This window comes from Dactylosporangium sp. NPDC050688 (genome assembly GCF_040654515.1).
Lineage (GTDB): Bacteria > Actinomycetota > Actinomycetes > Mycobacteriales > Micromonosporaceae > Dactylosporangium.
In genome coordinates this window covers 1-47389 of sequence record NZ_JBFAIC010000078.1, presented here as the reverse complement: position 1 = coordinate 47389, position 47389 = coordinate 1, and the positions used below count along the sequence as shown (strand labels likewise).

Annotated in this window: 25 protein-coding genes; 14 read left to right on the top strand and 11 right to left on the bottom strand. The window is 74.9% G+C overall.

What is annotated here, in order from left to right; all coding sequences use genetic code 11:
- Positions 1-287 precede the first annotated feature (287 nt).
- The 3 genes from AB0H83_RS44290 to AB0H83_RS44280 are packed head-to-tail and all read right to left on the bottom strand — an operon-like array spanning position 288 to position 2709.
- On the bottom strand, positions 288-884 hold the full coding sequence (locus AB0H83_RS44290) for a TetR/AcrR family transcriptional regulator (RefSeq protein WP_360107332.1): 597 nt from the start codon (positions 882-884) through the stop codon (positions 288-290).
- A 20-nt stretch (positions 885-904) separates the two neighbouring features.
- Entirely contained in the window at positions 905-1588 is a 684-nt protein-coding gene (locus AB0H83_RS44285; RefSeq protein WP_360107329.1) for an ABC transporter ATP-binding protein, read from the bottom strand.
- Positions 1585-2709, bottom strand: coding sequence for an ABC transporter permease (locus AB0H83_RS44280; protein ID WP_360107326.1), 1125 nt, complete (start codon positions 2707-2709; stop codon positions 1585-1587). Before AB0H83_RS44280 ends, AB0H83_RS44285 begins: the two co-directional genes overlap by 4 nt.
- A 267-nt stretch (positions 2710-2976) precedes the next feature.
- On the opposite strand from AB0H83_RS44280, the gene AB0H83_RS44275 reads away from it, so the two are divergent.
- On the top strand, positions 2977-4398 hold the full coding sequence (locus AB0H83_RS44275) for an FAD-dependent monooxygenase (RefSeq protein WP_360107324.1): 1422 nt from the start codon (positions 2977-2979) through the stop codon (positions 4396-4398).
- A gap of 12 nt (positions 4399-4410) precedes the next feature.
- Here AB0H83_RS44275 and AB0H83_RS44270 read toward each other — a convergent pair whose 3' ends face one another.
- The 4 genes from AB0H83_RS44270 to AB0H83_RS44255 form a co-directional block, all read right to left on the bottom strand.
- On the bottom strand, positions 4411-5757 hold the full coding sequence (locus tag AB0H83_RS44270; RefSeq protein ID WP_360107321.1) for a PASTA domain-containing protein: 1347 nt from the start codon (positions 5755-5757) through the stop codon (positions 4411-4413).
- A 101-nt stretch (positions 5758-5858) separates the two neighbouring features.
- Positions 5859-6857: a beta-ketoacyl-ACP synthase 3 gene (locus AB0H83_RS44265; RefSeq protein WP_360107318.1), complete on the bottom strand. Its 999-nt coding sequence runs from the start codon at positions 6855-6857 to the stop codon at positions 5859-5861.
- 47 nt (positions 6858-6904) lie between these two features.
- Positions 6905-7567 carry a PadR family transcriptional regulator gene (locus tag AB0H83_RS44260; protein WP_360107335.1) on the bottom strand — a complete coding sequence of 221 codons (663 nt, stop codon included), beginning with the start codon at positions 7565-7567 and terminating at the stop codon, positions 6905-6907.
- A gap of 93 nt (positions 7568-7660) precedes the next feature.
- Entirely contained in the window at positions 7661-8932 is a 1272-nt protein-coding gene (locus tag AB0H83_RS44255; RefSeq protein WP_360107315.1) for an MFS transporter, read from the bottom strand.
- Positions 8933-9435: 503 nt separating this feature from the next.
- Between AB0H83_RS44255 and AB0H83_RS44250 the strand changes: the two genes are divergently transcribed.
- The gene (locus AB0H83_RS44250) at positions 9436-11139 is read left to right on the top strand and encodes a carbamoyltransferase N-terminal domain-containing protein (protein ID WP_360107312.1); all 1704 of its coding nucleotides are present in this window, start codon (positions 9436-9438) and stop codon (positions 11137-11139) included.
- Positions 11136-11360 carry a hypothetical protein gene (locus tag AB0H83_RS44245; RefSeq protein WP_360107309.1) on the top strand — a complete coding sequence of 75 codons (225 nt, stop codon included), beginning with the start codon at positions 11136-11138 and terminating at the stop codon, positions 11358-11360. The genes AB0H83_RS44250 and AB0H83_RS44245 overlap by 4 nt, the downstream gene beginning before the upstream one ends.
- A gap of 66 nt (positions 11361-11426) precedes the next feature.
- Here the strand turns inward: AB0H83_RS44245 and AB0H83_RS44240 are convergent, their stop codons facing one another.
- Genes AB0H83_RS44240 through AB0H83_RS44225 form a run of 4 tightly spaced genes read right to left on the bottom strand, consistent with a single transcriptional unit; the run spans position 11427 to position 16359 of the window.
- Positions 11427-11624 carry an MbtH family NRPS accessory protein gene (locus AB0H83_RS44240; protein ID WP_360107306.1) on the bottom strand — a complete coding sequence of 66 codons (198 nt, stop codon included), beginning with the start codon at positions 11622-11624 and terminating at the stop codon, positions 11427-11429.
- 15 nt (positions 11625-11639) lie between these two features.
- Positions 11640-14216 carry an amino acid adenylation domain-containing protein gene (locus AB0H83_RS44235; RefSeq protein WP_360107303.1) on the bottom strand — a complete coding sequence of 859 codons (2577 nt, stop codon included), beginning with the start codon at positions 14214-14216 and terminating at the stop codon, positions 11640-11642.
- Positions 14216-14941: an aspartate/glutamate racemase family protein gene (locus AB0H83_RS44230; protein ID WP_360107300.1), complete on the bottom strand. Its 726-nt coding sequence runs from the start codon at positions 14939-14941 to the stop codon at positions 14216-14218. The genes AB0H83_RS44235 and AB0H83_RS44230 overlap by 1 nt, the downstream gene beginning before the upstream one ends.
- Positions 14938-16359 (bottom strand): NDP-hexose 2,3-dehydratase family protein, encoded by a 1422-nt coding sequence (locus tag AB0H83_RS44225; protein ID WP_360107297.1) that lies wholly within the window; start codon positions 16357-16359, stop codon positions 14938-14940. Before AB0H83_RS44225 ends, AB0H83_RS44230 begins: the two co-directional genes overlap by 4 nt.
- A gap of 209 nt (positions 16360-16568) precedes the next feature.
- Here AB0H83_RS44225 and AB0H83_RS44220 point away from each other — a divergent pair, with 209 nt between their 5' ends.
- The 11 genes from AB0H83_RS44220 to AB0H83_RS44170 form a co-directional block, all read left to right on the top strand.
- The gene (locus tag AB0H83_RS44220) at positions 16569-19565 is read left to right on the top strand and encodes a non-ribosomal peptide synthetase (RefSeq protein ID WP_360107295.1); all 2997 of its coding nucleotides are present in this window, start codon (positions 16569-16571) and stop codon (positions 19563-19565) included.
- Between the two features lie 34 nt (positions 19566-19599).
- Positions 19600-20103, top strand: a complete 504-nt coding sequence (locus tag AB0H83_RS44215) for a hypothetical protein (RefSeq protein WP_360107292.1) — start codon at positions 19600-19602, stop codon at positions 20101-20103.
- Complete coding sequence (locus AB0H83_RS44210; protein WP_360107289.1) at positions 20100-23114, top strand: non-ribosomal peptide synthetase; 3015 nt, start codon at positions 20100-20102, stop codon at positions 23112-23114. The genes AB0H83_RS44215 and AB0H83_RS44210 overlap by 4 nt, the downstream gene beginning before the upstream one ends.
- Positions 23098-23988: an ABC transporter ATP-binding protein gene (locus AB0H83_RS44205; protein WP_360107286.1), complete on the top strand. Its 891-nt coding sequence runs from the start codon at positions 23098-23100 to the stop codon at positions 23986-23988. Before AB0H83_RS44210 ends, AB0H83_RS44205 begins: the two co-directional genes overlap by 17 nt.
- The gene (locus AB0H83_RS44200; RefSeq protein WP_360107283.1) at positions 23985-24830 is read left to right on the top strand and encodes an ABC transporter permease; all 846 of its coding nucleotides are present in this window, start codon (positions 23985-23987) and stop codon (positions 24828-24830) included. The genes AB0H83_RS44205 and AB0H83_RS44200 overlap by 4 nt, the downstream gene beginning before the upstream one ends.
- Before the next feature lie 3 nt (positions 24831-24833).
- Positions 24834-26045 carry a macrolide family glycosyltransferase gene (locus tag AB0H83_RS44195; protein WP_360107280.1) on the top strand — a complete coding sequence of 404 codons (1212 nt, stop codon included), beginning with the start codon at positions 24834-24836 and terminating at the stop codon, positions 26043-26045.
- Positions 26042-26830, top strand: a complete 789-nt coding sequence (locus AB0H83_RS44190) for an FkbM family methyltransferase (RefSeq protein WP_360107277.1) — start codon at positions 26042-26044, stop codon at positions 26828-26830. The genes AB0H83_RS44195 and AB0H83_RS44190 overlap by 4 nt, the downstream gene beginning before the upstream one ends.
- A 14-nt stretch (positions 26831-26844) precedes the next feature.
- A complete protein-coding gene (locus AB0H83_RS44185) occupies positions 26845-27825 on the top strand; it encodes a Gfo/Idh/MocA family oxidoreductase (RefSeq protein WP_360107274.1) in 981 nt (326 codons plus the stop codon).
- Between the two features lie 155 nt (positions 27826-27980).
- On the top strand, positions 27981-31022 hold the full coding sequence (locus AB0H83_RS44180; protein ID WP_360107271.1) for a non-ribosomal peptide synthetase: 3042 nt from the start codon (positions 27981-27983) through the stop codon (positions 31020-31022).
- 87 nt (positions 31023-31109) lie between these two features.
- Entirely contained in the window at positions 31110-45494 is a 14385-nt protein-coding gene (locus tag AB0H83_RS44175) for a type I polyketide synthase (RefSeq protein ID WP_360107268.1), read from the top strand.
- 36 nt (positions 45495-45530) lie between these two features.
- A partial coding sequence (locus tag AB0H83_RS44170; protein WP_360107265.1) for a type I polyketide synthase occupies positions 45531-47389 on the top strand: 1859 nt, incomplete at its 3' end.

The window sequence follows — 47389 nt, the reverse complement described above, 5'->3', positions numbered from 1 at the left end:
ATCGACCCGTGCAACCTGCAGTTCCTGTACCAGGGCAAGAACCCCAGCGCGGGCGGCGACTACAACCTGCTGCCGTGGCGGCCGGCTGTGCTGACGCTGCAACGCTGAGGCTCGGATCCAACCGTGGGCGTGCCCGGTGCCGGCGAGGCATCGGGCACGCCCGCCTGGTTGGTGGCCGGCGCTGGCCGAGCTAGCGTCGGCCGTCGAACGGTCCGTTCAGGAACTGGTCCGCAGCGCCCAGTCCGGCGACGTGTCCAGCCTCGGCGCGCTGCTGGCCCCGGACGGGATCAGGTGGCCGCCGGGCCGGATTGGCCGAGCAGGAAGGGTGCGAGCAGCTCGCGTACCCGCGCCTCGACGGAGGGCATGTCGAGCCCCGCCTCGATCATGCGGCTGGCGGTGTAGACCACCGAGCTGATCAGCTGCCCCGTGACGTCCGGGTCGGGCAGGCCCAGTTGGGTGAGGGCGGCGGACAGCGGCTGGCTCATCTGGTCGTGCATGCGTTGGGTGCTGACGTTGACCTGCTCACCCGGCACCGACTGGATCAGTGCGGTGGCGAGGGCGTGCTCACCCTCGGCGACCAGGCACAGGTTCGTGGTGACGTACGCCAGCACCTTCTCGCCCGGGTTGCCGGCGGCGGCCATGGCGGCGGTGACCCGCCGGGACCAGTTCGGCAGGACCTCCTGCACCAGCTCGAGCAGCAGGTCCCGGCGGGACGGGAAGTACTCGTACACCGATGAGCGGGGCAGCCCGGCCCGGGTCGCCACCGCGGCGAGGGTCGGGGGCTGGTGCGGCTGCTCGGCCAGCAGTGCCCGTGCGGCGTCGAGGAGGGCCCGGCGGCGCTGTGCCCGGTGCTCGGGGATGGTGGGTGCGTCGATACGCGGCACGGGCCCCCCTCTCGTGTCCGTCAGCCGGCGGACAACCGCCCGTCGATCATCTCGACCACCCGGTCGCAATGTTCCAGTACATCGTGGTCATGGGTCACCATAACCGTAGCCACGGCGCACTGTTTCGTCTCCCGGGCGAGCAGCTGCACCACCTCGTGGCTGCGGGCCCGGTCCAGCGCCGCGGTGGGTTCGTCGACCAGCAGCAGCGACGGCCGGCCGACCAGCGCCCGGGCGATGCCGACGCGTTGCCGTTCGCCGCCGGAGAGCTGGTGCGGCCGGCGGCCGGCCTTGTGCGCCATCCCCACGTCCGCGAGCAGGGTGGCGGGATCGCGGTCGTCGGCTCGGCGGCGGCTGAGGTCGGTGACCAGGCGGAGCTGGTCGAGGGCGGTGAGCGCCGGCAGCAGGTTGCCGCTCTGGAACACGAATCCGATGTGGTCGCGCCGGTACGCCGCGCGGGCCTTGACGCTCATGCCGACGATGTCGTTGCCGTCGATGGTGACGGTCCCCACGTCGGGGAGGGTCAGCGCGCCGGCGACGGCGAGCAGGCTCGACTTGCCGGCGCCCGAGGGGCCGACCACGGCGACCAGTTCGCCCGGCGCGACGGTCAGGCTCACCTCGTCCAGTGCGGTGACCATCGCATCGCCGTCGCCGAGCCGGACGGTGACGCCGGACAGTGCCAGGCCGGTACGGTCGCTGGTGTTCATCGCTGGCCTCCCAGTGCCGCGAGGGGGTCGATGGCGGCGACGCGGACGATGGCGACCGCCGCGCCGATCAGGCCGAGAGCGGCCAGCAGGAGGGCGGCCACGGTCACCGCGGGTGTCTCGATCGCGAACGGCACGGCGCTGCCGCTGATCAGCCCGCCGAGGCCGACGCCGACCGCGACCCCGGCGCCGATCGAGGCGCCGAGCACCACCAGCGCCTGGATCAGGCCGTCGCGCAGCAGGTACGACCTGGCGGCACCCATCGCGCGCAGCACGGCGAGCTCGTGCTTGCGGTTGATGGTCCACACGGTGAAGAACGCGCCGACCACCAGCGCCGAGATGGCGTACAGGAAGACCTGGATGAGCTGGAGTGTCGAGGTCTCGGCGGTGTAGCCGGGGGAGGCCCCGTACGCCGCCGTCTTGCGGTAGCTGGTCGTGCCGGCGGCGGCGTCACCGGCGGTGAGGTCGACGCCGTCGTCGGCCTGGATGGCGACCGCGGTGGCTTCGTTGGCCGCCGAGTCGCGAATTGCTTCGCCGGGACCGGCGCCCTGGTGCAGGCGCTGCCAGGCGGCGAGCGGCAGGTACGCGACGTCGACGTGACCATAGGTCCGCTGGTCCCCGGTCGAGCCGACCACGGTCAGCTTGGTGCCGATGCGGTCGATGGTGACGGTGTCACCGAGTCGCAGGCCGGCATCGATGGCGGTCTGGGACACCACGATGCCGTCCGCGCTGCCGAGCCCGGTGCCTTCGGCCGGCTTGGGCGCCAGGAACGAGTCCGGCTCGACGCCGAAGAGGGCCAGGTCGATCGGCAACCCCCGGTCGCTGCGGGCGTTGGCCAGCATGTTGCCGAACAGCGTGGCGTCCCGCACGCCGGGCTGCTTGCGCCACGTGTCGACCTGCTCGCGGCTCACGACGCTGCGGGAGAACGCCGAGTCGAGCTTGATGTCCCGGTCGAAGGCGAAGGCGGTCACCGGGAGCCGTTGCAGGCCGGACACGCCGTCGTTGACCAGGCCCGAGGACAGCCCGGACAACAGGACGACCAGCACCGCGATGAGGGCGACGACGCTGCCCATGAGGGTGAACCGCCAACGCGCGAAGCGGAGCTCGCGCAGCGCTAGGAACATCCTGCTCTCCTTTGAGGAAGGGTTTCTCGACGCAGCGTCGGCAACTATACCGACGCGTCGTCGGTAAAACTTTCGGGGGGCGGGTCGTGCTGGACGGATGCCGCCGGGGGCTTGTACGGTGCAGCTGACCGAGACGCCGCCCGAGGAGGTGAGCCCCATGACCGCTGTATCGATGTGGGTGCTCCCCCTTCCCGTCACGGTCGGGCGATTGACGTAGGTGTCGCCGGGAGCGCCGCCAACAGGCACTCCCGAAAGGCAACACCATCAATGTTTGACGTGATCATCGCCGGCTGCGGGCCGACCGGTGCCGTGCTCGCCGCCGAGCTGCGGCTGCACGGCGTGCGGGTCCTCGTCCTGGAGCGGGACACCGAGCCCGCCTCGTACGTCCGCATCGTCGGCCTGCACATCCGCACCATCGAGCTGATGGCCATGCGCGGGCTGCTGGAGCGCATCGCCGCACGCGGCAGGCGGCGCCCGGCCGCCGGCTTCTTCGCCGCCATCGACAAGCCCGCGCCCAAGGGCCTGGACTCCGCGCACGCCTACCTGCTGGGCATCCCGCAGCCGGTTATCGTCCAGCTGCTCGAGGACCACGCGGTCGCGCTCGGTGCGCAGGTCCGGCACGGCTGTACCGTGGCCGGTGCCGAGCAGGACGGCGACGGGGTGACCGTCGAGCTGGCCGGCGGGGAACGGCTGCGGTCGCGCTATCTCGTCGGCTGCGACGGCGCGCGCAGCACGGTGCGCAAACTGCTCGGCGTCGGTTTCCCCGGCGAACCCGCGCGGAGCGCGACGCTGATGGGCGAGATGGAGGTGGGTGTACCGCAGGAGGAACTCGCCGCCAAGGTCGCCGAGATCTCCGCCACCGACCGGCGGTTCAGCCTCAGCCCCTTCGGCGCGGGGGGCTACCGCGTGGTGGTCCCCGGCGCGGCAGTCGGCGAGGAGGCCGGACCGCCCACCCTCGAGGACTTCCGGCACCAGCTGCGCACCGTCGCCGGCACCGACTTCGGCGTGCACTCCCCGCGCTGGATGTCCCGCTTCGGCGACGCCACCCGGCTGGCCGAACGGTACCGGGTCGGCCGGGTCCTGCTGGCCGGTGACGCGGCGCACATCCACCCACCCATCGGCGGGCAGGGCCTCAACCTCGGCGTGCAGGACGCGTTCAACCTCGGCTGGAAACTGGCCGCACAGATCCGCGGCTGGGCGCCGGCCCAGCTGCTGGACACCTACCACGCCGAACGGCACCCGGTCGCCGGGGACGTGCTGGACAACACCCGGGCCCAGCTGGAGCTGCTGTCCACCGGAGCCGGCCCGCAGGCCGTGCGCCGGCTGCTCACCGAACTGATGGACTTCGACGAGGTGAACCGGTACCTGCTGGAGAAGATCACCGCGACCGGCGTCCGCTACGACTTCGGCGCCGGCCTCGACTTGCTCGGCCGCCGCCTGCCCGACCTCGACGTCGCCCAGGGCCGCCTCTACGACCTGCTGCACCGCGGCCGCGGCCTGCTGCTGGACCGCACCGGACGGCTGAGCGCCGGCGGCTGGTCCGACCGGGTCGACCACCTGAGCGACCCCACCGCGGCCCTGGACGCCTCGGCCGTCCTGCTGCGCCCTGACGGCCATGTCGCCTGGATCGGCGACGACCAGCGGGACCTCGACGAGCACCTCGCCCGCTGGTTCGGCCCGCCCGCGTGACGCTCGCCGGCGTCAGCTCCTGCAGCCGGACGGGCCGGTCGGCTCGCCGTACTTGACGACCTCCATGACGACCTGGGTGCCTTTCTCGGCGGGCGTGCCGGCCTTCGGGGACTGCGCCACGACCAGCCAGTTGCGGTCCAGGACCTGGCGCCGGCCCTGCGTGGTGTGGTCCTCGGAGGTGGTGCGGTAGCCGGCGGCGCGCAGCTCGTCCTGGGCCTCCTGGAGGTTCATGCACAGCACGTCGGGCACCGTGCCGCCGCCGGCCGCGCCACCCTCGCCGTCGGACGGTTTGCGCACGCGCAGGGTGAGCTCGGTGTTGGCGTGCACCGTCGTGCCCTCGGCCGGGGACTGCGCCGCGACCACCCAGTTCTTCGGGTCCAGCACCCGGCGGTCCTGGCCGGTGTCGTCGACGAGGTGGACGTTGCGCAGGCCGAGCCGGTTGAGCCTGGTCTGCGCGTCGGGCAGGCGGGCGCCCTTCAGGCCGGGCATCTTCGCGTCGAACTGCGACGCCTTCGGCGCGGCCTTGTTGCTCCAGTCGTGCTGCAGCGGGTGCAGGGCGCAGGACGCGAAGGTGCTCAGCGTCAGGCAGCCGTTCGCGTCGAACTTGACCACGCCCCAGGTGATCGCGGCGACGGCCGCCCACTCGAAGACCCCGCCGAGCAGTTGGGCACCGACCAGCCGGCCGCCCGCGCCGAGGATGAACGGCGGGTCCGCGACCACCGGGTACGCGACGCCGGCCGTGCGGTGCTCCACGATCAGGCGGACGGTGTCGCCGTGCACCTCGTAGTGCGACGCGACGAGCTTGCCGCCGGCGTCGTACGCCCATGACGGGGGGATCGCGCCGACGGTCCTGCCCTTGGCCGCCAGCACGACGCCGCCCCCGGCGGGCTGCGCGGTGGCGCCGGCGACGGTGGTGTCGAACGCGACCGGTGCGGCGGCGCTCTTGACGACGTAGAAGATGCGGGCGGCCTCGGGGGCGAGCACCTGCTCGGCGACGTCGGTGCCGTGCACGGCGTCGCGGAACACCACGACGCCCTGGGCGGCGGTGCCACCGGTGCCGCTGCCGGTGCTGCGCGCGGTGAGCGTGACGGCGCCGTCGCGCAGGACGACGCCCTGATCGAGGTCATCGGTGACGAGCGACGACGTGGAGCTGTGCGACATCGACAGGCTGTGCTCGCCGGCCTTGACCGGCCGGTCGCCGCTCTGGTCGAGCACGTCGGCGAAGCTGCGCGGCGGCTTCGCGTAGGCGGGCACCGCGGCCGGGCCCTCCCGGTCCGTCCTCGGGGTGCAGGCGCCGGTGGCGGCGAGCGCCATGCACACGACGACACTCAGGAATCGACGCCTTTCGCTGCGACCCATGGATGCAGTGTGCCTGACGCCCGCCACGCGAAGCTACCGGGCGGGCACGGAAGGGTGATGCATTCTGGTGAAAGCACCAGTCCCGCTCCCCGCACGGGGATTCATGGAAGCTCGACGACGAGCGCCGCGTAGGACAGCCCCGCGCCGAAGCCGGTCAGCAGCGCCGGCCCGGACGGGGGCGGCGCGTCGCCGGTGAGCATGGCGTGCAGCGCCAGCGGGATCGACGCCGCCGAGGTGTTGCCGGTGTCCACGACGTCCCGGGCGACCCGCACGGTGTCCGGCAGCCGCAGCGCCGCCGCGAGCTTGTCCACGATGCGGAGGTTCGCCTGGTGCGGCACGAACGCGGTCAGGTCCGCCACGTCGAGCCCGGCCGCGCCCACGGCGGCCCGGGCGGTCGGCGCGACCTGCTGGATCGCCCAGCGGAACACCTCCTGACCGGCCATCCGCATGGTCGGCCAGAAGTCGGGCTTGTCGCGGACCGCGAGCCACGAGTCGGTGTGTGCGATGAGGCCGCTGCGGGCGCCGTCGGAGCCCCACACCACCGGCCCGATGCCCGGCAGGCCGGCGGGGCCGACGAGCACCGCGCCGGCGCCGTCACCGAACAGGAACGCGGTGGAGCGGTCCCGGGGGTCGATGATGTCGGTCATCCGCTCGGTGCCGATGACCAGGGTGTACCCGGAGGTCCCGGCCCGCACGAGCGCGTCGGCGACGGCGAGGCCGTGGCAGAACCCGGCGCAGGCGGCGCCGACGTCGAGGGCCGCGGCGGACCCGGCGCCGGTGCGGTGCGCGATCTCCGGCGCGATCGGCGGCGACTGCTGCAGGTTGGACATCGACGCGACGATCACCGTGTCGACCCGGGCGGCGGGCACCCCGGCGAACGCGAGGGCGTCGCGCGCGGCGGCGGCCGCCATGCTCACCACGGTCTCGTCGGGCCGTGCGTGGCGGCGCGACACGATCCCCGACCGCTGCCGGATCCACTCGTCGGAGGAGTCGATCGGCCCACAGACCTCGTCGTTGGTCACCACCCGGTCGGGGCGGTAGGCGCCGACGCCGAGGAGCCGGGTGCCACCGGGTGGGCGGCTGGTCAGGACGGCAGGCATGCATCTCCTCGTGGGTACGGCCGTCCGGGTCGCGGACCGGCCTGCGGTCAGGCCCGCGCGGTCGCGCGTCTGCCCGGGGTGGTGCGGCGTCGCGGGCGTGCGGCGAGGTCGCCGTCCACGGCCGGGTGCGGCACCTCGTCGGCGTCCGCAGGCGCATACGGCAGCAGGTCCGTGTCGTGCACGCCCATCCCGTCCTCGATACGGTCGGCGATCTCCACGCACCAGTCGGCTTCACACTCGAACCAACGCAGGGCCCGCTCCAGTTGCCAGTCTACGTGGTCCGGCCGCCCGGCGGTGCGGTCGGACAGGTCGCGGCGCTGCCGCTCGGCGAAGGACCACAGGATCCCCGCGCGGGTGCGCAGCGCTGTCACCGCCTCGGCCCGGGACAGCGACGGCAGGAACGACAGCGCCGACAGGAACGGGTCGCTCGGCAGCTGGTACTGCCACCAGTACCGCCGCAGCAGCACCCGGAACTCGCGGACCCCGGCGGGGGTGGTCCGGTAGGTGATGCGCTCCGGCCGGGCGCCGTCGCGCTCGCGCGTCACCGGCTCCAGCAGGCCCTCTTCGGTGAGCTTGCGCAGCGCGTGGTAGATCGACCCGGCGGGGACGCTCGTCGCTGGTCGTCCGTCGTACGCCAACAGGCCGCGGCGGATGTCATGGCCGTGTACGGGCTGGAGCGACGACACCAGCCCGAGCACCATCAGTCGCATGGTCGACACCGGCGGAGCATAGACAGCGATGCGCGTCCAGCGGCGCAATGCGGGCGCGGACCACAGAAGGTGTGGCGTTACGCCAGAAACCGATCATCCGTCGGCGGGCTGGACGTGCCTGGACCGGACCGGGGTGAACAGCCCGGCGGCGACGACCGCGAGGAACGATACCCCCACCGCGATCAGCGGGCCGTGCACCCCCACGTGCGCCACCGCGGACGTGAGGACCAGCGCCCCGACCGGCCCGAACGCGTGATGGATCATCCAGAACCCGGCCGTGACCCGGCCCAGCAGGTGGTCGGGCGTCACCGTCTGGCGCAGGGACGCGGAGCTGATCGCGGCCATCGTCTCGCCGAACGCGAACACCACCGCGGCGGCCAGCACCACCGCCAGGTTGAACACCAGGCCCGCGGCGGCGATGGCGGCACCGCAGGCCAGGTACGCCGACAGCCACGCCGGACCGAAGCCGGCCCGGCGGCGGACCGCGGGGGTGATCAGCGCGGCGACGATCGAGCCGACGCTGGCCGCGCCGAGCAGCCCGCCGACGACCCGGTCGCCCTGACCGAGGTCGTGGCGCACGTAGTAGATGAAGACGTCGACCAGGCCGAGGCTGAGGAACGTGACCGGCGTGTACAGCAGGGTGATCGCCCGCAGCACCGGCGTGCGCCACAGGAACCGTACCCCGACGGCCAGGTCCCGCCACACCGCCCGCGGCTGCCCCGCCGCGGGATCGGCAGGTGCGCCGGTAGCGGGGCGGAGCCGGATCAGCAGCAGGCCCACGACGGAGACGCCGAACGTGGCCGCGTCCACGGCGATCGCGGTCACCGGGCCGGCCAGCCCGGCGACGAGCCCCGCGGCCATCGGCCCGAGCACGAACCCCGCACCGTAGGTGGCCTGCAGCCGGCTGTTGGCGGCGGTGAGCTGCTCCCGCGCCACGATGCTGGGCACCGCCGCGGAGCAGGCGACGTCGAACACCATCTGGAACACGGCGGCGACGCCGATCACCGGGTACAGCAGCCACACGTGCTCACCGGCGGTCCACCAGACCGCCGGGACCGCCGCGTACAGCAGCAGCCGGGCCAGGTCGCACCAGATCATCAGCAGCCGCCGGTCGGCCCGGTCGACGAGCACGCCGGCGAACAGTCCGCTCGCGACCGTGCCGGCCCCGGCGATGCCGGTGATGAGCCCCATCTGCGCCACCGAGCCGGTCGCGTGCAGCACCAGCAGCGGGATCGCGACGAGGGAGAACGAACTGCCGAGCGTCGACAGGGCCTGCACGGTCCAGAAGATGCCGAAGTCGCGGTTGTGCCGCAGCGGCACCGGCGCCGGTGCCGGCGGGTGCAGGTCGCTTCCAGACCGCGTCATCAACCCGTCCTACTCGGCAGCCGTCCGGCCGCCGACGATACCGCCGCCCCGGCCCGGTCCGCCCGCCTGACGGCGGACCCGGCGGCGGGCCTAGCGATTCGACTAGTGCTGCCGCCGGCGGCTTGAGCGGCGCGGGCCGCTGGGGTCTGATGACGGCATCGCGCCCCCGCCGGGCACGGGTGTCGCCTCGGGCGGGACGCGAGGTGCCAGGCCGGTCACCTGCCACGAGCGGTGGCCGGCCGAGCCGTCCGCCGGCCCGGGACCGCCCGCGCGGGGTCGAGGCGCACGCGGATGGCGCAAGGCGCTGCACGTCCCGCTCGCCGCCTGGCTCGCCGGTGGCCCGCCCGCCGGCGTGCCGCGCCTGGCCGCGCTGGTCCGCGCCGCCGGCCGGGCTTAGCAATTTCCCAAGCCCGCAGCCGGTCCAATGGTCAGGGTCGGCGGTGCCGCACGCCAGGCGAACCACCCAACCACCCGCACCGCGCGGCACGGCACAGGAGGCCTACGTGATCACAGCCGGGCTCAAGTTCACGCAGAGCGGCGGCATCGCCCTGATCGACGGCGACCGTCTCGAGTTCAACATCGAGATGCAAAAGCTCGACAACAATTCCAGGTACAGCAACTTCGACGACCTGCAGCTGGTGCCGGGGATCCTCGCCGAGCACGGCTACCAGGTGTCCGATGTGGACCACTGGGTCGTCGACGGCTGGGACGGCGCCCGCAACGGCCACATCAAGGTGCAGACCGTCGCCGGAGCCGTCGACCTCACCGTCGCGCCCTACCGGGAGACGCCGGCAGTGCCCGACCCGGGCCGCCCCGCGCACCGCGGCGAGCTCAACATCGATGGCACCGTCCGGCCGTTCACCAGCTTCGTGCACGTCGCCAGCCACCTGTCGGTCGCGTACAGCACCAGCCCGTTCGCCGTCCGGCAGGAGCCGTCGATGGTGCTCGTCTGGGACGGCGGGTGCTTCCCGCGGCTGTACTGCGTGGACCGCCACGGGCGCATCGAGCCCGGCGGTGAGGTCTTCCCGCTGATCGGGCACACGTACTCGATGGCCTCGCAGCACTGGGGCCCGTACGCGCGGCGGGACAAGTCGCGCAACGTCGACGACCTGTCGGTGGCCGGCAAGCTGATGGCATACATCGCCTACGGCAAGCCCAACGACGCCGTCAAGGGCATCCTCGCCGAGCGGTTCCACGAGCACTTCGAGGCCGGCACCGAGCGGGTCCGCAGGTACCGGGCGGCCATCATCGGCTGCGGCAGCAACGGCGAGCCGTCGCACGGCTACGTCCACGCGTACCTCAGCGACGTCGCCGCCGACGTGGCCCGCATCGGCGTCAGCGACGAGGACGTCCTCGCCACCGTCCACGAGTTCCTCGAGGAACTGCTGATGGACCGGGTCACCGCCAAGATCCGGGCGTGGAAGGGCGACGAGCCCTGGAACCTGTGCTTCGCCGGCGGGTGCGCGCTGAACATCAAGTGGAACAGCGCGCTGCGCGGGCACCCGATGATCCGCGCCATGTGGGTGCCGCCGTTCCCCGACGACTCGGGCTCGGCGATCGGGACCGCCTGCGCGCACCTCGGCGTCGACGGCGGCCTGCGGGCCATCGACTGGCACGTGCGCTCCGGCCCGCGCCTGCTGCCGACGCCGCAGATCCCGGCCGGCTGGTCCGCCGCCCCGTGCACCCCGGCCGAGCTCGGCCGGCTGCTGCACACCACCGGCGAGCCGGTCGTGGTGCTCAACGGCCGGGCCGAGCTCGGCCCGCGCGCGCTCGGCGGCCGCAGCATCCTCGCCGCCCCCGTCGACGCGCGGATGAAGGACCGGCTCAACGAGATCAAGCGGCGCGAGCCGTTCCGCCCGGTCGCGCCGATCTGCCTGGAGGAGCACGCGCCGGAGATCTTCTCGCCGGGGACCCCCGACCCGTACATGCTGTTCGAGCACGACGTGCGCCCGGCGTGGGTCGAGTGCATCCCGGCGGTGCTGCACCTGGACGGCACCGCCCGGCTGCAGACCGTCAGCCCGGCGCAGGATCCCGACCTGACGGAGGTCCTCAGGGCGTACCACGAGGTCAGCGGCGTGCCGGTGCTGTGCAACACGAGCGCCAACTTCAACGGCAGCGGCTTCTTCCCCGACGCCGCCACCGCGATCGGCTGGGACAAGGTCGACCTGGTGTGGGAAGAGGGCACGCTGTACCGGCGCGCCACGTGACCACGCCCGCGCTCCTGCCGTCGCTGGACGACGCGGCCCTGCGTCACGCCACGCAACTGCTCGACGAGCTGCGTGGCATCGTCCAGGCCGCCCGGTGCAGCGACGACGCCGGCCGGGTCGACCGGATCGAGGACGCCCTCGCCCAGCTGCGGGCGGTGTCCGCGACGCTGCGCACCGCCCTGATCAGTGCCCGCGACCGGTCTGTCGTCCCCCCGGACTGACCGGTCCGGCGCACGGCAACGGGCCGGCACCCCGACCTCGTCGGTGGTGCCGGCCCGTCGGCCTGCTCAGGCGGTGCGGGCCGTCACGGACTCGCGCAGGCTCCGCGGCCGCAGGTCGGTCCACACCTCGCCGATGCGGGCGAGGCAGGCGGCCCGGGTGCCGACGGTGCCCTCGTCGTGCCAGCCGGGCGGGTTCATCATGTCCGAGGGCATGATCGAGTACTGCTCCTCGTCGTTGCGCACCACACGGAACGTGTCGTTCATCGTCCGGCTCCCCTCTCAGACGGTGGCCACGGCGGCGTCGGCCGGTGCGGACAGCTCCGCGATCAGGGCCGCCTCGACGACCGCGGCGAACGCGCCCGCCGTCTGGTGGTCCAGGACCGCCCGGACCGGCACGTCGATCTCCAACGTCGCCTTCAGGCGGGCGATGAGCTGCGTGATGAGCAGCGAGTGCCCGCCGAGGTCGAAGAAGTTGTCGTCGAGCCCGACATGGTCGACCTGCAGCAGTTCCGCCCAGGTCGCGGCGATCGCCTTCTCCGCCGCTGTGGACGGCGCCACGTACGGCGGTCGGGACGGCCCGTCGTCGCCCGGCTCCGGCAGGGCCCGGCGGTCCAGCTTGCCGTTGGCCGTCACCGGCAGCTCGTCCAGGGTCATCACGTGCGCCGGCACCATGTAGGCGGGCAGCAGCGCGGTGATCTGCTCGCGCAGGTCGCGCGGGTCCGGGTACACCCCCGGCTCCGGCACCACGTAGGCGACGAGCTGTGCGTCGGCGCGGGACCCGTGGACCGTGGTGACGGCGGTCGCGACCCCGGGCAGGGTCGCCAGGGCCGCCTCGACCTCGCCCAGCTCGATGCGGAACCCGCGGACCTTCACCTGCTGGTCCTGCCGGCCGAGGAACTCGATGGTGCCGTCGGCCCAGTACCTGGCCCGGTCGCCGGTGCGGTACAGCCGCGCGCCGGGCCGGCCGGACAGGTGGTCGGGGACGAACTTCGCCGCGGTGAGCTCGGCGTCGCCGTGGTAGCCCAGCGCCAGGCAGTCACCGCCGATGTACAGGTCGCCGGGGGCGCCGACCGGGGCGGGGCGCAGCGCGGCGTCCAGCACGTAGTAGTGGGCGTTGTCGATCGGGCGGCCGTACGGCACGCTCGTCCACGCCGGGTCGACGGCGCCGACCGGGAACGCGTTGGACCAGATCGCTGCCTCCGTCGCGCCGCCGAGCGCGACGACCGCGCAGCCGGGGAACGCGGCGCGCACCGCGTCGGGCAGCGACAGCGGCACCCAGTCGCCGCTGAGGAACACCAGCCGCAGCCGGCCGCCGGGGTCCGCGGCGCGCAGCGCGAACAGCGGCTCCAGCTGCTGCAGCGCCGCCGGGGCGGAGTCCCAGAAGGTGATCGGCTCACTGTCCAGGACGGACAGCAGCCGTTGCGGGTCGCGGACCTCGGCGTCCGAGGCCACGCGGATGCTGCCGCCGGCGGCGAGGACCCCGAGCACGTCGTACACCGAAAGGTCGAAGCCGAGCGAGGTGATGAACAGGACCCGGTCGGCGGGCCCGATCCCGTGCGTCGCGTTGACCCAGTCGATGAGGTTGACCACCGGGGCGTGGGTCAGCACGACGCCCTTCGGCGTGCCGGTCGAGCCCGACGTGAAGATGACATAGGCGACGTCGGTGTCCAGGGCCCGCCGCGGCGCCGCCGACCCCGCGGGCGGCTCGGCGAGGCCCCAGCTGTCGTCGGGGCCCAGGCCGGGCGCGCCGAGCCACAGCACCTCACGCACCCCGGGCACGACCTCGGTGACGGCGTGCACGGCCGGCAGCGCCCCGGGGTCGGTCAGCACCACCCGCACCCGCAGCGTCCGCAGCAGCCCGCGGATGCGCTCCACCGGCTGCGCCGGGTCGACGGGGGCGTAGGCGGCGCCGGCCTTGAGGACGCCGAGCAGCGCCACCACGGTCTGCACCGTCCGCGACAGGTGCAGCGCGACGAAGTCGCCGGGCCCGACCCCGGCCGCGGCGAGCCGTCGGGCGAGGCGGCCGGCGGCGGCGTCGAGCTGCGCGTAGGTCAGCCGCTCGGCGCCCTGCAGCACGGCGACCGCGTCGGGGGTCCGGGCGGCCTGCCGTTCGAACAGCTCGTGGATGCAGCGGCCGGGCTCGCGGGCGGTGCCGGTGGCGTTCCACTGCCGCACCGCCCGGTGCCGCTCGAACCTCGACTGCGGGCCGACGTCGCGCAGGCGCGCGGTCACGGGCGCGGCGGCGACGGCGGCGAGCAGCTGACTGGCGTGCACCAGCAGCAGCCGCACGTCGGCCTCGGTGAGCAGGTCGCCGGGGGCGCTCAGGCGCAGCCGCGCGCCCGGCCCGGCCAGGTCGACCTGCAGCTGCACCAGGTCGGCCGGGTCGGGCACCGGGGCGCCGCAGCGCACGAGCGTGCGGAACAGCGCGGTGTCCCCGGCGACCCCGGAGGCCGCGGCGAGCTGCTCGGCGGGGACGCCGGCGTGGCGGACGTTGGCCGCGTACTGCTCGGCGGTGTCGCGCAGGTGCGCCGACAGCAGCCGAGCCGCGACCGGCCGGACCCGGACCGGGACGGGTTCGGCGGTGTCACCGTCGACGCGCGCACCGTGCACGACGTCGTCGGCGCCGGCGTGCACGGCCAGCAGCAGCCCCCACACGGCCACGACGACGTCCTGCGCGCGCACGCCGGCGCGGCGCGCGGCGGCGGTCAGCTCGGCGGTCTGCGCGGGGTCCCAGCCGACCGACGCGGTGTGCACGGCGGCGCCGGACGCCCGGCCGAGCCGCTGCGGCGTCAGCGCCGTGGGCTCGTCGAAGTCGTGCAGGAGGTCCCGCCAGTACTGCGAGGCGGTGGGTAACATCAGTCAGTCTCCTCGTCGTCCGTGAGTTTCCTCAGGCCGGTGGCGATGCCGAGCAGGGGGTCGAGCACGACCGGGCCCCGTCCGTGCCCCCGCCGCCAGCGGGTGACCAGGTGCATCTCGGTGCAGCCGGCGATGACGCCCTGACAGTCGAAGCGGTCCGCCAGGCGCTGGAAGCGCTGCGCCAGCTCCGCCCCGACCGGTTCGCGTTTCAGCCGGTAGAGCAGGTAGTGGATCTCCTCCTGGGCGTCCGGCGGCGGCAGCACGACCCGGTGGGCGACCGCCGGCCAGTGCGGCGAGCGCTCGAAGGTGCGCACCCTGCGGGTGCCGGTCGTGGCCAGCATGAGGAAGCGCCCCTCGCCGGCCACGTCCAGCTCGGCGAAGACCGCGTCGACGACGGACAGCAGCCGGGCCCGCAGGCCGGGGTCGAGCCGGTCGACCAGGTGGTGCGCGGTGATGCAGGTCATCACCACCCGGGTCGCGCCGAGCCGCACGAGCGCCTCGATGCGCTCGGACACCAGCCGGGTCAGCTCCCCGGTGCGTCCGGACAGGATCGCCTCGGTGCGGTCCGGCATCGCCGGGTCGGAGTCGAGCAGGCAGCGGGGCAGCTGCTGCTCCGCCGCCGGCGCGTCCTGCTCGACGGCCACCTCGTAGACCGTCTGCAGGAACGCCGCCGAGGCGAGCGGGCCCATGCCCCCGAGGACGCCGAGGACCGGTGCCGCTCTCACCACAGGGTGTGCAGGCACGCGAGGAGGCTGCGGGCCTCGACGTTGAGGCAGTTGCCGAAGCGCAGCAGTGTCATCAGCTGGTGCACGGTGAGCCACATGAAGTTCGGCGGCGGCGTCGCCGGGAACGTGTCCTCGACCTCGATGATCTGGTACCGGTTGAGGGCGTGCAGGAACCGGCCGCCCTCCTCCGACAGCCACGTGTCGAAGCGGATCTGCCGCGGCGGCGCGTCGAGCACGTAGTCGAGGAACTGGGGCCGGTGCGCGGTCGGCAGGGTCCGGAACGTCTGCGGCGTGCAGTGCAGCGTCGGCGCGGCCTCCACGATGTCCAGCGCGCCCGCGGCCGGCCGGGCCTGCAGCAGCACGTGCAGCACGCCGTCGATGCGGCGGACCAGCAGCGCCAGCCGGCCGGGCGCCGCCGGGCGCAACAGCGGCTGCATCCAGGCGGCGACCTCGCGGTCCTTGGCCCGCACGTCGACGCCGACGATGCTGAAGTAGCCGCCGGACACGTGGGCGATCTCGTCGGCGCCGCGGTGCCAGCCGGCGGTGTCCAGCAGCGGGATGCGGCGCTGGGTGAGCTCGAAGCGGGCCTTGTTCTCCGTCAGCCAGCTGATCGCGTCGGTGACCGTGTGCACGGCGGCCGCCTCCGGGTCCAGGGACCGGATCAGCGCCGAGCGGAACGGGTCGTCGCCGCCGCTGCCGGCGGCCGGCCGCGCGAACGGCATGATGGACAGCACCGTGCGGGCGTCCATGTTGACCACGTCGTCGAGCCGCAGCAGCTGCTGCACCTGCCCGACGGTCATCCAGCAGAAGCCGGGCAGGACCTCGACGTCGTCCTCGGCCTCCACGACGATGTTGCGGTTGCGCTTGTGCAGGAACCAACCGCCCTGCTCCGACTGCAGCGAGTCGGCGACGACCCGCCCGCGCCGCGGCGCGACGAAGTGCTCCAGGTAGGGGATCGCCCGGCCCTGGTGGACCCGCATGTAGTTGCTGCGGGTCGCCTGCACGGTCGGCGACAGCTGCACGAGGTTGCGGTTGCCCGGCTCCATCTTGGCCTGCATCAGGCAGTGCAGGACGCCGTCGAACTCCTTGACGAGGATGCCGAGGATGCCGATCTCGCGCTGCACGATGATCGGCTGCGTCCACGTCGGCACCCGGAACGGCTGCAGGCCGACGTGCAGTCCCTCAATGGTGAAGAACCGTCCACTGTGGTGCACCAGGTTGCCGGTGTCCTCGGTGAAGCGCCAGCCCTGCAGCCGGTCGAACGGGACCCGCTCCACGGCGTAGGACTGCAGCTCGCGCTGCTCGGCGAGCCAGTGCAGGCACTCCTCGGTGGTGCGGAACCGGCCCTCGGCCGTTGCCGACGCGGTGAACCGCTCGGCCGGCGAGCCGCGGTCCAGCACTGCAGACAGTCGATTCACGCGCCACCTCCTCGGGCCCGCCGCCGCGCGGCTTCAGGGCAGGCGCGGCGACCGGGTCCACCACGCCGACCGCACGCTACGACGTCGCCGCCCGCGCGGCAGCGGATGCACAGCAGTACTGGTCGTCTTCACAGACTTGGCCGATCGCGGCCCCGGCACCGGCGCCTGCTCTAAGGAATCCACCAGACCGGCGCTGTTAGAAACGGTGCATGAGCGTTCGGGGCCGTGCCTCCAGGAAACCGGTGTCGGCCAGCGACCGCTGGTGGCTGGCGCACCCCGACGCGATCTCGCCGGTCATCCAGACCGTCGTGGAGGGCACCGGGTCGATCGACGCCGGCGCCCTGCGCACCGCCGTCACCGCGGTGGCCGCGGCCTGCCCCGACACGGCCCTGCGGTACACCCGCAAGGGCTGGCTCGCCGGCGGCACCCCGCCGCGGGTCCGGGTGGTCGAGGGCACCGCCGACGGGGCCGGGGTCGCCGACGTCGCCGCGCTGCACGACCCGCTGCCGACGCCCGACGGCGCCTGGTGCGAGGTGCTGTCCTGCCCCGGCGACCCGGCCACCGTCGTGTTCCGCGCGTCCCACGCCGTGATGGACTGGCCGGGGATGGCGCTGTGGATCGCCGACGTGTTCCGGGCGCTGCGCGGCGAGCCGCCGCTCGGCGCCGCCGACGACCTCACCGAGGACGACGTCTTCGACCGGTTCCCGGCACCGGCGCAGCGCCCACCGAACCCGAAGATCGAGTGGGTGTCGCCGCTCGGCCAACCGGCCGGTGACAGGCGCACCGCCTGGGCCCGGCGGACCGTCGACGGCTACCACCGCGGCCTGGTCGCCCAGGTCGCCGCCGCCCTCACCGCCGCCTACGACCTGCCCGCCGGCCGCTACGCCGTCGCGTTCGACCTGCGCCGGCACGTCCCCGGGGTGCGCAGCACCGGCAACCTGTCGCAGGTCGAGCTGTTCGACATCGCCGCGGGTGAGCCGTGGGAGGCGTTCCACGAGCGGGTCCTCACCGCGATGGCCGAGGGCCGCGAGGTCAGCGGCCGCATCGACTCGGGGCTGCTGAAGCTGCCCCGGCCGATCCTGCGGGCGATGGTCACCGCGATGGAGAAGAGCCCGCCGCAGAAGCGCCGGTACGCATCGGCGACGGTCCTGGCGCACCTCGGCCGGATCGAGCCGGCGCAGCTGTGCACCGGCGGGTTCGAGGCCCGCACCCTGTACCCGGTGCCGCTGCTCACCGCGGCGAGCCCGCCCGACGTGAACCTCGTCGAGTGCGGCGGCCGCACCGAGCTGACCCTGACCTGGCGCGACGGTGAGGGCGCGGCCGAGCGGATGGGCGGGGTCCTCGACGCGGTCGCCGACGCCCTGTCGCCGCGGCGGCTGCGCCACTGGGACGGCAACGCCACCGGCGCGCCCGCCGACCCGGCGACCGTGGTGGAGCGGCTGCGCCGGGTCGTCGCGCAGCGCCCCGACGCCGAGGCCGTGCGCTGGCCCGGCGGCTCGCTGACGTTCGCCGAGCTCGACGCCCGGTCCGAGGTGGTCGCGGCCCGACTGCTGGAGCTCGGCGCCGGCCGCGGCACCGTCGTCGGCCTGCTCGCCGACCGGTCGATGTGGGCGGTCGTCGGCATGTGGGGCGCGCTGAAGGCCGGCGCCGCCTACCTGCCGTTGGACGTGCAGCACCCCGACGCCCGCCTGGCCGGCCTGCTCACCGACGCCGGCGCGCGGGTCTGCCTGGTCCAGGGCGCCTACGCCGGACGGTCCGTCGCCGGCCCCGGCTGCACCGTCGTGCGGCTGGACGAGGTGCCCGCCGCGGGGGCGCCGCCGGTCGGCGTCGAACCGGCCCCCGGCGACCTCGCGTACGTGATCTACACGTCCGGCTCGACCGGCCGGCCCAAGGGCGTGGAGATCGAGCACGCCGCCCTGGCCAACTACGTCGACTGGACCACCGCCCGCTTCGGCTGCGGCCCGGGCACCGCGTTCGCCGTGTTCACCTCGCTCGCCTTCGACCTGTCCAACACCGCGCTGTTCACCCCGATGCTCGCCGGTGGCACGCTCGTGCTGGTCCCGGACGAGCCCAACCACCTCACGCTGCGGCACCTGCTGGAGCACTCCGGCGCCGACACCCTGTCGCTGACCCCGTCGCACCTGGACCTCATCGGCCAGCTCGACGTGCGACCGGCAGGCTTCAAGGTCCTCGTCGTCGTCGGTGAGCAACTGCGCTCGGCGGTCGCCGCCCGCGCCCGGTCGATGTTCGGCCCCGAATGCCGGGTCCTCAACATGTACGGGCCGACGGAGGCGACCGTCGGGCTGACCCTGCACGAGTGCGCCGAAGCCGACGATGCGGGCCCTGTGGTGCCGATCGGCGTGCCGATGGACAACTGCACCGTGCACCTGCTCGACCCGCAGCGGCGCTTCGTGGCCGCGGGGGAGACCGGCGAGATGTACCTCGGCGGCGCCCAACTGGCCCGCGGCTACCGCAACCGCCCGGACCTCACCCGGGAACGGTTCGTGCACCTCGCCGACGGCAGCAGGGTGTACCGCACCGGCGATCTGGCCCGGGTGCGTTTCGACGGCGAGCTGGAGTTCATCGGCCGCGCCGACGACCAGGTCAAGGTCAACGGGTACCGGATCGAACCCGCCGAGATCGCCCAGGTGCTGCAGGGCCACCCGGCGGTGCGCACCGCGGTCGTCGTCGCGCGGACCCGGCCCGGCGCCGAGCACAAGCAGCTGTACGGCTACGTGGTCCTCGAGCCCGGCGCGCGGGCCGCCGACTGGGACGCGTTCCTCGGCGAGCACCTGCCCCGGTACATGGTGCCGACGGCCACCACCGTCATCGACGCCGTGCCGTACAACGCCAACGGCAAGGTCGACACCGCCGCGCTGCCCGACCCGTACGCGGCGCAGGCCGTGCCCGCTGCCCCGGCCGCCCCCGGCGACGAGGTGCGGCTGGCCGTCGCCCGCGTCTGGGCCGCGACGCTCGGGCTGGACGCGACCCGCCTCGACGAGGCCGCCGACTTCCACCACCTCGGCGGCAACTCGGTGCAGCTGCTGGCGATGCTCGCCGGGGTGTGCCGCGACGTCGTCGGCGCCGGCGCCGAGCGGGCCTTCATGGCCGAACTCGGCCGCATCATCCGCGAACCGACCCTCGCCCGCGTCAGCGACATCGCCCGCCAGGCCCGCGACGGGGCACTGGTGCCGGCGGCCGGCTGACCGTTCCACCCATCAGGACCACCGGGGAGGCACCATGACCGCACTGACGCTCAGCCGTGACAACGCCAGGGGTGCCTACCTGCTCACCGGGGCCGACGGGACCGTGCTGGGCTCCCTCGTCGCCGACCGCCGCTGGCGCCACGGCGAGACCGTCTCCGCCGCCGGCAGCGTGCCCGTGCACAGCGAGGGCATGCGTCGCCGCGCCGCGTGCGCCGGTGACGAGCACGCCCCGGCGCTGCGGCTCGACCCGGCCGGCACCATCGTCGCCGGCCTGCCAGGGGCGCGGTGGGAGGTGACCCGCGACCGCGGCGGCTTCACCGGCACACTGAGCGGCACCGGGGCCAACGGCCCCGTGCGCATCGTCGTCACCGCCCCCGCGGGCGGCGGCGGCCCGCTGCACGCCGACGTGCAGGGTGACCTGCCGGGCTGGGACCTTGTCGTGCTCACCGCGGCGTTCGGGCTGCTGGCCCGCCGCCGCGCCGACACCATGCTCACCGCCGCGCTGGTCAGCGTCGCCACCGGCGGAGCCGGCCGGTGACGGCGCAGGTCCGGCAGGCCCCCGCGACGGCACCCGCCGGCGCCGGCTACCGGCGGGTCGTGTCCGCGACCGACTGGTGGTTCGTCGCCCACCCGCGCCGGATCCCGCCGGTCATCCAGACCGTCGTCGAGGGCTCCGGCACCGTCGACGTCGCGGCGCTCACCGCCGCCGTCGTGGCCGCCGGCGCGGCGAACCCCGGCACGCGGCTGCACCGGCAGGGACAGTGGTGGGTCGACTCCGGCCGGCCCCCGGCGGTCCGCGTGATCGACGGGACCGCCGGTCCGATCACCGGGCTCGCCGCCCTGCACGACCCGCTGCCGACCGCCGGCGGCGCCTGGTGCGAGGTGCTGTGGTGCCCCGGTGACCGCCCCGCGCTGGTGTTCCGCGCCTCCCACGCCGTCATGGACGGCCGGGGCAAGTCGATGTGGATCGCCGACGTGTTCCGCGCCCTGCGCGGCGAACCCCTCCTCGGCGCCACCGGCACCATCACCGACGGCGACGTCTTCGACCGCCTCGGCATCACCAACGCCGAGAGCAAACCCGACGTGTGGTTCCCGTCGCCGCTCGGGCGCCCCGGCCGCGGCCGGCACCGCACCGTCTGGGCCCGGCGGACCGTCGACGGCCACCACCCGGCCCTGACCGCGAAGGTCGCGACCACGCTGCGCGACGCGTACGGCCTGGACACCGCGCGCTTCGCGGTCGCCTTCGACCTGCGCCGGCACGCGCCGGAGACCCGTACCACCGGCAACCTGCTGCAGACCGAGCTGTTCGACACCGCCGCCGGCGAGCCGTGGCAGGCGCTGCACGAGCGGTTCCTCGCCGCGATGGCGCAGGGCCGCGAGGTCAGCTGGCGGCTGGACCCCAACCTGCTCAAGATGCCCGTCCCGGCGCTGCGGACCCTGATCCGGTGCATGGAGGCCGGCCGCCGGGACCGGCACGCGTCCGTGTCGGTGCTGTCGCACCTGGGCCGGGCCGACCTCGCCGAGCACTCCACGAGGACGTTCGAGGCGCACAGCACGTACCTGCTGCCGCTGCTCGCCGCGGTCAGCGCGCCCGAGGTCAACACCGTCGAGTGCGGCGGCCGCACCGAGCTGACCCTGACCTGGCGGGACGGCCCCGGCGTCAGCGCGCGGATGGAGGCGGCCCTGGACGCCGTCGCGGCGGCGCTGACACCGTCGTCACCGGCCGCGGCTCCCATCGTGCCGGGCCCGGCGCCGGACTGGACCGTCGTGCACCGCTTCCGGGAGGTGGCCGCCGCCCGGCCGGACGCCGTCGCGCTGCGCTGGCCCGGAGGGTCGATGACGTTCGCGGAGCTCGACGCCCGCTCCGACGCCGTCGCCGCCCGGCTGGCCGCACTCGGCGCCGGCCGCGGCAGCGTCGTCGGGCTGCTCGCCGACCGTTCCATGTGGATGGTCGCCGGGCTGTGGGGCGTGCTGAAGGCGGGCGCGGCATATCTCCCGCTGGACGCCGGGCACCCCGACGCGCGCATCGGCGCCCTGCTCGCCGACGCCGGCGCGCGGGTGTGCCTGGTCCGCGCCGGGCAGCAGGGCCGGACCCCGGCCGGCTGCACCACTGTCATGCTCGACGACCTGCCCGCCGCCGGCGCCGGACCGGTCGTGGCGGAGCCGGCCGGCGGCGACCTGGCGTACGTGATCTACACGTCGGGCTCGACCGGCGCGCCGAAGGGTGTCGAGATCGAGCACGGCGCCCTCGCCAACTACGCGGACTGGGCCGGCCGCGCCTTCGCCGTCGACGAGGACACCCGCTTCGCGCTGTTCACCTCGCCGGCCTTCGACCTGCCGAACACGGCGCTGTTCCTGTCCACCCTCGCCGGTGGCACCCTCGTGCTGGTCCCCGACGAGCCCAGCCACGTGACGCTGCGGCACCTGCTGGAGGAGTCCGGCGCCAACGCGTTGAAGCTCACCCCGTCGCACCTGGACCTCATCGGCCGCCTCGACGTGACGCCCGCCGGTTTCCGGCTGCTGGTGGTCGGCGGGGAGCCGCTGCGCCCGGCGGTCGCCGCCCGCGCCCGCGCCCAGTTCGGGTCGGGCACCCGCCTGTTCAACCACTACGGGCCGACCGAGGCGACCGTCGGCTGTGTCGTGCACGCCCACCACGCGGGCCGCTACGACACCGCGACCGTGCCGATCGGCCGGCCCGCCGCGAACTGCACCGTCCACGTCCTGGACGCCGACCGGCACCGGGTCGCCGAGGGCGAGGTCGGTGAGCTGCACATCGGCGGCGCCCAGCTGGCCCGCGGCTACCGGGGCCGGCCGGACCTCACCCGCGACCGGTTCGTGCGCCTCGCCGACGGCACCCGCGTCTACCGCACCGGCGACCTCGGCCGGGTCCTGCCCAGCGGGGAGATCGAGTGCCTCGGCCGGGCCGACGACCAGGTGAAGATCGCCGGCCACCGGGTCGAGCCGGCCGAGGTCGCCGCGGCCCTGGAGGCGCACCCGGACGTACGCCGCGCGGTCGTCGTGGCCCGCCCGGCACCCACCGGCACGGGCAAGGTCCTGTGCGCCTACGTCGCCGCCGACCCGTCCGCCGACCTGGAGCGGGTGCGGGCCTTCCTGGCCGGGTCGTTGCCGCGGTACCTGCTGCCGGCCGCCCTGCACCGGGTGGACGCGTTCCCGCAGACCCCCAACGGCAAGATCGACCTGACGGCGTTGCCGGACCCGTTCGGTGACGTGGTCCCGGCGCCGGAACCCGAGCAGACCGACGAGGTCCGCGACGCCGTGGCGAAGGTGTGGGCGCGGGTGCTGGGCGTCGAGCCCGGCCGGCTCGACGGCGGCGCCGACTTCCACCGGCTCGGCGGCGACTCCGTGCTGCTGCTGGCGATGCTCGCCGGGGTCTGCGCCGAGGTCGTCGGCCCCGCCGGCGAGGCCGCCTTCATGGCCGAGCTGGGCCGCATCATCCGCCGGCCGACCCTCGACGGGGTCAGCGCCGTCGCCCGCGAAACGCTTCGCACCACGACAGATGAGGGGGCGCGCCATGAGGCCGCTCGGTGAGGACACCAGCCCGGCGATCGAGGTGCGCGGGCTGCGCAAACTGTACGGCCAGACCGTCGCGCTGCACGACATCGACTTCGACGTGCGCCGCGGGGAGATCTTCGCCGTGCTCGGACCCAACGGCGCCGGCAAGACCACCACCGTGGAGATCCTGGAAGGGTTCCGCCCGCGCGACGGCGGCACCGTCAAGGTGCTCGGTCAGGACCCGTTCCGGGCCGGGGAGGACTGGCGGGCCCGCATCGGCGTGGTGCTGCAGACCACCGGCGAGTTCGAGGACCTCAACGTGGGGGAGGTGGTGCGCCACTTCGCCCGCTACTACCCCGACGCGCAGGACCCCGAGGAGCTCATCGACCGGGTCGGGCTCACCGCGAAACGCAACGCCCGCGCCGCCAAGCTCTCCGGCGGCCAGCAGCGCCGCCTCGACGTGGCGCTCGGCATCATCGGCCGGCCCGAGGTGCTGTTCCTGGACGAGCCGACGACCGGCTTCGACCCGGCCAGCCGCCGCGACTTCTGGCAGCTCATCCGCGACCTCGCCGGCGGCGGCACCACGATCGTGCTGACCACGCACTACCTGGAGGAGGCGGAGCAGCTCGCCGACCGGGTCGCGGTCATCGTCGGCGGCCGCATCCTCGACATCGGCGTGCCGCAGACCCTCGGCGGCCGGGACACCGAGGCCACCGTCGTGTCGTGGCTGGGCCCGGACGGGCCGCAGACCGTGCACACCACCACACCGACGAAGTTCGCCGCGGACCTGCACGCCCGGCTCGGCGGCGAGGCGCCCGGGCTGACCGTGCACCGGCCCAGCCTCGAGGACGTCTACCTGCAGATGATCGGCGCCGCCGCGACCACCACCGCCACCACGGAGGACCGATGACCACCCTGACCGCCGCACCGGCCCGGCGCCTTCCCCGCGCCCGGCTGCGGCGCATCGCCTCCCTCGGCCTGTACCGCGGCCAGATGGAGCTGCTGCAGTTCTTCCGCGGCACCGAGACCGTGGTGTTCTCCCTGCTGTTCCCCGTCTTCGCGCTGGTCATCTTCAGCTCGATGTTCGACGGCGAGATCGCGCCCGGCGTGACCTACAGCGACTACCTGGTGCCCGGCATCATCGCGACGGGCCTCATGGTCACCGGCTTCCAGACCCTGGCCATCTCCATCGCGATCGAGCGGGACCGCGGTGGGCTCAAGCGGATCGCGGCCACCCCCATGCCCCGCTCCGCGTACTTCATCGGCAAGGTCATCATGGTGCTCGTCACCAGCGTGGTGGAGACCGCCGTGCTGGTCGCGGTGTCGGTGCTGCTGTACGGCACCCACCTGCCCGGCACCGCCGACGCCTGGTTCACCTTCGCCTGGGTCAGCCTCCTCGGCGTCACCGCCTGCGCCCTGTGCGGCATCGCGCTGTCGTCGCTGCCGCGCAACAGCCGCTCCGCGCCGGCCGTCGTCGCGCCGTTCGCGTTCGTGCTGCAGTTCATCTCCGGTGCCGCGCTCGTCTTCACCGACCTCCCGCCATGGCTGCAGTGGATCGCGTCCGCCTTCCCGCTCAAGTGGATGTGCCAGGGCCTGCGCTCGGTCTTCCTGCCCGACAGCTACGCCGCCCAGGAGGCCGCGCACAGCTGGCAGCTCGGCTGGGTAGCGGCGTCCCTGGCCGGCTGGGTCGTCCTCGGCACGATCCTGTGCCTGGCCACGTTCCGCTGGACGAAGACCCGGGACGGGGGCTGAGCGGTGGCCCACGTCGCGTTCTTCGCCCCGCCGTCGGCCGGGCACATCAACCCGACCCTCGGCCTCGCCGCCGAGCTGCTGCGCCGCGGCCACCGCGTCAGCTACGCCACCACCCGCGAGTACTCCGGCCGGGTCGGCGAGGTCAGCTCCGACGTCGTCGAGTACGAGGAGCGCCACGCCGGCGACTTCCGCTCCTTCCGGTTCACCGGCCGCAGCCTCGTCGACGCCATGGCCGCGAGCCTCGCCGAGACCGCGGCGCTGCTGCCGGTGCTGCGCGAGGCGTTCCCGCGACCGCCCGACGTCGTCGTCCACGACAGCGCCGCCTGGTGGGGCCGGCTGCTCGCGGCCGAGTGGAAGACCCCGGCCGTGCAGGTCTCGCCGATGCTCGTGTCCAACGAGCACTGGTCGATGAGCGAGCGGTACACCAGACTCAGCCTCCTGCAGCCGCGGCTGTGGCTGTTCCTGGCCCGCCTCGGCGGCTTCCTGCGCGGGCTCGGCACGGACATCACCCCGAAGCAGCTGCTGACCGGCGACGGCGCGACCCGGCGGGTGGTGTTCATCCCGCGGGAGTTCCAGTTCCGCGGCGAGACGTTCGACGACACCTACCGCTTCGTCGGCCCCTGCCTGTTCGAGCGCAAGTTCCTCGGCACCTGGGAGCGCACCGACGAGCGCCGGCCGCTGATCCTGGTCACCCTCGGCACCATCTACAACCAGAACCCGCAGTTCTTCCGCACCTGCATGGACGCCTGCGCGGACCTCGGCGGGCACGTCGTCATCGCCGTCGGCGACGGCGTCGACCTCGACGCGCTGGGCACCCCGCCGCCCAACGTGGAGCTGCGGCGGTTCGTCGCCCAGCTGCACGTGCTGGAGCACGCCGACCTGTTCATCACCCATGCCGGGATGGGCAGCACCATGGAGGCGCTGTACCACGGCGTGCCGATGCTGGCGGTGCCGCAGATGGCCGAGGAACAGGCCAACGCCGACCGGATCGCCGAGGTCGGCGCCGGCCGGGTCCTCGCCACCGACGGGCTCACCGCGGCGGCGCTGCGCACCGAGATCGAACGGATGCTCGCCGACACCGGGATCCAGCGCCGCGCCCTCGAGCTGCGCGCCGCCACCCGGGCCGCGGGCGGCGCCGCCGCGGCCGCTGACTGCATCGAGGCCGAGCTGCGCGCCGCCGCCGCTGACCACCTGATGGAGAGGGTCGACCGATGACCGCAGCACCACCGCAGCCGCAGCGTGTCGCGCTGCCGGACGGCCGCCTCGTCGCCGTCACCAACCCGCAGGACGTCCTGGTCTGGCCCAGCCTGAGCGAGGACTCGCCCTACGCCGACGGCATCGCCGGGCTGCGCGCCGGTGACGTCGTGGTCGACGTCGGCGCGCACATCGGGCTCACCGCCCTGCACTTCACCGACAAGGTCCCCGGCGTGCGGGTCCTGGCGTTCGAACCGGCCCGCCGCACCCACGCGTGCCTGGCCGACAACGCCGCCCGGCTGATGCCCGGCGTGCGGGTCTTCGCCGACGCGCTCGGCGCCGAAGCGGGCACCGCGGAGCTGACGTTCCTGCCCAACCACACGATGATGGCCACGATCGTCAGCGACGACGCCGACGACGAGCGCAACATGGCCGCCGTGCTGGACAACTTCGGCGTCGACGACGACACCCGCGAGCAGTTCTGGCGGGAGTTCCGCGAGGGCGCCGAGCGCTACCCGGTGCGGGTCCGCACGCTCGCCGCCGTGCTGGACGCCGAGGGCGTCACCGACGTCGGCCTGCTCAAGATCGACGTCGAGCGCGGCGAGCTGCCGGTGCTGCGGGGTCTGCGCGCCGGGCAGTGGGCCGGGGTCCGCCGGGTCGTCGCCGAGGTGCACGCCGTCGACGGCAACCTCGACGCCGTCGTGGAGCTGCTGCACGGGCAGGGGTTCAGCACGAAGGTCTTCCAGGAGGACGTCTTCGTCGGCGGCAGCGTCCACATCGTCTCCGCCGTGCGGCCCGGCGCCTGATGGGCGCGCAGGCGGTGCGTTTCGGCATCCTCGGCTGCTCGTCGGTCGCCCGGCGGCGCAGCATCCCGGCGCTGCTGGCGCACCCCGGCGCCACGCTCGCCGCGGTCGCCAGCCGCGACCCGGAGAAGGCCAAGGCGATCGCGGCGGAGTTCGGCTGCGCCGCCACCGGCTACGACGAGCTGCTGGCCCGCGACGACGTCGACGCGGTCTACCTGCCGCTGCCGACCGCGCTGCACGTGCCGTGGGGCCTGAAGGTCCTCGCCGCCGGCAAGCACCTGCTGCTGGAGAAGCCGTCGGCGACGACCGCGGACGGCGCCCGGCAGCTGGTGCGGGCCGCCGCCGGACGGGGCCTGGTGCTGCGGGAGAACTTCACGTTCCTGCACCACGCCCAGCACGGCACGGTCGCGCGGCTGCTCGCCGAGGGCCGGCTCGGGCGGCTGCGGTCCTTCAGCGGCGCCTTCTGCTTCCCGCCGCTGCCGGCCACCGACATCCGCTACGACGCCGCCCTCGGCGGCGGCAGCCTCCTGGACGCCGGCGTCTACCCGATCCGCGCCGCGCAGCTGCTGCTCGGCGACGACCTGACCGTGGCGGGCAGCAGCCTGCGCGTCGACGGCCGCACCGGCGTCGACGTGGCCGGGCACGCGCTGCTGGTCTCCTCCGCCGGTGTCCTCGCCGACGTCAAGTTCGGCTTCGAGCACAGCTACGGCGCCTCCTACACCCTGTGGGGCAGCGCCGCGCGGCTCACCGTCGACCGGGCGTTCACGCCCCAGGCGACGTGGCAGCCGGTGCTGCGCATCGACGAGCAGGACCACGCCGAGGAGCACGCCCTGCCCGCCGGGGACCAGTGGCGCGCCGCGATCGCCTCGTTCACCGCGGCCGTCGCCGCCGGTCACCACGCCGGCCACCCGGCCGAGGCGGCCGGGCTACGGTCCATGGTGCGCACCATGGAGCTCGTCGAGGACGTCCTGCGCCTCGCGACCCGCGTCACGGCTTAAGGGTTCTCCTAGAGATCGTCCTCGGCGCCGCTGCGTCCTGTGACTGCGCACCATACTTCGTCTGCAGGAGTCGACGCCGTCGCGCGGACGTGCCACAGCGGCGGCCGGAACGCGACTGATGTGTCGCTCGCCGGCGCGGCGAAAGGGAGGCCGACTTGCCATCCACCGATCGAGGCACCACGTTCCGCCGGGCGGTTTCGCCCGTCGAGTGGTGGATCGCCGCGCACCCGCGCGGTGCCGTGCCGGTGCTGCAGGTCGCGGTCGAGGGCACCGGTGCGCTCGACCCCGGCCGGCTCGCCGAGGCGGTCACCGCCGCGTCCGACGCCTGCCCCGGCACCCGGCTGGCCCGCAAGGGCCGGGAGTGGGTCGACACGGGCCGCCCGCCCGCGGTGCGCACCGTGCAGCCCAGCGGCGTGCCCGTACACCGGCTGCCGCAGCTGCAGGAGCCGCTGCTGCACCGCGGCGGGCCCACCTGCGAGGTCCTGCACGTGGACGGTCCCGACCCGGCGGTCGTGTTCCGCGCCTCCCACGCCGTCATGGACGCCGGCGGGGTACTGCTGTGGGCGGCCGACGTGTTCCGCGCCCTGCGCGGCGAGCCGCTCGCCGGCGCCACCGACACCGTCACCGAGGTCGACCTGCTGCCGCCGCTGACCCAGAAGCCGGCCCCGCCGGGCCTGCGGTATCCGGCGCTGCTCGGCGAGCGCGCGCCCGGCGGGCAGCGGCGCACCCTGTGGCTGCGCCGCAGCGTCGACGGCTACCACGCCGGGCTCATCGCCCGCCTCGCCACCACGATCGCCCCGCTGTGCGGCGACGGCGACGCCCAGTTCTCGGTGCCGGTCAACCTGCGCCGGTACGCCCCGCAGACCCGCTCGACCGCGAGCCTCTCCCACAGCCTGCCCTTCACGGTGCCAGCCGGGCAGGACTGGGAGGCGACCCACGAACGCCTCCTGACGCTGCTCGCCGAGGAACGCGACGCGCAGGCCCGCCTCGACCCGGCGGTGCTGAAGATCCCGCAGCCGGTCCTGCGGCTCATCAACGGCGCCCTGGAACGCAAGGCGGCCAGGCAGAACCTGTACCCGTCGCACGCCTCCCTGGCCCACCTCGGCCGGGTCGACGCCGAGGAGTTCAGCACCGCCGGGTTCGCCGCCACCGCCGTGTACTCGCTGTCCAGCAGCCCCGCCGGTGGCCCCGTCGAGCTCGACGTCGTCGAGTGCGCCGGGCACACCGAGATCACGCTCAGCTGGCACGACGGCCCCGGCATCGAGGAGCGGGCGACCGCGCTGCTGGACCGCGTCGAGGCGGCGCTGTCCCCGCCGGCGCTGCGGACCCCGCCGATGAACGCCACCACCGTGGCGGTGCCGGGGCCGGGCACGGTCCTGCCGGCGTTCGCCGCGCAGTGCGCCGCCACCCCCGACGCGCTCGCCGTCAGCGGCCCGGACGGCGACCTCACCTACGCCGAGCTGGACCGGCGCTCCCGCGTCGTCGCCACCGCCCTGCGGGACCTCGGCATCGGCCGGGAGGACGTCGTCGGGGTGCTCGCCGACCGGACCGCCGCCGCGGTCGCCGCGATCTGGGGCGTGGTGCGCTCCGGTGCCGCCTACCTGCCGCTGGACGTGCAGCACCCCGACGCCCGCCTCGCCGACATCCTCACCGACGCCGGCGCCCCCGTCTGCCTCGTGCAGCGCCCGCACGACACCCGCGCCGTCGTCCCCGCCGGCTGCCGCACGGTGCTGCTCGACGAGCTGACCGGCGAGCCGCCGGCCGGCTGGACCGAGCCCGGCACCCGCCCCGGCGACCTCGCCTACGTCATCTACACCTCCGGCTCGACCGGCCGGCCCAAGGGCGTGGAGATCGAGCACGGCTCGCTGGCCAACTACGTCGCGTGGGCCACCCGCGCCCTCGGCGTCGACGCCTCCACCCGGATGCCGCTGCTCACGTCGTTCGCCTTCGATGTCTCGTGTACGTCGCTGTTCCTGCCGCTCCTGGCCGGCGGCACGACCCTGCTGCCGCACGGCGAGCTCAACCACGCGACGCTGCGGACGCTGCTCACGCGGGCCGCGCCGACGGTGCTGACGATGACGCCGTCGCTGCTGGAGCTCATCTGCGAGCTCGACGTGCGCCCGGACACCGTACGGGTCGTCGGCGCCGCCGGCGAGGTCCTGCGCCGCAGCGTCGCCCTGCGGGCCCTCGACATGTTCGGGCCCGGGTGCCGGGTGATGAACCTGTACGGCCCGACCGAGGCCACCATCGAGTGCCTCGCCCACACGTTCGACCCCGCCACCGACACCGCGGCCGGGGTGCCGATCGGCGTACCGCCGGACAACTGCACCGCCCACGTTCTGGACGCCCAGCACCGTTTCGTCGCCCCCGGCGAGGCCGGCGAGCTGTACATCGGCGGCGTCCAGCTGGCCCGCGGCTACCGCGGCCGGCCCGACCTGACCCGGACCCGGTTCGTGCGCCTCGCCGACGGCAGCCGCGTGTACCGCACCGGCGACATCGTCCGGGTCACCGACGCCGGCGTGGTCGAGTTCCTCACCCGCGCCGACGACCAGGTCAAGGTCCTCGGCAACCGGATCGAGCCGGCCGAGATCGCGCAGACCCTCGAGGACCACCCGTCGGTCAGCCGGGCCACGGTCATCGCCCGCACCCGGCCCGGCGGCGAGCACAAGCTGCTGTGCGCGTACGTCGTGGGCACCGCGCCCGACCCGGCGCGGCTGCAGGCGTTCGTCGCCGATCGGCTGCCCCGGTACATGGTGCCGGCCACCGTCACCGTCGTGGCGGAGCTGCCACGTACCGTCAACGGCAAGATCGACGTGAAGGCCCTGCCGGACCCGTTCGCCGGCGCCGGCGAACCGGCCGCCGCTGAGCACACCGCGCGCGACGAGGTCGCCCGCTCCGTCGCCGCGGTCTGGGCCGGCACCCTCGGCGTCGAACCGGACCGCATCGCCGACGACACCGACTTCCACCAGCTCGGCGGCGACTCGCTGCTGATGCTGTCGATGGTCGCCGCCGTCTGCCGCGACGTGGTCGGGCCCACCGCCGAGCCGCTGTTCATGGCCCGGCTCGGCGAGATCGTGCGGGAGCCGACGATCGCCCGGGTCGCCGCCGTCGCCCGCGCCGCCGCCGCTGATGCGATTTCTGCCTCTGCCGAGCCCTCTGCCGAAGTGCCGCAGCCGGTCGGGGCCGGCGGCGCCTGACGCGCCGGCCCGCAGGACCCGACCGACCACCCACCGTGCGTCCCCGGCCGCCGGGCGTCCGCACGCTGTCATGAGGAGCCGAGCGAGATGGCGAACGAGGACAAGCTCCGCGACTACCTCAAGCGCGTGACGGCCGACCTGCGCCAGGCCAACCGCCGCATCCGGGAGTTCGAGGAGCGCGGCCGGGAGCCGATCGCGGTCGTCGGCATCGGCTGCCGGTTCCCCGGCGGCGTCACCGGCCCCGACGCGCTGTGGGACCTGCTCGCCGGCGAACGTGACGCCGTCGGCGGCGTGCCGCGCAACCGGGGCTGGGACTTCGAACGCATCTACGACCCGGCCCCGGGCAGCCCCGGCCGCACGTACGCCCGCGACGGCGGGTTCCTGTACGACGCCGATGCGTTCGACGCCGGCTTCTTCGGCATCTCCCCACGCGAGGCCCTCGCCATGGACCCGCAGCAGCGGCTGCTGCTGGAAACCACGTGGGAGGCCCTGGAGGACGCCGGGCTCGACCCGGCCCGCATCCGCGACACCGAGACCGGCGTGTTCGTCGGCGCCAGCCACCAGGGGTACGGCGCGGCGGGCGACACCCCGGACGGCGCCCCCGACGGCGTGGAAGGGCACCTGTTGACCGGTGGTGCCGCCGCCGTGCTGTCCGGGCGGCTCGCCTACACGTTCGGCACCCGCGGCCCCGCCGTCACCGTCGACACCATGTGCTCATCGTCGCTGGTCGCGCTGCACCTCGCCGTCCGCTCGCTGCGGGCGGGGGAGTGCGGCATGGCCGTCGTCGGCGGCGCGACCGTCATGGCGGTCCCGCAGTCGTTCATCGAGTTCTCCCGCCAGCGCGGCCTGGCACCCGACGGCCGCTGCAAGGCGTTCTCCGACGATGCCGACGGCACCGGCTGGGGCGAGGGCGTCGGCGTGCTGCTCCTGACGCGGCTCAGCGACGCGGTCGCCCACGGCCACCGCGTCCTCGCCGTGGTGCGCGGGTCCGCGGTCAACCAGGACGGCGCCTCCAACGGCCTCACCGCCCCGAACGGCCCCGCGCAGCAGCGGGTCATCCGGGCCGCGCTCGCCGACGCCGGCCTGGAGCCCTCCGACGTCGACGCCGTCGAGGCGCACGGCACCGGCACCACCCTCGGCGACCCGATCGAGGCGGAGGCGCTGCTCGCCACGTACGGGCAGGGCCGGGATCCGCGGCGGCCGCTGTGGCTCGGCACCCTCAAGTCCAACCTCGGCCACACGCAGGCCGCCGCCGGTGTCGCCGGGGTCATCAAGGCCGTCCTCGCCATGCGCCACGGCGTCCTGCCCCGCACCCTGCACGTCAGCGCCCCGTCGTCGAAGGTCGACTGGTCCGCGGGCGCCGTACGGGTGCTGACCGCCGCGCAGCCATGGCCGGCGGTGGACCGGCCGCGCCGCGCCGGCGTGTCGGCGTTCGGCGCAAGCGGCACCAACGCCCACGTCGTGCTGGAGCAGGCCCCACAATCGTCACCGCAGTCGCCGCAGTCGCCGCAGTCGCCGCAGTCACCGCAGTCGCCGCAGTCGCCGCAGTCGCCGCCGGTGCTGCCGTGGACGCTGTCGGCGCAGACCGCGGAGGCGCTGCCGGCGCAGGCCGCCGCCCTCGCCGCGTTCCTCGCCGAGCACCCCGGGACCGACGCCGCCGACGTCGCCCGGACCAGGGCCACCGCCCGGGCGCACCTGGAACACCGGGCCGTGGTCCTCGGCGCCGACCTGGGCGCGCTGACCCGCGCCCTGGACGCGCTCGCCGCCGGGGACCGCGACCCGGCCGTCGTCACCGGCACCGCCGACCTCGAGGCCACCTCGGCGATGCTGTTCACCGGTCAGGGTGCGCAGTGGTCGGGAATGGGCCGCGGCCTGTACGACGCCTATCCGGTGTTCGCGGCGGCGTATGACGAGGTGTGCGCGCATATCGAGGGTCTGCGGGACGTCGAGGGCGAGCTGCTGGATGAGACGCGGTGGACGCAGCCGGCGTTGTTCGCGGTCGAGGTGGCGCTGTTCCGGTTGCTGGAGTCGTGGGGTCTGCGGCCGGATCACCTGGTCGGTCATTCGATCGGTGAGCTGGCGGCGGCGCACGTGGCGGGCGTGTGGTCCCTGGAAGACGCGTGCAAGGTCGTGGAGGCCCGGGGCCGGTTGATGCAGGCGCTGCCGGAAGGTGGCGCGATGGTGGCGATCCAGGCCACCGAGGGCGACGTGCGCAACGTGCTGATCGACGGTGCGGAGATCGCTGCGGTCAACGGCCCTGACGCGGTCGTCGTCTCCGGTGACGAGGACGCGGTGCTGGCGGTGGCCGCGCGGTTTGCGAAGACGAAGCGGTTGCGGGTGAGTCATGCGTTCCATTCGGCGCGGATGGACGGGATGCTGGACGCGTTCCGTGAGGTGCTGTCGTCGGTGGCGTTCCACCCGCCGGCGATCCCGATCGCGACCACCTCCACCGGCGAGGTGACGGACCCGGACTACTGGTTGGACCAGGTGCGGGGGACGGTCCGGTTCGCCGATGCGATCGAGGCGCTCCGTGCCAAGGGCGTGACGAGGTTCCTGGAGGTCGGCCCCGACGGGGTCCTCTCCGCACTGGTCGACGGTGTCCCGGCGATGCGCAAGGGACGCGACGAGCCGCTCACCCTGATGACCGCCGTCGCCCGGGCCTACGTCGCGGGCTGGTCCCCGGACTGGGCCGCGTTCCTGCCCGGCCGGCGCGTGCAGCTGCCCACGTACGCGTTCCAGCGGGACCGGTTCTGGCTCGGCCGTACCGCCGCCCGCACCGACTCCGCCGACGGCCGGCTCTACCACGAGACCTGGAAACCCCTCCCCGCCGCAGCGGCGGCCCTCGACGGGACCTGGCTGCTGGTGACCCACACCGGCACCCCGCACGAGGCGCTGCACGACGCGCTCACCGTTGCCGGCGCCACCGTCCGCATGCTCACCGTCGCCGAGCACACCGACCGGGCGGCGATGACCGGGCTCCTCGCCGCCGGCGCCGGCCTCACCGGCGTCGTGTCGGCCCTCGCCGCGGCCACCACCCCGTCGCCCGGCCCGGCACCGGTCACCGCCGGCGTCACCGACACCCTCACACTCCTGCAGGCGCTCGGCGACGCCGGCGTCGGCGCGCCGCTGTGGTGCGTCACCAGCGGCGCCGTCAGCACCGGCGACGGCGACGCCGTCCGCGACCCGATGCAGGCCGCCGTCTGGGGCCTCGGCCGCGTCGCCGCCCTCGAACACCCCGACCGCTGGGGCGGCCTCGTCGACGTCACCGGCGACCTGCCGCCAACGCTGCTTGCCGCCGTGCTCAAGGGCGCCGAGGACCAGGTCGCCGTGCGCGGCGGCGCCGTCCACGCCCGCCGGATCGTCAGGGCCGCCGACCCCGGCGGGGCACCGGCCGGCTGGCGCCCGCGCGGCGCCGCCCTCGTCACCGGCGGCACCACCGGCCTCGGCGCGCAGACCGCCCGCTGGCTCGCCGGGCACGGCGCCACCCACCTCGTGCTGCTCAGCCGCCGCGGCGACGACGCACCCGGCGCCGGGCAGCTGCGCGACGACCTCACCGCCCTCGGCGCCACGGTCACCGTCGCCGCCTGCGATGTCGCCGACCGGCCGGCCCTCACCGCCCTCGTCGAGACTGTCGAGGCCGAGCACGGCCCGATCCGCACCGTCGTGCACGCCGCCGGCGTCGGCGTCCTCGGCCGGCTGCACGACACCACCCCCGCCGACCTCGCCGCCGCGACCGCGGCGAAGCTCGGCGGCGCCGCGAACCTGGACGCCGTCTTCGACCGTGACACCGTCGACCGGTTCGTCATGTACGCCTCCGTCGCCGGCGTCTGGGGCAGCGGCGAACACGGCGCCTACGCGGCCGCGAACGCCTACCTCGACGCGCTCGCCGAGGCCCGCCGCGCCCGGGGCCGGGCCGGCACGTCGATCGCGTGGGGCATCTGGAGCCCGCAGAGCGGCGGCATGGCCCGCGCCGACGTCCGCTCCTCGGCGAACTGGCACGGCATCGAGTTCATGGACCCCGCCGACGCCCTCGACGCCCTCCACCATGTCCTGGACCGCGACCCGGCCACCGCGGTCGTCGCCGACGTCGACTGGGCCCGGTTCGCGCCGCTGTTCACCGCCGCCCGGCACCGCCCCCTCATCGCCGACCTGCCCGAGGTCGCCGCGCTGTCGGCGCCGCCCGCGACACCCACCGCCGCCGCGGTGGACGCCCGGCACCTCGGGCTCAGCGCCCTGGAGGATCTCGTCCGCGCCGGCGCCGCCGAGGCGCTCGGCCACCGGGGCGCCGACGCCGTCAACGGCACCCGCTCGTTCCGCGACCTCGGCTTCGACTCCCTGACCGCCCTCGAACTGCGCGACGCCCTGGCCCGCAGCACCGGCCTGCGGCTGCCCGCCACCGTCATCTTCGACCACCCGAACGTCGACGCGCTCGCCGCGCACCTGCACCGCGAGCTCGGCGGCGCCGGAAGTGCCGGCACGGCCGCACCGGCCGCCGCCAAGAGAGACGCCGACGAGCCGATCGCCATCGTCGGCATGAGCTGCCGGTTCGCCGGTGGCGTCGAGTCCCCTGAGGACCTGTGGGCACTGCTGAGCGCCGGCGGCGACGCGATCGGCCCGATGCCCACCGACCGCGGCTGGGACGTCGACGGCCTCTACGACCCCGACCCCGACCGGGCCGGCCGCAGCTATGTGCGCGACGGCGGTTTCCTGCGCGACGCCGTCCGCTTCGACCCCGCGCTGTTCGGGATCTCGCCGCGGGAGGCCGTCGCCATGGACCCGCAGCAGCGGCTGCTGCTGGAGGTGGCGTGGGAGGCGTTCGAGGCCGCCGGGATCAACCACACCACGCTGCGCGGCACCCCCGCCGGCGTGTTCGTCGGCGCCGCCGGCGGCGACTACGGCAGCCGCCTGCCGCAGGTCCCCGACGGCGCCGAGGGCCACCTCATCATCGGCACCGAGAGCAGCGTCGCGTCCGGGCGCATCGCGTACACGTTCGGGCTCGAAGGACCGGCGGTCACCGTCGACACCGCCTGCTCCTCGGGGATGGTCGCCACCCACCTGGCGGCGCAGGCGCTGCGCCGCGGCGAGTGCGACCTGGCCCTCGCCGGCGGCGTCGCCGTCATGTCCTCACCGGCCGCGTTCGTCGGGTTCAGCCGGCAGCGCGGCCTCGCCACCGACGGCCGCTGCAAGGCGTTCTCCGACGACGCCGACGGCATGGGCCTCGCCGAGGGCGCCGGCATGCTCGTCCTGGAGCGGCTCAGCGACGCGCGGGCCCGCGGCCACCGCGTCCTGGCCGTCGTGCGCGGCTCCGCCCTCAACCAGGACGGCGCCTCCAACGGCCTCACCGCCCCCAACGGCCCGGCGCAGCAGCGGGTGATCCGCGCAGCCCTGCGCGCCGCCGGCCTGGACGGGTCCGACGTGGACGCCGTCGAGGCGCACGGCACCGGCACCGCCCTCGGCGACCCGATCGAGGCGCAGGCGCTGCTGGCCACCTACGGCCAGGGCCGCCCCGGCGACCGTCCACTGTGGCTCGGGTCCCTGAAGTCGAACGTCGGGCACACCCAGGCCGCCGCCGGCATCGGCGGGATCATCAAGATGGTCCTCGCGATGCGGCACGGCACCCTGCCGCGGACCCTGCACGCCGAGCGGCCCTCCACACACGTCGACTGGACCGCCGGCGCCGTCGAGCTGCTCACCGAGGCCCGCGACTGGCCCGACACCGGCCGCCCACGCCGGGCCGGCGTGTCGTCGTTCGGGGTGTCCGGCACCAACGCGCACCTCATCCTGGAAGCCGCCGACGAGCCCGCCCCGGCACCCGCCCCGACCGGCACTGCGGCCGCGGTACCGGTCCTGCTGTCGGCGCACAACGACGAGGCGCTGCGCGCCCAGGCCGCCCGGCTCGCCACCCACCTCGCCGCCACCGACGCCGGCCTCGCCGACGTCGCGTGGTCGCTGTTCAGCACGCGGGCCGCGCTGAGCCACCGGGCCGTCGTCGCCGGCACCGACCGGGACTCCATCGCGCGGCAGCTCGGCGCGCTCGCCGCCGGTACACCGTCCGCCGCCACCGTCACCGGGGTCACCCGGCCGGGCGGGAAGGTCGCGTTCGTGTTCCCCGGCCAGGGCTCCCAGTGGCTCGGCATGGGCGTGGAGCTCCTCGCCACCGAGCCGGTGTTCCGGCAGCGGATCGAGGCGTGCGAGGCGGCCCTCGCGCCGTTCGTCGACTGGTCGCTGACCGCGGTCCTGCGCGGCGACGCCGGCGCGCCCGGCCTGGAGCGCGTCGACGTCGTGCAGCCGGTCCTGTGGGCCGTCATGGTGTCCCTCGCCGCGTGGTGGACGTCCCGCGGTGTCACCCCCGACGTCGTCGTCGGCCACTCCCAGGGCGAGATCGCCGCCGCGTGCGTCGCCGGCATCCTCACCCTCGACGACGCCGCCCGGGTCATTGCCCTGCGCAGCCAGGCGCTCGCCGGGCTGGCCGGCCGCGGCGGCATGCTGTCCGTGGCGCTCCCGCAGCAGGAGGCCGCTGCCCGGCTCACCCCGTGGGCCGACCGGCTCAGCGTCGCCGCCGTCAACGGCGTCGGCTCCGTCGTCGTCTCCGGCGACGTCGCCGCCCTCGAGGAGCTCGCCGCGGCGTGCGCCGCCGACGGGGCGCGGACCCGCCGCGTCGAGGTCGACTACGCCTCGCACTGCGCGCACGTCGAGGCGATCCACGACCGGCTCCTCGACGTCCTCGCCCCCGTCCAGCCGCACCCGGCGCAGGTCGGGTTCCACTCCACCGTCGGCGCCGACCTCACCGGCGTCGACGTCGGCGGCGCCGAGTACTGGTACCGCAACCTGCGCCACAGCGTCCAGTTCGCACCCGCCGTACGGGCCCTCGCCGACGCCGGCGTCACCGTGTTCGTCGAGGTCAGCGCCCACCCGGTGGTGACACCCGGCATCCAGGAGACGCTCGACGACGCCCGGGTCGACGCCGTGGTCACCGGCACGCTGCGCCGCGACGACGGCGGGCCGGTCCGGCTGCTCACCGCGCTGGGCACCCTGTACGCGCACGGCACCGCCCTGGACTGGACGGCCGCGTTCGGCGCCGGGCGACGCGTCGTCGACCTGCCCACCTACCCGTTCCAGCGGCAGCGGTACTGGCTCGACGCGCCGCCACCCGCCACTGCCACCGACGGCGTCGGTGCCCGGTTCTGGCAGCTGGTCGAGCAGCAGGACCTGCGCGAGCTGGCCGCGACCCTCGCGGTCGACCCCGGCGCCGTCGAAGGGCTCCTGCCGGCGCTGTCCCGCTGGCGGGAGCAGGCCGACCGGGCGGCGCTGGACGCGTGGCGGTACCGCATCCGCTGGCAGCCGGTCGCCGACCCGCCCGCCACCTTTACCGGGCGGTGGCTGGTGGTGCTGCCCGCCGCGGACCGGGCCGGCGCCTGGACCGGGCACCTCGTCGCCCAGCTGCTCGCCGCCGGCGTCCGCGCGGACGTGCTGACCCTGCCGGTCCACGCGGACCGGGCGACGGTCGCGGCGCACCTGCGCACGGCCCTGCGCGACGACGACGCCCCCGACCGGGTTTTGTCGCTGCTCGCCGCCGACGAGCTGCCGCACCACCCCGGCAGCGCGCTGCCGGCCGGATTCACCGCGACCGTCGCGCTGCTGCAGGCCCTCGGCGACGTGGCGTGCCCCGCGCTGCTGTGGGGCGCGACCCGCGGCGCCGTGTCGGTCGGTGCCGGTGACCCGGTCACCGCGCCGCTGCAGGCGATGACGTGGGGGCTGGGTCGCATCGCCGCCCTGGAGCACCCCGACCGCTGGGGCGGCCTCGTCGATCTGCCTGCCGATCTGCCTGCCGACCTGCCCGCCGGCGTCACCGCCGGGACCGCCGCCCGTCTCGCCGCCGCCGTCACCGGCACCGGCACCGGCTCAGCGGACGGCGAGGACCAGGTCGCCGTCCGCGGCGCCGGCACGTACGCTCGCCGCCTGGTGCGCGCCGGCACCTCCCCGGCAGCCCGCGAGCACCGGTGGCGGCCCGACGGCACCGTCCTGGTCACCGGCGGCACCGGCGGCATCGGCGCGCACCTGGCCCGCTGGCTGGCCGCCGAGGGCGCCGGGCATCTGCTGCTCACCAGCCGCCGCGGCACCGACGCGCCCGGTGCCGCCGACCTCATCCGGCAGCTGCGTGACGCCGGCTGCGACGCCACCGTGGCCGCCGTCGATGTCGCCGACCGCGACGCCCTCGCCGCGCTCCTGGCCGCAGTGCCCGCCGACCGGCCGCTGCGGGCGGTGTTCCACGCCGCCGCGGTCCTCGACGACGGCGTCATCGACGGCATCACCGCCGAGCGGGCCGCCGCCGTTGCCGCGCCGAAGGCCGACGCCGCCCTGCACCTGCACGAGCTGACCCGCGACCTGGACCTGACCGCGTTCGTGCTGTTCTCCTCGCTCGGCGGTACCCTCGGCGGCCCCGGCCAGGGCGCTTACGCCGCCGCCAACAGCTTCCTGGACGCCCTCGCCGAGCAGCGGCACGCCGCCGGGCTCCCCGCCACCGCGGTCGCCTGGGGCGTCTGGGCCGGCGGCGGCCTGGCCGCCGGCGAGGTCGGCGAGGCAGCCCGCCGCCAGGGGATGCTGCCGATGGACCCGGGCAAGGCGATCAGCCTGCTGCACCGCGCCCTAGACGACGGCGACACCTGCGTCGCTGTCGCCGACGTCGACTGGCCCCGGTACGCGCCCGCGTTCACCGCGGCCCGGCCCAGCCCGGCGCTGCGGGACCTACCCGAGGCGGCACCACCCGCGGACAGCGCCGCCGGCAGCGCCGCCGGTCAGGGCGCACCTTTCGGCCGCGAGCTCGCCGGGCTGCCGGCCGCCGAGCAGGAGGCGCGGGTGTTGCAGCTGGTCCGCCGGCACGCCGGGGCCGTCCTCGGCTTCCCCGATGACACGGCCGTCGACCCGGGCCGGGCGTTCCGGGACCTCGGCTTCGACTCCCTCACCGCGGTCGAGCTGCGCAACCGGCTCGGCGCCGCGACCGGGCTGCGGCTGCCGGTGACGCTCGTCTTCGACCACCCGACCGCGACCGCGCTCACCCGTCACCTGTTCGGGGAGCTCGTCGGCGCCACGGTGGCCCCGGAGCCGGCGCCGGCGGCGCGGGCAGGCGACGACGACGATCCGATCGCGATCGTCGCGATGACGTGCCGGTTGCCCGGCGGCGTCAGCAGCCCCGAGGACCTGTGGCGGGTCCTCACCGACGAGGTCGACGCGGTCGGCCCGTTCCCCACCGACCGCGGCTGGGACGTCGACCGGCTCTACGACCCGGACCCCGAACGCCCCGGCAGCTTCTACACCCGTGAGGGCGGCTTCCTGTACGACGCCGCCGCCTTCGACCCGGCGTTCTTCGGCATCTCCCCGCGCGAGGCCCTCGCCATGGACCCGCAGCAGCGGCTGCTGCTGGAGACGGCGTGGGAGGCGTTCGAACGCGCCGGGATCGACCCCGCGGCCGCCCGCGGCAGCCGTACCGGCGTGTTCGTCGGCTCCAACTACCACGACTACGTCTGCCGCCTGCACGTCGCGCCCGAAGGCTTCGAGGGGCAGCTCGCGCTCGGCAGCGCCGGCAGCGTCGCGTCCGGGCGGATCGCGTACCTGTTCGGCCTCGAAGGGCCCGCGCTGACCGTCGACACCGCCTGCTCGTCGTCGCTGGTCGCGCTGCACCTCGCCACGCAGGCGCTACGCCGCGGCGACTGCACCCTCGCCCTCGCCGGCGGCGTCACGATCATCTCCTCGACCGACACGTTCGTCGAGTTCAGCCGGCAACGCGCCCTGGCGCCCGACGGGCGCTGCAAGGCGTTCGCCGCGTCCGCCGACGGCGCCGGGTGGGCGGAGGGCGTCGGCCTGCTCCTGGTCGAGCGGCTGTCCGACGCGGTCGCCAACGGCCACCCCGTCCTCGCGGTGATCAGGGGCTCCGCGGTGAACCAGGACGGCGCCTCCAACGGCCTGACGGCTCCGAACGGTCCCGCGCAGCAGCGGGTCATCCGTGCCGCGCTCGCCGACGCCGGGCTCACTCCGGCCGACGTGGACGTGGTGGAGGCGCACGGCACCGGTACCAGCCTCGGCGACCCGATCGAGGCGCAGGCGATCCTGGCCACGTACGGGCAGGACCGGCCCGCGGACCGCCCGCTGTGGCTAGGGTCGGTGAAGTCGAACCTCGGCCACACCCAGGCCGCGTCCGGCGTCGCCGGGCTGATGAAGCTGGTCCTGTCGCTGCGCCACGCGACGGTGCCCCGCACCCTGCACGTGGATGCCCCCTCACCGCACATCGACTGGTCGTCCGGGGCCGTCGCGCTCGCCACCGAGGCGCAGCCGTGGCCGGCGGGCGACCGTCCGCGCCGCGCCGGGGTGTCGTCGTTCGGCATCTCCGGTACCAACGCGCACGTGATCGTCGAGGAGCCGCCGGCCCGGATCGCCGCGCCGGGGGAGCGGGTGGTGCTGCCGGTGGTGCCGTGGCCGGTGTCCGCCCGGTCCGCGGAGGCCCTCGACGCGCAGGTGTCGCGGATGCGTGACCTCCGGGACGCCGACCCGGTCGACGTCGGGTACTCCCTGGCCACGGGCCGGTCCATGTTCGAACACCGGGCGGTCCTGCTGGGTGACACGGTGGTCCGGGGCCGGGTCCGCGACGGTGGTACGGCGATGCTGTTCACGGGTCAGGGTGCGCAGTGGTCGGGGATGGGTCGCGGCCTGTATGCGGCGTTCCCGGTGTTCGCGGCGGCGTATGACGAGGTGTGCGCGCATATCGAGGGTCTGCGGGACGTCGAGGGCGAGCTGCTGGATGAGACCCGGTGGACGCAGCCGGCGTTGTTCGCGGTCGAGGTGGCGCTGTTCCGGTTGCTGGAGTCGTGGGGTCTGCGGCCGGATCACCTGGTCGGTCATTCGATCGGTGAGCTGGCGGCGGCGCACGTGGCGGGGGTGTGGTCCCTTTCGGATGCCTGCAAGGTGGTGTCGGCTCGGGGCAGGTTGATGCAGGCGCTGCCGGCCGGTGGCGCGATGGTCGCTGTCCAGGCGTCGGAGTCCGATGTGCGGGCGGTGTTGGTCGAGGGTGCGGAGACCGCCGCGGTCAACGGCCCCGACGCGGTGGTGGTGTCCGGTGATGAGGACGCGGTCACCGCGGTGGCCGCGCGGTTTGCGAAGACGCGCCGGTTGCGGGTGAGTCATGCGTTCCATTCGGCGCGGATGGACGGGATGCTGGCGGCGTTCCGTGAGGTGCTGTCGTCGGTGGCGTTCCACCCGCCGGCGATCCCGATCGCGACCACCTCCACCGGCGAGGTGACGGACCCGGGCTACTGGTTGGACCAGGTGCGGGGGACGGTCCGGTTCGCGGATGCCGTCGAGGTGCTGCGAGCCAAGGGCGTCAACCGGTTCCTGGAGGTCGGCCCGGACGGGGTGCTGTCCGCGCTGGTCGACGGTATTCCGGCGATGCGCAAGGGTCGGGACGAGCCGCTCACCCTGATGACCGCGGTCGCCCGGGCCCATGTCGAAGGCTGGTCCCCGGACTGGACGCGTCTGCTCGCCGGTGGGCGGCGGGTCGAGGTGCCCACGTACCCGTTCCAGCGGCAGCGGTACTGGCTCGACGCCCCCGCCGACGCCGGCGACCCCGCCGCGCTCGGCCTCGACACCGTCCGGCACCCGCTGCTCGGCGCCGGCGTCCCCCTCGCCGGCACCGGCGGGCACCTGTTCACCAACCGGTTGTCGATCGCCGATCAGCCGTGGCTCGCCGACCACCGGGTCATGGACACCGTGCTGCTGCCCGGCACCGCGATCGTCGAACTCGCCCTGTCCGCCGGCGACGCCGTCGGCTGCGACCGGATCGAGGAGCTCACCCTGCAGGCGCCGCTGGTCCTGCCGGAGCCCGGGGCGCTGCAGCTGCAGGTCACCGTCGGCGCCGCCGACGGCTTCGGCACCCGTACCGTGCAGGTGCACTCCCGCGAGGCCGGCGGCACCGACGACACGTGGACCGCGCACGCCACCGGCCGCATCGGCGCCGCACGCACCTGGGACGCCCCCGACTTCACCGAGTGGCCGCCGCGGGGCGCCGAACCCGTCGACCTCGGCGACCTGTACGACACCCTCGCCGACGCCGGCTTCGAGTACGGCCCGGCGTTCCGGGCGCTGCGCCGGGTGTGGCGCCGCGACGGCGTCGTCTACGCCGAGGCGGCCCTCGCCGACGCCGAACGCGCCGGCGCCGGCCGGTACCTGCTGCACCCGGCGCTGCTCGACGCCGCCCTGCACACCCTCGCGTTCGCCGACGGCGTCGCCGGGCGCGGTGTCCTGCCGTTCTCCTTCGAGCGGGTGGCGCTCGGCGCTGTCGGGGCCACCGCCGTGCGGGTCCGGCTCGCCGGCAGCGGCACCGACACCGTCGCCGTCGACCTCGCCGACCACACCGGCCGGCCGTTCGCCGCCATCGGCGCCCTCGCCCTGCGCCCGGTCACCGCGAGCCAGGTGAAGGCGGCCCGCTCGCAGTACCACGACTCGCTGTTCCGGGTCGACATGGTCATGAACCCGGTGGCGCCGGCCCGCGACCACACCGGGCAGCGCTGGGCGGTCCTCGGGCTGAACCCGGTCAAGCTGGTCAAGGCGCTCGGCGCCACCGGCGCCGCCGTCGAGACCTACCCGGACCTCGACGCCCTCCGCGACGCCGTCACCGCCGGCGCCGCCGTCCCCGACCGGGTCGTCGTCTCCTGCGCCGATCGGCCCGAGGGCGCCGACATGGCGGCCCGGGCCCGCAACGCCACCTACTGGGCGCTCGACCTCGTCCAGGCCTGGCTCGCCGACGAGCGGCTCACCGGCTCCCGGCTGGTGTTCGTCACCCACAGCACCGGCGGTGACACCGTCGACGACCTCGCCTGGGCGCCGGTGTGGGGGCTGGTCCGGTCCGCGCTGACCGAGAACCCGGACCGGTTCGTCCTGCTCGACCTCGACGACCGCGACGTCTCCTACGCGGCGCTGCCGGCCGCCCTCATGTGCGGCGAGGGCAACGTCGCCGTCCGCGTCGGCGGCGTTCACGTGCCGCGGCTCGCCCGCGTCGCCGCCACCCCCGGCGTGACCCCGTCGGCGACGTGGGACCCGAAGGGCACCGTCCTGATCACCGGCGGCACCGGCGACCTCGGCGGGCTCATCGCCCGGCACCTGGCCGCCGAGCACGGCGTCCGGCACCTGCTGCTCACCAGCCGCCGGGGTCTGGCCGCCGAAGGCGCCGCCGAGCTGCGGCAGGCGCTGCTCGACCTCGGCGCCGAGGCGACGATCGCCGAGTGCGACGTCGCCGACCGCGCAGCCCTCGCCGCCGTGCTTGCCGCGATCCCCGCGGACCGGCCCCTCACCGGTGTCGTGCACACCGCCGGGGTGGTCGACGACGGGGTCGTGTCCGCGCTGACCCGGGAGCAGGTCGACACCGTGCTGCGGCCGAAGGTCGACGCGGCCCTCAACCTCGACGAGCTCACCCGCGACCTGCCGCTGTCGGCGTTCGTGCTGTTCTCCTCGATGGCCGGCACGTTCGGCGGCACCGGCCAGGCCAACTACGCGGCCGCGAACACGTTTCTGGACGCGCTCGCCCACCAGCGCCGCGCCGCCGGCCTCCCGGCGCTGTCCCTGGCGTGGGGGCTGTGGGAGCAGGGCACCGGCATGACCGCGAAACTCGGCGGCGGCGACCTGCAGCGGATGGCCCGCGGCGGGCTCGCGCCGCTGTCGCACGCCGAAGGGCTCGCCCTGTTCGACGTCGCCTGCGTCGTCGACGAGGCCGTGCTCATCCCGGCCCGCCTCGTCGTCGACGCGATCCGGGCGGCCGCGGGCACCGAGGCGGTACCGGCGATCATGCGCGGTCTCGTCGGCCGGCCCGCCCGGCAGGCCGTCACCACCGGATCACCCGGCGACCAGGCGGAGACGCTGGGCGCCCGGCTGGCCCGGCTCAGCGTCGCCGAACGGCAGCGCACCGTCCTGGACCTGGTACGGGCCGAGGCCGCCGTGGTGCTCGGGTACCCAGGCCCCGACGCCGTCGAACCCGACCGCGGCTTCCTCGAGCTCGGCTTCGACTCCCTCACCGCGCTCGAGCTGCGCAACCGGCTCGCGGCCGCGACCGGGCTGCGGCTGCCGGCGACGCTGCTGTTCGACTACCCGTCGCCGGACGCGATGGCCGGGCACGTCCTCAGCCACCTCGTGCAGGACGGCGCCGGCGCACCGTTCGCGGTCCTCGCCGACTTCGAGGCCGCGCTCGACACCGCGCTGAACACCGCGCTCAGCACCGGGCCCGACACCGCGCTCAACACCGGGCCCGACAGCAGGATCGACGCCGGGCTGGACGCCGAGGCCCGCGAGCGGCTCGCGGACCGGCTGCAGCTACTGCTCGCGAAGCTCACCGACCGCGGGGCGGGCGCCGGCGCGGGCGTCGTCGAGCGGCTCGACTCGGCCAGCGACGACGAGATGTTCGCCTTCATCGACAACGATCTCGGCCTGTCGTAGCGCCGCCCACCGTTTCCAGAAAGGCCCCGATCACCGATGAACGAAGACAAGCTGCGCGAGTACCTCAAGCGCGTGACGGTTGATCTGCACCGGACCCGGGAGCGGCTCAAGGACGTCGAGGACCGCGCGCAGGAGCCGATCGCGATCGTGGCGATGAGCTGCCGGTACCCGGGCGGCGTGCGCAGCCCCGAGGACCTGTGGCAGCTCGTCGCCGAGGGCCGCGACGCGATCGGGCCGTTCCCCGCCAACCGCGGCTGGGACCTGGACCACCTGTTCCACCCCGACCCGGACCACCGCGGCACGTCGTACGGCAGCGAAGGAGGCTTCCTCTACGACGCCGACGAGTTCGACCCGGCCCCGTTCGGCGTCTCACCCCGCGAGGCGCTCGGCATGGACCCGCAGCAGCGGCTGCTGCTGGAGACGGCCTGGGAGGCGTTCGAACGCGCCGGCCTGGACGCCGCCACGCTGCGCGGCAGCCGCACCGGAGTGTTCGTCGGCGTCATGTACAACGACTACGGCGCCCGCCTCCGCGAGATCCCCGAGGGCATGGAGGGGTACGTCGGCAACGGCAGCTCACCCAGCATCGCCTCCGGCCGGATCGCGTACACGTTCGGCCTCGAAGGACCCGCGGTCACCGTCGACACCGCCTGCTCGTCGTCGCTGGTCGCGCTGCACCTGGCGGCGACGGCGCTGCGCCGCGGCGAGTGCACCCTCGCCCTCGCCGGCGGCGTCACCGTCATGTCGACCCCCAACACGTTCATCGGCTTCAGCCGGCAGCGGGGCCTGTCCGCCGACGGCCGGTGCAAGTCGTTCTCCGAGGACGCCAACGGCACCGGCTGGGGTGAGGGCGCCGGCCTGCTCCTCGTCGAGAGGCTCAGCGACGCCCGCCGCAACGGTCACCGCGTCCTGGGTGTGCTGCGCGGCTCCGCCGTCAACTCCGACGGCGCGTCCAGCGGCCTCACCGCCCCGAACGGCCCGTCCCAGCAGCGCGTCATCAAGGCCGCCCTGGCGAGCGCCGGTCTCACCCCGGCCGACGTCGACGCCGTCGAGGCGCACGGCACCGGCACCACCCTCGGCGACCCGATCGAGGCGCAGGCGCTCATCGCCGCGTACGGCACGGACCGGCCGGCGCCGCTGTGGCTGGGCTCGGTGAAGTCGAACCTCGGCCACACGCAGGCCGCCTCCGGCGTCGCCGGGGTCATCAAGATGGTCCTCGCCATGCAGCACGGGCAGCTGCCGCGGACCCTGCACGTCAGCGCCCCTTCGTCGCACGTCGACTGGTCCGCCGGTGACGTGCGGCTGCTCACCGAGGCCCGGCCGTGGCCGTCGGTGGACCGGCCGCGCCGGGCGGGGGTGTCGTCGTTCGGGGTGTCCGGCACCAACGCGCACGTCATCATCGAGCAGGCCCCGCCCGCGGAGCCCCCCGCTGGGGTCGTCGCGCCGTTGCCGGTCGTGCCGTGGCTGCTGTCCGGGCGGACCGCGGCGACGGTGCCCGCGCAGGCCCGCCGGCTCGCCGCCGCCCTCGACGCCGATCCTGCCCTCGACCCGGCCGGCGTCGCGTTCACCCTGGCGACGGCGCGGACCACGACGGAGCACCGGGCCGTCGTCCTCGGCGCCGACCGGTCCTCGCTGCGCGCCGCCCTGGACGACCTCACCGCCGGTGTCGTGCGCGGCGCCGTGACCCCGGGCCGGTCCGCGATGCTGTTCACCGGTCAGGGTGCGCAGTGGTCGGGGATGGGTCGCGGCCTCTATCAAGCGTTTCCGGTGTTCGCGGCGGCGTACGACGAGGTGTGCGCGCACATCGAGGGTCTGCGGGACGTCGAGGGCGAGCTGCTGGATGAGACGCGGTGGACGCAGCCGGCGTTGTTCGCGGTCGAGGTGGCGCTGTTCCGGTT

Excerpts from the sequence above, each read along its gene's own strand:
- AB0H83_RS44285 (WP_360107329.1), bottom strand. The coding sequence starts at position 1,588 with ATGAACACCAGCGACCGTACCGGCCTGGCACTGTCCGGCGTCACCGTC.
- AB0H83_RS44275 (WP_360107324.1), top strand. The coding sequence starts at position 2,977 with ATGTTTGACGTGATCATCGCCGGCTGCGGGCCGACCGGTGCCGTGCTC.
- AB0H83_RS44215 (WP_360107292.1), top strand. The coding sequence starts at position 19,600 with ATGACCGCACTGACGCTCAGCCGTGACAACGCCAGGGGTGCCTACCTG.
- AB0H83_RS44235 (WP_360107303.1), bottom strand. The coding sequence starts at position 14,216 with ATGTTACCCACCGCCTCGCAGTACTGGCGGGACCTCCTGCACGACTTC.
- AB0H83_RS44220 (WP_360107295.1), top strand. The coding sequence starts at position 16,569 with ATGAGCGTTCGGGGCCGTGCCTCCAGGAAACCGGTGTCGGCCAGCGAC.
- AB0H83_RS44280 (WP_360107326.1), bottom strand. The coding sequence starts at position 2,709 with ATGTTCCTAGCGCTGCGCGAGCTCCGCTTCGCGCGTTGGCGGTTCACC.
- AB0H83_RS44255 (WP_360107315.1), bottom strand. The coding sequence starts at position 8,932 with ATGACGCGGTCTGGAAGCGACCTGCACCCGCCGGCACCGGCGCCGGTG.
- AB0H83_RS44270 (WP_360107321.1), bottom strand. The coding sequence starts at position 5,757 with ATGGGTCGCAGCGAAAGGCGTCGATTCCTGAGTGTCGTCGTGTGCATG.
- AB0H83_RS44190 (WP_360107277.1), top strand. The coding sequence starts at position 26,042 with ATGACCGCAGCACCACCGCAGCCGCAGCGTGTCGCGCTGCCGGACGGC.
- AB0H83_RS44200 (WP_360107283.1), top strand. The coding sequence starts at position 23,985 with ATGACCACCCTGACCGCCGCACCGGCCCGGCGCCTTCCCCGCGCCCGG.
- AB0H83_RS44260 (WP_360107335.1), bottom strand. The coding sequence starts at position 7,567 with ATGCGACTGATGGTGCTCGGGCTGGTGTCGTCGCTCCAGCCCGTACAC.
- AB0H83_RS44205 (WP_360107286.1), top strand. The coding sequence starts at position 23,098 with ATGAGGCCGCTCGGTGAGGACACCAGCCCGGCGATCGAGGTGCGCGGG.
- AB0H83_RS44265 (WP_360107318.1), bottom strand. The coding sequence starts at position 6,857 with ATGCCTGCCGTCCTGACCAGCCGCCCACCCGGTGGCACCCGGCTCCTC.
- AB0H83_RS44175 (WP_360107268.1), top strand. The coding sequence starts at position 31,110 with ATGGCGAACGAGGACAAGCTCCGCGACTACCTCAAGCGCGTGACGGCC.
- AB0H83_RS44240 (WP_360107306.1), bottom strand. The coding sequence starts at position 11,624 with ATGAACGACACGTTCCGTGTGGTGCGCAACGACGAGGAGCAGTACTCG.